General features: G+C 57.7%; 52 protein-coding genes (1 of these 52 running past the window's edge). 38 read left to right on the forward strand and 14 right to left on the reverse strand.

Annotated features, from left to right (window positions below):
- Positions 1 to 208 precede the first annotated feature (208 nt).
- The 12 genes from HY868_08665 to HY868_08720 all read left to right on the forward strand — a co-directional run bounded on the left by HY868_08665 (position 209) and on the right by HY868_08720 (position 12,787).
- On the forward strand, positions 209 to 778 hold the full coding sequence (locus tag HY868_08665) for a hypothetical protein (GenBank protein MBI5302195.1): 570 nt from the start codon (positions 209 to 211) through the stop codon (positions 776 to 778).
- A gap of 309 nt (positions 779 to 1,087) precedes the next feature.
- Positions 1,088 to 2,059 (forward strand): hypothetical protein, encoded by a 972-nt coding sequence (locus HY868_08670; protein MBI5302196.1) that lies wholly within the window; start codon positions 1,088 to 1,090, stop codon positions 2,057 to 2,059.
- 103 nt (positions 2,060 to 2,162) lie between these two features.
- Complete coding sequence (locus tag HY868_08675) at positions 2,163 to 3,476, forward strand: hypothetical protein (GenBank protein MBI5302197.1); 1,314 nt, start codon at positions 2,163 to 2,165, stop codon at positions 3,474 to 3,476.
- A gap of 490 nt (positions 3,477 to 3,966) precedes the next feature.
- Positions 3,967 to 4,530, forward strand: a complete 564-nt coding sequence (locus HY868_08680; protein MBI5302198.1) for a hypothetical protein — start codon at positions 3,967 to 3,969, stop codon at positions 4,528 to 4,530.
- 70 nt (positions 4,531 to 4,600) lie between these two features.
- The gene (locus HY868_08685; GenBank protein ID MBI5302199.1) at positions 4,601 to 5,527 is read left to right on the forward strand and encodes a M20/M25/M40 family metallo-hydrolase; all 927 of its coding nucleotides are present in this window, start codon (positions 4,601 to 4,603) and stop codon (positions 5,525 to 5,527) included.
- Positions 5,528 to 5,989: 462 nt separating this feature from the next.
- Complete coding sequence (locus HY868_08690; protein MBI5302200.1) at positions 5,990 to 7,099, forward strand: PD40 domain-containing protein; 1,110 nt, start codon at positions 5,990 to 5,992, stop codon at positions 7,097 to 7,099.
- A gap of 43 nt (positions 7,100 to 7,142) precedes the next feature.
- Positions 7,143 to 8,279, forward strand: a complete 1,137-nt coding sequence (locus HY868_08695; GenBank protein ID MBI5302201.1) for a PD40 domain-containing protein — start codon at positions 7,143 to 7,145, stop codon at positions 8,277 to 8,279.
- A 141-nt stretch (positions 8,280 to 8,420) separates the two neighbouring features.
- Entirely contained in the window at positions 8,421 to 9,245 is an 825-nt protein-coding gene (locus HY868_08700) for a type III pantothenate kinase (protein MBI5302202.1), read from the forward strand.
- 48 nt (positions 9,246 to 9,293) lie between these two features.
- Positions 9,294 to 10,517, forward strand: a complete 1,224-nt coding sequence (coaBC, locus tag HY868_08705) for a bifunctional phosphopantothenoylcysteine decarboxylase/phosphopantothenate--cysteine ligase CoaBC (protein MBI5302203.1) — start codon at positions 9,294 to 9,296, stop codon at positions 10,515 to 10,517.
- Entirely contained in the window at positions 10,514 to 11,884 is a 1,371-nt protein-coding gene (locus HY868_08710; GenBank protein ID MBI5302204.1) for a dipeptidase, read from the forward strand. Before coaBC ends, HY868_08710 begins: the two co-directional genes overlap by 4 nt.
- 400 nt (positions 11,885 to 12,284) lie before the next feature.
- On the forward strand, positions 12,285 to 12,563 hold the full coding sequence (locus HY868_08715; protein ID MBI5302205.1) for a hypothetical protein: 279 nt from the start codon (positions 12,285 to 12,287) through the stop codon (positions 12,561 to 12,563).
- On the forward strand, positions 12,560 to 12,787 hold the full coding sequence (locus HY868_08720; GenBank protein MBI5302206.1) for a DUF2283 domain-containing protein: 228 nt from the start codon (positions 12,560 to 12,562) through the stop codon (positions 12,785 to 12,787). Before HY868_08715 ends, HY868_08720 begins: the two co-directional genes overlap by 4 nt.
- A 17-nt stretch (positions 12,788 to 12,804) precedes the next feature.
- Here the strand turns inward: HY868_08720 and HY868_08725 are convergent, their stop codons facing one another.
- From HY868_08725 to HY868_08750, 6 genes are all read right to left on the reverse strand, one after another.
- A complete protein-coding gene (locus tag HY868_08725) occupies positions 12,805 to 13,671 on the reverse strand; it encodes a VOC family protein (protein MBI5302207.1) in 867 nt (288 codons plus the stop codon).
- A 6-nt stretch (positions 13,672 to 13,677) separates the two neighbouring features.
- Positions 13,678 to 14,883 carry an LCP family protein gene (locus HY868_08730; protein MBI5302208.1) on the reverse strand — a complete coding sequence of 402 codons (1,206 nt, stop codon included), beginning with the start codon at positions 14,881 to 14,883 and terminating at the stop codon, positions 13,678 to 13,680.
- 65 nt (positions 14,884 to 14,948) lie between these two features.
- Complete coding sequence (locus HY868_08735; GenBank protein ID MBI5302209.1) at positions 14,949 to 15,977, reverse strand: VWA domain-containing protein; 1,029 nt, start codon at positions 15,975 to 15,977, stop codon at positions 14,949 to 14,951.
- Positions 15,978 to 16,038: 61 nt separating this feature from the next.
- Positions 16,039 to 16,950, reverse strand: coding sequence for a DUF58 domain-containing protein (locus tag HY868_08740; protein ID MBI5302210.1), 912 nt, complete (start codon positions 16,948 to 16,950; stop codon positions 16,039 to 16,041).
- Between the two features lie 68 nt (positions 16,951 to 17,018).
- Positions 17,019 to 18,044, reverse strand: coding sequence for an AAA family ATPase (locus HY868_08745; GenBank protein ID MBI5302211.1), 1,026 nt, complete (start codon positions 18,042 to 18,044; stop codon positions 17,019 to 17,021).
- A 169-nt stretch (positions 18,045 to 18,213) separates the two neighbouring features.
- Positions 18,214 to 19,134 carry a trypsin-like peptidase domain-containing protein gene (locus HY868_08750; protein ID MBI5302212.1) on the reverse strand — a complete coding sequence of 307 codons (921 nt, stop codon included), beginning with the start codon at positions 19,132 to 19,134 and terminating at the stop codon, positions 18,214 to 18,216.
- Positions 19,135 to 19,427: 293 nt separating this feature from the next.
- Here HY868_08750 and HY868_08755 point away from each other — a divergent pair, with 293 nt between their 5' ends.
- The 6 genes from HY868_08755 to HY868_08780 all read left to right on the forward strand — a co-directional run bounded on the left by HY868_08755 (position 19,428) and on the right by HY868_08780 (position 27,144).
- The gene (locus HY868_08755; GenBank protein MBI5302213.1) at positions 19,428 to 19,631 is read left to right on the forward strand and encodes a twin-arginine translocase TatA/TatE family subunit; all 204 of its coding nucleotides are present in this window, start codon (positions 19,428 to 19,430) and stop codon (positions 19,629 to 19,631) included.
- Positions 19,632 to 19,864: 233 nt separating this feature from the next.
- Positions 19,865 to 21,982 (forward strand): GAF domain-containing sensor histidine kinase, encoded by a 2,118-nt coding sequence (locus HY868_08760; GenBank protein ID MBI5302214.1) that lies wholly within the window; start codon positions 19,865 to 19,867, stop codon positions 21,980 to 21,982.
- Positions 21,983 to 21,992: 10 nt separating this feature from the next.
- Positions 21,993 to 22,634, forward strand: coding sequence for a response regulator transcription factor (locus HY868_08765; GenBank protein ID MBI5302215.1), 642 nt, complete (start codon positions 21,993 to 21,995; stop codon positions 22,632 to 22,634).
- A 264-nt stretch (positions 22,635 to 22,898) separates the two neighbouring features.
- The gene (locus HY868_08770; GenBank protein ID MBI5302216.1) at positions 22,899 to 23,630 is read left to right on the forward strand and encodes a (2Fe-2S)-binding protein; all 732 of its coding nucleotides are present in this window, start codon (positions 22,899 to 22,901) and stop codon (positions 23,628 to 23,630) included.
- Positions 23,631 to 23,645: 15 nt separating this feature from the next.
- Positions 23,646 to 26,135 (forward strand): xanthine dehydrogenase family protein molybdopterin-binding subunit, encoded by a 2,490-nt coding sequence (locus HY868_08775; GenBank protein MBI5302217.1) that lies wholly within the window; start codon positions 23,646 to 23,648, stop codon positions 26,133 to 26,135.
- Between the two features lie 13 nt (positions 26,136 to 26,148).
- A complete protein-coding gene (locus HY868_08780) occupies positions 26,149 to 27,144 on the forward strand; it encodes an FAD binding domain-containing protein (protein ID MBI5302218.1) in 996 nt (331 codons plus the stop codon).
- Positions 27,145 to 27,197: 53 nt separating this feature from the next.
- Here the strand turns inward: HY868_08780 and HY868_08785 are convergent, their stop codons facing one another.
- Complete coding sequence (locus tag HY868_08785; protein ID MBI5302219.1) at positions 27,198 to 28,004, reverse strand: inositol monophosphatase; 807 nt, start codon at positions 28,002 to 28,004, stop codon at positions 27,198 to 27,200.
- 132 nt (positions 28,005 to 28,136) lie between these two features.
- On the opposite strand from HY868_08785, the gene HY868_08790 reads away from it, so the two are divergent.
- The 8 genes from HY868_08790 to HY868_08825 all read left to right on the forward strand — a co-directional run bounded on the left by HY868_08790 (position 28,137) and on the right by HY868_08825 (position 34,364).
- Positions 28,137 to 28,742 (forward strand): hypothetical protein, encoded by a 606-nt coding sequence (locus HY868_08790; protein ID MBI5302220.1) that lies wholly within the window; start codon positions 28,137 to 28,139, stop codon positions 28,740 to 28,742.
- Between the two features lie 23 nt (positions 28,743 to 28,765).
- A complete protein-coding gene (locus HY868_08795; protein ID MBI5302221.1) occupies positions 28,766 to 29,167 on the forward strand; it encodes a hypothetical protein in 402 nt (133 codons plus the stop codon).
- A gap of 25 nt (positions 29,168 to 29,192) precedes the next feature.
- Positions 29,193 to 29,438, forward strand: coding sequence for a hypothetical protein (locus tag HY868_08800; GenBank protein MBI5302222.1), 246 nt, complete (start codon positions 29,193 to 29,195; stop codon positions 29,436 to 29,438).
- A 75-nt stretch (positions 29,439 to 29,513) separates the two neighbouring features.
- Positions 29,514 to 30,560 (forward strand): PD40 domain-containing protein, encoded by a 1,047-nt coding sequence (locus tag HY868_08805; protein MBI5302223.1) that lies wholly within the window; start codon positions 29,514 to 29,516, stop codon positions 30,558 to 30,560.
- A gap of 17 nt (positions 30,561 to 30,577) precedes the next feature.
- Positions 30,578 to 31,336 (forward strand): 4Fe-4S dicluster domain-containing protein, encoded by a 759-nt coding sequence (locus HY868_08810; GenBank protein MBI5302224.1) that lies wholly within the window; start codon positions 30,578 to 30,580, stop codon positions 31,334 to 31,336.
- A 73-nt stretch (positions 31,337 to 31,409) separates the two neighbouring features.
- A complete protein-coding gene (locus HY868_08815; GenBank protein ID MBI5302225.1) occupies positions 31,410 to 32,417 on the forward strand; it encodes a cytochrome b/b6 domain-containing protein in 1,008 nt (335 codons plus the stop codon).
- A gap of 121 nt (positions 32,418 to 32,538) precedes the next feature.
- Positions 32,539 to 33,726, forward strand: a complete 1,188-nt coding sequence (locus tag HY868_08820; GenBank protein MBI5302226.1) for an XdhC family protein — start codon at positions 32,539 to 32,541, stop codon at positions 33,724 to 33,726.
- Complete coding sequence (locus HY868_08825; GenBank protein MBI5302227.1) at positions 33,723 to 34,364, forward strand: nucleotidyltransferase family protein; 642 nt, start codon at positions 33,723 to 33,725, stop codon at positions 34,362 to 34,364. Before HY868_08820 ends, HY868_08825 begins: the two co-directional genes overlap by 4 nt.
- Positions 34,365 to 34,498: 134 nt before the next feature.
- Here the strand turns inward: HY868_08825 and HY868_08830 are convergent, their stop codons facing one another.
- Both HY868_08830 and HY868_08835 read right to left on the reverse strand, forming a co-directional pair.
- The gene (locus HY868_08830) at positions 34,499 to 35,266 is read right to left on the reverse strand and encodes a DUF4013 domain-containing protein (protein MBI5302228.1); all 768 of its coding nucleotides are present in this window, start codon (positions 35,264 to 35,266) and stop codon (positions 34,499 to 34,501) included.
- Between the two features lie 20 nt (positions 35,267 to 35,286).
- Entirely contained in the window at positions 35,287 to 36,141 is an 855-nt protein-coding gene (locus tag HY868_08835) for an NAD(+)/NADH kinase (GenBank protein MBI5302229.1), read from the reverse strand.
- 86 nt (positions 36,142 to 36,227) lie between these two features.
- On the opposite strand from HY868_08835, the gene HY868_08840 reads away from it, so the two are divergent.
- The 6 genes from HY868_08840 (at position 36,228) to HY868_08865 (ending at position 46,963) form a co-directional block, all read left to right on the forward strand.
- Complete coding sequence (locus HY868_08840; GenBank protein MBI5302230.1) at positions 36,228 to 37,514, forward strand: carboxypeptidase regulatory-like domain-containing protein; 1,287 nt, start codon at positions 36,228 to 36,230, stop codon at positions 37,512 to 37,514.
- Positions 37,496 to 39,484 (forward strand): glycosyltransferase family 39 protein, encoded by a 1,989-nt coding sequence (locus tag HY868_08845; GenBank protein ID MBI5302231.1) that lies wholly within the window; start codon positions 37,496 to 37,498, stop codon positions 39,482 to 39,484. The genes HY868_08840 and HY868_08845 overlap by 19 nt, the downstream gene beginning before the upstream one ends.
- 13 nt (positions 39,485 to 39,497) lie before the next feature.
- Positions 39,498 to 41,663 (forward strand): glycosyltransferase family 39 protein, encoded by a 2,166-nt coding sequence (locus tag HY868_08850; GenBank protein ID MBI5302232.1) that lies wholly within the window; start codon positions 39,498 to 39,500, stop codon positions 41,661 to 41,663.
- A gap of 194 nt (positions 41,664 to 41,857) precedes the next feature.
- Entirely contained in the window at positions 41,858 to 43,876 is a 2,019-nt protein-coding gene (locus tag HY868_08855) for a glycosyltransferase family 39 protein (GenBank protein MBI5302233.1), read from the forward strand.
- Positions 43,845 to 44,525: a DUF4352 domain-containing protein gene (locus tag HY868_08860; GenBank protein ID MBI5302234.1), complete on the forward strand. Its 681-nt coding sequence runs from the start codon at positions 43,845 to 43,847 to the stop codon at positions 44,523 to 44,525. The genes HY868_08855 and HY868_08860 overlap by 32 nt, the downstream gene beginning before the upstream one ends.
- Complete coding sequence (locus HY868_08865; GenBank protein MBI5302235.1) at positions 44,522 to 46,963, forward strand: YfhO family protein; 2,442 nt, start codon at positions 44,522 to 44,524, stop codon at positions 46,961 to 46,963. Before HY868_08860 ends, HY868_08865 begins: the two co-directional genes overlap by 4 nt.
- Positions 46,964 to 47,013: 50 nt before the next feature.
- Here the strand turns inward: HY868_08865 and HY868_08870 are convergent, their stop codons facing one another.
- The 4 genes from HY868_08870 to HY868_08885 all read right to left on the reverse strand — a co-directional run bounded on the left by HY868_08870 (position 47,014) and on the right by HY868_08885 (position 50,766).
- A complete protein-coding gene (locus tag HY868_08870; GenBank protein MBI5302236.1) occupies positions 47,014 to 47,550 on the reverse strand; it encodes a TlpA family protein disulfide reductase in 537 nt (178 codons plus the stop codon).
- A gap of 2 nt (positions 47,551 to 47,552) precedes the next feature.
- Positions 47,553 to 48,077 (reverse strand): cytochrome c-type biogenesis protein CcmH, encoded by a 525-nt coding sequence (locus tag HY868_08875; GenBank protein ID MBI5302237.1) that lies wholly within the window; start codon positions 48,075 to 48,077, stop codon positions 47,553 to 47,555.
- 73 nt (positions 48,078 to 48,150) lie between these two features.
- Positions 48,151 to 49,416, reverse strand: coding sequence for a glycosyltransferase (locus HY868_08880; protein ID MBI5302238.1), 1,266 nt, complete (start codon positions 49,414 to 49,416; stop codon positions 48,151 to 48,153).
- A 21-nt stretch (positions 49,417 to 49,437) separates the two neighbouring features.
- Complete coding sequence (locus tag HY868_08885) at positions 49,438 to 50,766, reverse strand: extracellular solute-binding protein (GenBank protein MBI5302239.1); 1,329 nt, start codon at positions 50,764 to 50,766, stop codon at positions 49,438 to 49,440.
- Between the two features lie 131 nt (positions 50,767 to 50,897).
- Between HY868_08885 and HY868_08890 the strand changes: the two genes are divergently transcribed.
- The 6 genes from HY868_08890 (at position 50,898) to HY868_08915 (ending at position 56,447) form a co-directional block, all read left to right on the forward strand.
- Positions 50,898 to 51,419, forward strand: a complete 522-nt coding sequence (locus HY868_08890) for an adenine phosphoribosyltransferase (GenBank protein ID MBI5302240.1) — start codon at positions 50,898 to 50,900, stop codon at positions 51,417 to 51,419.
- An 89-nt stretch (positions 51,420 to 51,508) separates the two neighbouring features.
- The gene (locus tag HY868_08895) at positions 51,509 to 52,063 is read left to right on the forward strand and encodes an RNA polymerase sigma factor (protein ID MBI5302241.1); all 555 of its coding nucleotides are present in this window, start codon (positions 51,509 to 51,511) and stop codon (positions 52,061 to 52,063) included.
- Positions 52,047 to 53,234: a hypothetical protein gene (locus HY868_08900; protein ID MBI5302242.1), complete on the forward strand. Its 1,188-nt coding sequence runs from the start codon at positions 52,047 to 52,049 to the stop codon at positions 53,232 to 53,234. The genes HY868_08895 and HY868_08900 overlap by 17 nt, the downstream gene beginning before the upstream one ends.
- Before the next feature lie 119 nt (positions 53,235 to 53,353).
- Positions 53,354 to 54,892 carry an amidohydrolase gene (locus tag HY868_08905; GenBank protein MBI5302243.1) on the forward strand — a complete coding sequence of 513 codons (1,539 nt, stop codon included), beginning with the start codon at positions 53,354 to 53,356 and terminating at the stop codon, positions 54,890 to 54,892.
- 180 nt (positions 54,893 to 55,072) lie between these two features.
- On the forward strand, positions 55,073 to 55,483 hold the full coding sequence (locus tag HY868_08910; protein MBI5302244.1) for a M67 family metallopeptidase: 411 nt from the start codon (positions 55,073 to 55,075) through the stop codon (positions 55,481 to 55,483).
- Positions 55,470 to 56,447: a uroporphyrinogen decarboxylase gene (locus HY868_08915; GenBank protein ID MBI5302245.1), complete on the forward strand. Its 978-nt coding sequence runs from the start codon at positions 55,470 to 55,472 to the stop codon at positions 56,445 to 56,447. Before HY868_08910 ends, HY868_08915 begins: the two co-directional genes overlap by 14 nt.
- Positions 56,448 to 56,480: 33 nt before the next feature.
- Here the strand turns inward: HY868_08915 and HY868_08920 are convergent, their stop codons facing one another.
- Positions 56,481 to 57,671, reverse strand: partial view of a GAF domain-containing protein gene (locus tag HY868_08920; GenBank protein MBI5302246.1) — the 3' portion only. Its footprint extends 1,140 nt past the window's final position; 1,191 of the gene's 2,331 nt are visible here — the last part of the coding sequence; its start codon lies off the right edge, out of view; its stop codon occupies positions 56,481 to 56,483.

Here is a 57,671-nt window from a genome sequence, read left to right on the forward strand (position 1 = left end):
CCTGGGATGGCAAAGGTGGGTATTCATATAGCCGATAGAGTGGACGCCCATCGCGAAACATACGCCGCCCAACAGCGCGCGCGGGAGGGCGCGTGACACCAGGACATCGAAGCGCGCGCGCCGTCGTGCGGCTCTAACGTTACACGACATTTCGTTACAAAACTATCGTCGCTTTCCATCGCGGAGTGCAGAAGGACAAAATCCAAATATGAATCTCAAAGCCATAGTACGCGTTTACACAGACCGAATTAGACCTCGTGCAAACGAAGAACTCGATTGGTTCAGTCAACAATCGTCTTTGCAATCAGCAATCGAGTACGCCGCTCTAGCCATCAACAGGAATGGAAAAAGGTATCATCATCAACGAAGACTCCAAAAGACGACTCTTGAACAGTCAAAACAAAAACTGCTGACTAACGCAAGAGCGATTGAGCAATCAAAAGATTTCGATGACCTCTTTACTTTGATTGACAAAATACTTGAACCTGTTTGGGGCATTGGAGAACTCTACGTGTATGATACCGCTCTTCGCATCGGCGCGAAGTTGAACTTGTTGCCAAAGGCGGTATATCTCCACGCGGGAACACGTCAGGGAGCAAAAGCACTTGGCTTTGATGGTAAGGCAACAACACTCAACGTATCTGATTTACCAGCAGACCTTCAGCCGCTTGAACCTCACGAGATAGAAGATGTGTTTTGTATCTTCAAGGACGATTTGAAGAAACTGAATGCCAGGGCTGGTGAAGACGCGATGACAAAGCGGAGTTGGTGCGCCTAGAAAAACGTCGTGTAACACACGCACACCGACAACGGCGGGGCGGCGCGCGATTGGAAGGTACTTTCAAGTCGTCCGCCGTTGTCGGTGTGCTATAGCGATAGCCGATAGAGTGGACGCCCATCGCGAAACATACGCCGCCCAACAGCGCGCGCGGGAGGGCGCGTGACACCAGGACATCGAAGCGCGCGCGCCGTCGTGCGGCTCTAACGTTCTGCGTCATGCCGTTGCAATCGGGAGTTGCACTCAGCCCAACGGAATGACGCAACTACAAAAAAATCGCATTCAGGATTCACAATAGGAGGGACAACCATGAGACACAATGCGATGTTCAATGGTGTTATTACACTTGTGCTTGCTAGTGTAATGTTGGTCTCCGCGTGCGTACCTTCTCTGCCTTTCTTGCCAAGTGGTCCAGAGGCGGCGGCGCGAAAGGGCTATGAACAGTGGATAAAGAACACCGCTACTACAGAGCGGAGTGCCACTTTTGAAGTTCTCTCCACTACCGAAAGGTCTGCCACCGTCAAGATTACAGCCGAATTTCAAAATACTCTTGACGCATCTTGGCAGGAAAATCAAGCGACAGTCCAAGTCCTGAAGCAGGGCAATGATTGGCAACCGCCAACTTCTTTTGCCTTCTTCCCATCACCCCGCGCGGTCAAGACGCAAGAGGCAATTCGCAATGTTACCGCGACTGTTGAGACTGCCAGACGGCAGGCGACCTTCAGCGTGCAAGCAACAGCACAAAGCGCGACAGCAGAGGCGAGAGCGACTACCATTGTGGTCGAGACACAACAGGCAAGGAACACGCAGGCAACTCGCGCGGCGGAAGCGACCCAACAAGCCTTTGCCCGCCAAACTACCGTTGCCCAACGCACCACGCCTATTAACAAGCCGATGTCTATACAATCAGTTGAAAGGGACTCATCGGCATTTCGGGACTACTACAGGAATGTTGAATTTGTCGTTGTCGGCATAGAGCGGGGCGACGGCAACTCCGTTCTCTGGCATTTCTCGCTCTGGAATCACAATACCCAAGACACCTTTCGCCTCTCTTCCTATCGGGAAACGTATACTGTGTCATCTGAAGGAAAGAAGTACGACGCCTTGCGCTGGGAAGAGATGCGCGCAGTTGCGGGAGAAAAAAAGGAATGGGCGATTGCCTTCAATGCTCCAGCAACCACAGGCACGACGTATAGACTGTTCATGTCCACGTACATACAAACCGACAAAGGAATTTACGCTCAAATCACTTGGCAACCGTTCGAGGTTACACTCCGTTAGGATATACACAATACGCACGAACGCAGAAAGGGCGTTAGCGGCCATGCCATGCAATTTAAGCGTCGCGGGCTAACCGCAAATTGGACCGTTTAGGAGGCGAGAAATGAAAAACAGACTCCTCATTTTTGTCTTGTCTACGCTTCTCATCCTTGGTGGAGGCATTCCAACTTCATCAGCCCTTGCTGATACATCCCACTGCGGCACTATTAGCACAAATGAAACATGGTCGAGCGCTGGCAATGTGCATAGGGTGACTTGTGATGTTACCGTGACTTTTGGTACCACCCTGACCATTTCACAAGGTGCAATTGTCAAGTTCGAGATCGGCATAACGTTGTACGCTGATGGAAAACTGCTCGTCCAGGGCACCACACCCGCTCCTGTCTACTTCACTTCCATCCGCGACGATTCCATCGGTGGGGACACGAATGGAGATGGCGGAGCGACCATCCCTGGCTGGGGTGACTGGCGGGGCATTGAGTTCCGCGACAACAGTGACGACACTTCACTGATTGATCACGCCATCATCCGCTATGCTGGCTGGGGCAATCGCGGTCCCGTTAGCCTCTGCATGACTTCACCCACCACCTGCAGTGTCTCGCCCACGATTAGTAACTCAACGCTCTCGCTCAGTTATTTTGCCATCCGGTCGAACCCGCGTTCCTTTCCAACCTTGACCAACAATACCTACAGCGGCAATTTCTATAATGCGTTTAGCGTGGATGGAGGCACCATTGACCTTAACGCAACCTGGGCAATCACGGATACGAGCTATTTCATTCTGAATGACATTTTCGTTGGGGTCGGCAAAACACTAACCGTTCAGCCCGGAGTGATTGTCAAGGTCCAGATCGGCACAACGCTGTACGTTGATGGAAAACTGCTCGTCCAGGGCACCACACCCGCTCCTGTCTACTTCACTTCCATCCGCGACGATTCCATCGGTGGGGACACCAATCCAGGTGACGGAGCGATCACCCCTGGCTGGGGTGACTGGCGGGGCATTGAGTTCCGCGACAACAGTGACGACACTTCACTGATTGATCACGCCATCATCCGCTATGCTGGCTGGGGCAATCGGGGCGGTATCAATCTGGTGAATGCCTCACCCACTGTTCAAAAGTCCACCATAACGAATGGCTACATTGGTATACGCACACAAACATCAGCTCCTATTCTGAGCTGTAACAATATCTACGACAATCAAGGTTATGGGCTTTACAACGCAACTCCGGGCACAGTTGTCAATGCTCAAAATCAATGGTGGGGTAGTATCACTGGACCTTATCATCCAACTACTAACCCTGCCGGCACTGGAAACGCAGTGACGGACGGCGTCAATTACAGCCCGTGGCTCCAAGCACCTTGTGGAGCAACCACTCTGTACAGATTTTTCTTGCCATTAATTAGGCGGTAGAAAATAAGCAATTGGGACACAGCAAAAAGATGACCTAACGCGTGGTTGGGACGACAGCAGTGCCGAAACCGATAACGCACGAGCCGCTAACACATTCACAACGACAACGGCGGTTTGAATTCATGCCCACCTCGTCTTGATTTCGCACGCCACTTTTCGGTGAAGTCGCTTTCCCTTCATCTGCCGTTGCGTGGTGCTATGGCGTTCGCATATATATCCGCCTGTCAAAAGGACTTTATGTCCCTACTCTCAATTCAACTCGGCTTTGGGTCTTCGCTCTTGGCAGCAATCACGTTTCTCGTGTTCACCATTGGCTTTGTCGCCATCGCCAGCGTCAACCCAGGTTTCCGGTGGACCAATCTCGCGGATTATATCGCGTACTCGCAGCAGTCCAATCAAACCTTCAAGTACGTCGCGCAAACCGCTATGCTGTTTTTCGCGCCGCTGTATATGTTGAGTTGCTCTGCTTTTATTTCCGGAGAACGACGCGATGAGTCCAGACAGTCCCCTCTTCCTCGTCTTTTTCTTCAGCATCTTTCACGCACTCGGCGGCGCGGCAGTCGGACGCGCAATACGCACGTTGCAAAGCGAACCGCAAAACAGTTTGACGCTGTTCATCTGGGGCGGCATCATGGGCTTGGGTCCACTCGTCTTCGATTGGTTCTTTCTAATCCGGGAAGGTGAACTCGGTTACGGAATGATTGGACCGGCGGTGTTCGTCGTCGTCGCACTCGTCGGCGGGTTTTTGTGGCGCGGCGCGCTCGAAAAAATTGATGGCGGCGCGATTGCCTCTGCGGCGGTCGGCGGCGCGGCGTGCTTGATCGGCATCATGCTCGCGCCGTACCTCATCGGTATCGCGCGCACGCGCCAACTCGAAATTGCCGATTGGTGTTTTGGTACGCTGCTGGTTCTCTTGTTCGTCGGCGTCGGCGCGAGTTTCGCGTGGACAGGCGCGCTCGCCATCTTTCACGGTCACACCTTCGACGAAGAAATCAAACTGCGCCAGAAAGCGATTGATGCGCGCAGTTCCAAATCGAAACAAGGCAAGCAGTAATTGGTAAACAAGTAGACAGGTAGTCAAGTTCGCATCGTTCCCTCATTTCCCTTATTTCCATTTCTGAAACATGTCCACCCGCACAAAGATTCTCCTCGCCTTCATCCTCCTGCTTCTCGCCGCGATCATCGCGCCGAACACACGCGCGCTGTACGAAGGCATCGCGTTCTACATTCGTCCCGCGATATTCCCGGACGCGATCAAACCGATCAATCGCGTCGGACGCTACGCGTCGCTGTACGATCTCGTTCAACTCCGTAACGCCGACCGATTGCGTTATCTGCGTCGTCAACTTGAATCGCTCAACGTCTTGGTCGAAGAAATCCCAATCCCAAATTCCCAGCTTCCCAGTTTGTTTGTGCGATTCAATCGCGGCGCAGTGGAGACGATTTTCTCCGCGCACTATGACAAACTGTACGACGATCCCACGTATCAAGGCGCGTCCGACAACACCGCCGCGGTGAGCGCGATGCTCGCGGCAGTCGCCGAACTCGCGCAGCGCGGCGACGGCGGTACCCGCGCGTTCCTCTTCACCGGCGAAGAAGAGACCGGCTTGCGCGGCGCGTCCGCGTTCGTTGCGTATGCGCGCGCGAACGGCATCGCGCCGCGCGCTATCGTGAATTTCGACAACCTGGGTCGCGGCAAGTTGACGATTCGACCTTCCACCGATGTGCCGGGCATCGTGTTCACGCTTCCATTTTACGGCGACCTGGGATTTGATGGGCGCGAATTTCGCGCGAGTCCGCCGTATCCGCGCGCGCACGCGGCGTTGACGCAAGCATTGTTACGCGTGCAACCGGACATGGTCGTCCTCGAACGCTTTACCGCGATCAGCGACTCGAACGTGTTCCAAGCGCACGGTATCCCCACCGTCGCGATCAGCGGCGACGATATGCGCCACCTCGACCTGACCTGGCACACGTACACCGACCGCGTTGAACTGCTCGACGAAAATAATCTCGACCGCGCGTTTGATTTAATGACCCGTTTCCCCTAACTCGGACAAGCCGAAACCAGACGAGATAATTTGGGACGCGGACAAACGCGGATGGACGCGGATTTTTTATCTGCGTTTATCTGCGTTCGTCCGCGTCCAATTTCTTTGCTTTTTGTGCAATGCTTTCATTGGTGAGTTGCTAGAACAAATTCCTAACGCGTTTAAGGCAGACCTGTCAGGTTTTCGCGAAGCGAACCTGACAGGTCTTAAATCGAATCGGAATTCGCTCTAGCAGTCTGTCGGAGAGGATTGCATCTTGTGGTCTCAGTCGCGAAAACGAACTCCGAACCACAAGATGTGGGCATTGAGAATGTTTCTCCGACAAACTGCTAGTACCGCATTCCTACTCAACAGTCTATCCCCGCGCCACGTTCTGTGCTATAATTTTGTCGCACGTATGACGGCGTCTCGCTTCCCCCGCGCGTCATCTCCACGACCCGTCCAATTCCTCAAGGAGTCGAAATGTCTCAACCCAGTTCGAATCGTACGACCTGGCTTCTCGCCGGCGTGGTTGGTTGTATCGTGTTTTGTGTCGCGGTTGCGCTCTTGGGCGGCGCGGGCTTTTTCTTTTTCGGACGATCCACACTCATGCCCGACCCGATCATGACTCCACCCGAAACGCGCTTGGCGACCGCGCTCACGCCCACCGTCATTGCAACCGCGACGCTGTTGCCAACTGTCGCGCCGGTCGCATCGCCTACGCTAATCGTGCTCACACCAACTCTACCCGCGACGATACCAACGGTTGCCGTCGCGTTGCCAACGCGCACAACCGCTCCCACGCGTCCAACCGGCAAACTCGCGTTCAGCGTCAATCGCGGTGACCCGCCGCCCGATAAACACGTCTATATTATGAACGCGGATGGCACGGGTGCAAAACAAATTCTCGACCGCGCGTCGTCGCCGGTCTTGTCGCCGGACGGAACGAAAATTTTTTACTATCACTGGGAAGACGGGATTTTTATCGCGAACGCGGACGGCTCCGAGCCGCACAAAATCGTCGGCGAGTCGAACGCCAAGTTCTTGGCAATGTCGCATGATGGTCGCTGGCTCGCGTGGACGGTGCAACCAAGTCAGTCCAGTCCGAAAAGCATTGATGCCGTGTTGCCGGATGGAACCGGGCGTCGTCCCATCGTCAACGGCGGCGCGTATCCCGCGTGGTCGCCCGACGACACGCAAATCGTTTATCACAGTTGCCGCGAAACGATGTGCGGTCTATTCAAAGCCAAATCCGCCGGCGGCGACGGGGTGATGTTCACGAGCGATGTTGGCTCGTCGCCGGCGTGGTCGCCGAACGGGCAACGCATCGTGTACACGATTGAAGTAAACGGCGTCAAACAAATTTTTATCATCAACGCGGACGGCGCCGGCAAACGTCAACTCACGACAACCCCCGCGCATCACGTCGGCGCGAATTGGTCGCTCGATGGCAATTTCATTTTCTATCGTTCGCCCGAAGGCGGCGCGTGGGCAATCTGGCGCATGAACAGCGACGGCACGAATCCGATCAAACTCATTGACAACGTTCCACCGACCGACGAGGCGTTCGAAAAGATTTCTGTGTCGAAATAGTTTTGGTAGAACAAGTTTCCAACTTGTTCCAGAGAGGGACACTATGAATCTCAAATCAATCGTGTTGCTTGTGATCTTGTTGCTCGTCGTCGTGGGCTGTGGCACCGCCTCGCCGACACCCGCGACAACGCCGACGGTATCATCTGCGTCGAGCCAACCTTCGCCGATTGGCGCGGCGTCGCCGCCGTCCGCCGCTCCGCCGCTGGTGACGGCAACCGCGCCCGCCGTCTCTACGACCGGCGAGCCATCGCCGACCGCGCCCGTCGCGCTTGCGACGACGCGCCAACCTGGGTCGCCTCCTGCCCCAGCCGCCGCGACCTCGCCCACGAGCGCGCCGCCCGCGCCGCGCCTGCCCACCGGTAAATTGTTGTACACCGTCGTGCGCGGCGAAGAATCCAAGTTCCATTTCGTTTTTGTCGCGAACGCGGACGGTTCGAACGCGCGACAAATTCTCACGCACGCGTACTGGCCCTCCTACTCGTTCGATGGCACGCGACTCGCGTACTATGGCAGACCCGACGGCGGATCGGAGGGAATGTACGTCGCGAACGCGGATGGCACGGGCGCGCTACTCGTGGTGAATGACGCGACGGTCTGTTGCTTCAACTGGTCGCGCGATGGTCAGTGGATCGTCTACACCGATTCGAACATCAAGACCCGACCAGGTGGTCCGCTCAAGATGCTCAAGATGGATGGTTTCTACAAAACGACCGTCGAACTCAAAGTAGATGGCAACGCACCGTCGTTCTCGCCCGATGGAAAACAAATCGTGTACACTGGGAACGAAGCCGGCACTGGCGTCAACGGTCTGCACGTCTCGCCGACCGACGGCACCGGCGCGATTCGCATTCTCACGCGCGATAACGGCGGCGCGCCACAATGGTCGCCCGATGGACGCCGCATCGTTTATCACGCGCCGATTGATGACCAACATCGCCAAGTCTTTATCATCAACGCGGACGGTACCGGCAAACGCCAACTCACGACCGGCAAGGGCAACGACATTCAACCGGTCTGGTCGCGCGATGGCAACACGATTTTTTATCGCAGCGATCAAAACAGTACCGCGTGGGCGATCTATGCGATGAACGCGGACGGCACGAATCATCGCCGCGTCATCGCCGACGCGCCGCCCGATCAAAATCTGTGGGGCTGGGAATCGTTGGATGTTGCGCCCTAGCGCGGACAAGCCAAAAGAAAACCAGGAAATATCGGACGCGGATGAACGCAGATAAACACGGTTAAAAAATTATCCGCGTCCATCCGCGTTCATCCGCGTCCCATAAATCTTTGCTTCTGGCGCGGTGATTTCACTGGATAGATGTTACAAGTTGGATTCTTGCTAGATTGCGGTTATAATGCCGGCGTGAATCAACCCTTGCTCGCGATCAAGATCGGCAACTCGAATATCACGCTCGGCGTTTTTGAAAACGGCACGCTCCTCGCGCGTTGGCGTGTACGTACTGAAGTAATCAAGACCGCCGACGAGTACGCGATTTTGTTCGACGATTTTTTTGCGAATGTCGGGACCGGTCTTGTGCCTGCCCGCGCTGCCATCGTCTCCGTCGTGCCGCCGCTCACCTCCACGTTCGTCGAGCTGTGCCGCGCCCATTGGCGCGTCGAACCACTCGTCATCACTGCGAGCACGAACACCGGGATGCCGATTCTGTACGATGCGCCGCACGCGCTCGGCACGGATCGCATCGTCGCCGCCGTCGCGGCAAAAACGAAATTCGGCGCGCCGGTTATCGTGATTGATTTCGGCACGGCGACGACGTTCAACGCGGTAACGCGCGCGGGGCAATTCGCCGGCGGCGCGATTACGCCCGGTCTGCATCTCGCCGCCGATGCGCTGTATCGCGCGACCGCGCAACTGCCGCGCGTAGACCTCGCGCTGCCCCCGCGCGCAATTGCGACGAACACCACGCACGGCATCCAGTCCGGCATCCTCATCGGCTATCTCGGCATGATCGAAGGCATGGTCGCGCGAATGCGCGCCGAACTCGATGCGCTCGCTGCGCGCGTCGTCGCGACCGGCGGATATGCGCGTTTGCTCGCGCCGCATTCGCGCGTGATTGACGCGGTCGAACCGGATTTGATTCTCGAAGGACTGCAAATCATCTACGCGATGAATCAACGGGAGTAATTGGTAAGCGGTAATTACCCTTTGCCAATTACCAACCACGGAGCAACCATGTCACGCGTTCTCCAAAACAAAACCATCCTCCTCGGCGTCACCGGCAGTATCGCCGCGTACAAAGCCGCGATGATCGCCAGTCAATTGACGCAAGCCGGCGCGCGCGTGGATGTCGTGATGACGCGCGAGGCGACCCAGTTTGTCGGAGCGATGACGTTCGAGGCGTTGACGCATCGTCACGTCGTCACGGATGTGATGGCGATGATGCCCGACTCGACCATCGGTCACGTCGCGATGGCGAAACGCGCGGACGCGTTCGTCATCGCGCCGGTCACCGCGCACACAATTGCGAAACTCGCGCTCGGTCTCGCCGATGACGCGGTGAGCGCAACCGCGCTCGACACGCGCGCGCCGCTCATCCTCGCACCCGCGATGGAAAGCGGCATGTGGGAACATCCCGCGACGCAAGCGAATGTCGCCACGCTCGTCGCGCGCGGCGCGATTCTCGTCGAGCCGGGCACCGGGCATCTTGCGTCGGGTTTGAGCGGCAAGGGACGGATGGCGGACGTGGACGACATCCTCGACATCGTGCGCGCGACGCTCGGACGCACCGGCGATCTCGCCGGGCGTCACATCGTCGTCACCGCCGGCGGCACGCAAGAAGCGATTGACCCGGTGCGCGTGATCGCGAATCATTCGTCCGGCAAAATGGGCTTTGCGCTCGCGCACGCCGCGCGTGATCGCGGCGCGCGCGTGACACTCATCGCGGGTGTAACATCGTTGCGCGTCCCACGCGGCATCACGCACGTTTCGGCGACGAGTGCGCGCGACATGCGCGATGAGGTGATGCGCGCAATCGCGGATGCGGACGCGCTCGTGATGGCAGCCGCCGTCGCCGATTTCCGTCCCGCGCAATCCGCTGAACAGAAAATCAAAAAAGGCGCTACCGAAACCCTCACGCTCGAATTGATAAAAAATCCGGACATTCTAAATGAAGTTTCCAATCGCAATTCGCAATCCGCAATTCGCAATTTGGTTGTAGTCGGCTTTGCCGCCGAGACCCAGGATTTGATCGCGAACGCGCGCGCGAAACTCGAAGCCAAAAATCTCGATTTGATCGTCGCGAATCCAGTGCCCGCGAGTTTTGGCGGCGACCTGGATCAAGCGACATTCATCGAACGCGGCGGCGCAATCAACGCGTTGCCGCCGATGAGCAAGGATGACCTCGCGGAAAAAATTCTAGATGTTGTCGCATCTCATTTGCAGAAGGAGTCACCATGACCGAATCTACTCACGCTCTCGCGTTCGCGCGCAACAACCGCGAACGATTCTTGTCCGAACTCAAAGAGTTTCTCGCGATTCCCAGCGTCTCGACGCTCTCCGCGCACAAACCCGACATGCTCCGCGCGGCAGACTGGGTCGCGCATCAGTTGAACGCCATCCATTTTCAGAATGTCGCGGTGCTGCCGACCGACGGTCACCCGGTCGTCTACGGCGAGTGGCTCAACGCGCCCGGCAAACCGACGATCCTCGTTTACGGGCATTACGATGTGCAACCGGTGGACCCGCTCAACGAATGGATCACACCGCCGTTCGAGCCAACCGTGCGCGGCGACAATCTGTACGCGCGTGGCGCATCGGATATGAAGAGCCAGGTGCAAGGATTTCTCAAGGCGCTCGAAGCGTTGATGCAGAACGAAGGACTGCGGGTGAATGTCAAAGTGCTCGTCGAAGGCGAAGAAGAGATCGGCTCGCCGAGTCTCGTCAAGTTCATCGCGCAGAATAAGCAAAAACTCGCGTGCGATTTTTCGCTCAACGCCGATTCCGGCATCGCGCGACCCGACTTGCCGAGTTTGATGTACGGCTTGCGCGGTCTCGCGTACTTTGAAGTCTGGGTCTATGGTTCGAAACAGGATTTGCACTCGGGCGTGTTCGGCGGGTCGGTGCACAATCCCGCGCAAGTGTTGTGCGATTTGATCGCGGGAATGCACGACGCGAACGGACACATCACGCTCCCAGGATTCTACGACAAAGTGCGCGTGCTATCGAACGAGGAACGCGCGGAACTCGCGCGCTTGCCGGTGACGGACGACGAGTGGCGCAAGACCGCCGGCGTTTCCGCGTTGTGGGGCGAACAAGGATTCACGACGCTCGAACGACTCGGCGCGCGACCGACGCTCGAAGTGAACGGCATCGTTTCCGGATTTACCGACGAGGGCGCGAAGACGGTACTGCCCGCGAAGGCAATGGCGAAAATTTCGATGCGGCTCGTACCAGATCAAGATGATAACGCGGTCGAAGAACAATTGAAGGAATACCTGCGTCGCCACGCGCCGCCGACGATTCGCTGGGACGTGAAGAAATTTGTGAGTGGTCCCGCGGTGTTGGTCAATCGAAATTCGCCGGGAATGCGCGCGGCGATTCGCGCGCTAAAAGCGACGTTCGGCGTCGAGCCGGTGTTTCAACTGCAAGGCGGCAGTGTACCGGTCGTGAGCATGATGACGATGCAGCTCGGCGTAGATTCGATCTTGATGGGCTTTGGTTTGCCCGACGACAACTTTCACTCGCCGAACGAAAAGCAGCACCTGCCGAATTTCTATCGCGGCATCGAAGCGTTCATCCGGTTTTTCGACAACGTGGCAGAGTAGAAGGATGAGCGCAGAATTTTTGTCTTCCTCGCTCGCTCCATTTCAGTTTGCGTTTGACGGGCATTTGGCTTTACGCTAGAATATCTCTGGATAAGGAGATGGGCGTGACCTATCGCATTGAATACTCGCCCGACGCGGAAGAACATCTGCACGGACTATCTGCGCGTCAACAATCCACAATTTTAGACGCGGTAGACGCACAACTCGCTCATCAGCCAACGGTCGAAACTAAGAATCGCAAACCGATGCGACCAAATCCATTGGCACCCTGGGAACTCAGGATTGGAAATTTGCGCGTGTATTACGACGTTGAAGATTCTCCTGAACCACTTGTTTATATACGCGCGGTGGGAATCAAGGAGCGGAATCGGGTTCGGATCGGAAATGAGGTGATTGAATTATGAAAACACTGGAAATGAGCAAGGCAACAGCATCGCTTGCCGAATACGCGCGCACGGTAAAAAATGACCCGGTGATTTTGACCATAGACGGCAAACCGGTCGCCGGGTTGTTTGCAATTGAAAATGCTGATGCAGAAACCATCGCGCTCAGTACCAATCATCAATTCGTCGCGCTTATCGAGCATTCTCGCGCACGTCAACGCACGGAAGGTGGCATCTCTAGCACGGAGATGCGTCAGCGACTAGGGTTGAAGAAAACGCCGCGCGCCAAACAATGACCTTGCAAGCAATTTCTGTACCTGTTAAGCACGTTCCCGGGTTCGCCCGATTACCTCTGCAGCGACCTTGGCTTGACTATGACGGGGAAGCCGACGTGCTGTATGTCAGTCTTGAACGACCACAAAAAGCAACCACGAGCAAAATGCGCGACGATGGTGTACTATTGCGTAATCGCGGCAAAAAGCTAGTCGGCATCACCGTGTTTGAACCATCGAAAAGATAAAACAGTTGGGGCAGGAATCACTCTCCTGCCCCAACTACTTTTCCAACAATCCGTATCCGCGCGCCGCACGCTTCCTCTGGCGCGATGAAGAATCCGTTTTCCTCGTTCTCAAACTGAATGTCGCGATTGCGAAGCTGTTGCCGTTCCCAGCCCCAACTATCCACTTGCAACGCGAGCGCGAACAAACCTTCGCCGCGCCTGTCCAACTGCTCCGTCATCGTGTTGCCGCCGCGCGTCGGACGCGCGACGACAATGCTTCCCCAATCGAGCGCAAAGCGATAACCTTCAACATCCGTCTGCTTGTTGTGAACACGTTTCGGCTCGACGCCGAGCAGCGCGCTATAGTGATCGCGTTCTGCCGCAAGATTTTTGACGACGACGACGACTTCTTTCGCACGCGCGCGACTGCCCAATCCGTCACTGGGCGGCTCGATGCGTAGCGCACGCGGCGTATCATCCTGAATCAGAAACGGCAACGCGCCGGTCGGCAAGCCGCCGAACATCGCGGTGTGCCACTCGACGCGCTGACCGTCGAGGCGCACGCGCGCACCGGCTTGCGGCGCATCGTACTTTAATCCGCACGCCGCGAGTTGCGCGACATCGTTCGCCAGGTCGTTCGCGCCGAGCACGAATCCACCGAATCCTTCGCCCGCGCGCACGCGGCGCACGCCATCGCGCCAAAATGATTTTTCCGCGAGCGCGGGATTTTTGAACGCGACAAGTTCGAGGTATGTGCCATCCGCGAGCGCGACGAGCGCATTGTGACTCCCGAACGTGGGATGCTCGCCGCCGGCGCGCGCATCGAAACCGAGCCGGCGAAAAGATTCCATCGCCGCGTTCAGGTCGTTCACGAGCACGATGAAATGATCGAAACCAGTCAGCATCGTTATTTACTCCGGCGCGGGGTCTTGGAGCGGCTCGCCATTGAGTGTCCGGCGCACCATTTCGCGCACCGATCCCCAATACTCGCGCGCGAGATTACCGTACGGATTCGCGTCAATCGGCACTTCGTAATCGAGATTTGGATAAACGCGCGTGTCAATATCTTGACGCGTAATCGGATTCGCGTCCTGATTCGCATTCACCCACTGCACGCCGCCGTCGCCGTTCGCCGAGTCCACGATGTACGTCGCGCGATGAATCGCCGGCATTGACATCGCGCTCGAACGCTGCGCGATCAACTTGTCCAGGTTGGTCAACAGCCGACCCAGGTTGTCCACGACGAGCGGCGTCGGATCGAAATCCATCGTGACACTCCCCGCCGCCAATTCGTGCTGCACGAACGCGAACAAGCGCAACCAAAAATCGCGGTCGCCGCTCTGCCGATTCAACGCGTCGAGCAACGCCTGCAACACCAAATGTTTACGCACGTTGTGTTCGAGCGAAGGATCGTACTCGCCTTCGGCGACTGGCACGGTCTTGATAAACTGGATCACCTGGCGACCGTTCAACGTTTGGTTGCCTTGCTGAAAAAATCCGACCGGATATTTTTCGCCGTCGAGATAAAACGGCTGCACCGAAAATGCCATCGGCACATCTACTTGAATGCCGCCAAAGACCTGATCCACAAGACGTTGGATCAGCCCGTCTTTGAAAACGATTTGATAATCCACCGCAAGCCCTGTCCCATTCTCGATCATTTCGCGCATCAGTGGAAATCCGCCGACATCGTACGCGCGATCCATCTTGAGCGCGTGCGTCCCCTGCCCGCGTTGCGCGAGCGCGCGTTCGACTTCGGGCGCGCGAATGTCGTGCGTCATCGAAATCAAATCCACTTGACCGGTGCGGACATCGTACGAAATCAGCGTGAACGAACCGATGATCGCGCGTTCGGTCATCGGCGGCTCATGCGTCTCGCCATATCCGAACAACAAGACGTTGATGCGATTGGCATTGAGCGCCGCGTCCACGCGTTGGAAAAATTGTGGATCGGTTTGGCTACGCGCCTCACGGCGACGTTCGGCGTTGGTCGCAAAGGGTTTGGCGAGCGATTTGAAAAGCGGGTCGCTGTCTTTCGGCGCGAGCAACGCAACGGACAGCAAAGCCAGGACGCTGATAATCACGAGCAAGAGGAAACGAAGATACTTGACGCGCATGACGACTCCAAAAATAAAAAATCCGTACCGCTGAAAAACGGTACGGATTATAACACACAACGCGATTAGGGCAACCGGTTGAACCACACGAGCGAGAGGAAACCGGCGAGGAGCGAGAACGCGGCGGCGATGGCGGTGAGCACGGCGGTGATTTCCGTTTTCTCCGCGCGAAACACCATGCGCGTGGTCAACTTGTCGTACACCGCTTGCAACTCTTTTTCGTCCGCGGCGGCAAAGTACTCGGCATCCGTTTGGTCCGCGATGTACTTGAGCACGGCTTCGTCCAAGCTGACGCGCACCTGGCGTCCTTGCACGTGGAGAATCGTGCCTTGCGATTTGCCCAACCCAATCGTATAGACGCGCACGCCGCGATCCGCCGCGACCGGCGCGACATCGCGCGGATTCGGTCCAACGTTGCTTTCACCATCGCTCAACAACACGACAATCGCGGTCACGTACTGTCCCTTGGGTAACGGCGTCGGTGTGGGGGTTGGCGTCATGATCGGGCTGAACCCGCGATTGGTTGGTCGCGTGAAATCCGGTTCGTCCGGTTCAAGCGATTCGGCAATCGCGTCGAGCGAGGCAAGGATGCCGCGACCGATCGCGGTGCCGCGTTGAGGTTGCAAACGACTGATCGCCGCGATCACCGCGTCCTTGTCGGTCGTCGGCGCTTGCACGACGAACGCGTTATCGCTAAACGAGACGATCCCGACCTTGACCGACACAGGTTGTTTTTCGACGAACGTGCGCGCCGCGGCTTTGGCGGCTTCCATCCGATTCGGTTTCGCGTCATCCGCCGCCATACTGCCGGACACGTCCACCGTCAGAATGACCGTGCCTTCCTGGGTCGGCAAGGTCACGACCGAAATCGGACGCGCGAGCGCGAGAATCATCACCGTGATCGCGGTCAAAAACAAAATCGGCGGGATGTGCCGGCGAAAACCCGGACCGCGTCCCAGCGCTTCCTTGACGAGCGAAAGACTCGCATAACGCAACGCGTATTTTGCGCGCCGGCGTTGAGCAATCATGTACAACAGGATCAACACGGGCACCAAAAGCAAGAGCCACAGGGCTTGTTGCCACTGAAATATCATCGAACCACCTCGGAATCAATGAGCCAAATTGGAAATTGGTCATTGGTAATTGGCAATTGGCTCATCGGACTGCTTGCACACCAGCGATTTGCTTGCGTTGCTTTCGCAACATCGCAAAGCGCACGATCTCGCGCACGATGTCATCTTCGGTCGAGACCTGGAGCGAATCCACACCCGCGCGGCGAAAATGCACGTTCATTTCGTACTCGCGTTTTTGCGCGGCTTGACGAAACCGTTCGCGAAATTTCTTGTCGCTCGTATTGATGTAGAGTTGCTCGCTGGTTTCCGAATCTTCCATCACGACCATGCCAATGTCCGGCAAATCAATCTCGCGCGGATCGAACAGGCGAACCGCCAACGTCTCGTGTTGTTGCACGAGCAAGTTGAGCGGCGTTTCCCAGCCCGGCGTCGAAATGAAATCGGACACGATGAAGACGAGCGAGCGACGGCGAATCGTGCGCGCGGCTTTTTCGAGCATCGCCGCGAGATTGGTCATCGGCGTGTGAGTCAATTTAGGTTGCGCGAGCAAATCGTTGATCAAGCGCAACACGTGCTCGCGACCACCGTGCGCCGGGATCACGTGTTGATCTTTGCCATTGTAAAAAATCGCGCCGACGCGATTGCCTTGCCGCGTGAGCAGGCGCGCGAGAATCGTCACGAAATCAATCAGCAGACTGCGCTTGAGCGCGTTGACCGTACCGAAATCAATCGAAGGACTGAGATCGAGCAGGAACCACGCGGTAATTTCGCGATCTTCCATGTACTGCCGCACGTACGGCTCGTTCATGCGCGCGGTGACATTCCAATCAATGTACCGCACATCATCCGACCACTGATACTCGCGCAAATCCGCAAAGTCCAGTCCGTAGCCGATGAACAGACTGCGATAGTTGCCCTGCAAAATCCCATCGAGCCGGCGAATCACTTGCCAATCGAGACGTTGCAGAATATGTTCGGGAGTTGAAGAAGCCATAGGTGTTTTGTAGGGGCGACGCTTGTGGTCGCCTTGATAGGGCAACCACGCGGGTTGCCCCAACGACATCATCCCACCGGTTGCGCGACTTTGAACGGAATCGCCTCACGCAGCGGCACGACCGGGACAGGGATGCGCTCGATCGCGCGCTTGAGAATCGCGTCGCTCGTCACCCCATCGGACATCGCTTCGTACGATAGCACGAGACGATGCCGCATCACGTCGAGCGCCATGTCGAGCACATCTTGCGGCAGCACGTACGACCGCCCACGCACATACGCGAGTGCGCGCGCGGTGAGGATAAGGTTGATCGAAGCGCGCGGCGAAGTCCCGTACATGATGTAGCGTTTGATTTCCGGCAAACTAAATTTTTCAGGTTCGCGCGTCGCGGTTGCGAGTTTCACCGCATACTCCGTCAGCGCGGGGTCCACGTACACTTTGGCGGTTTCACCCTGCATCTCGATCAACTGTTTCGTCGTGATAACCGGATTCGCCGACGCCAAACCCGCCGCCATCCGCTCGACAATCACGAATTCATCGCGCTCGTTGGGATACGTGATGATGACTTTCATCATAAAACGATCCACTTGCGCTTCGGGCAACGGGTACGTGCCTTCCGTCTCGATCGGGTTCTGGGTCGCCATGACCAGGAACGGCGCGGGCACTTTGTGGGTCTCACCCGCAATCGTCACCTGGCGTTCCTGCATCACTTCGAGGAGCGCGCTTTGCACCTTGGCGGGCGCGCGGTTGATCTCATCCGCGAGCAACAGGTTCGTGAACACGGGACCGAGCGAGGTCGAGAATTCGCCGGTCTTTTGATTATACATGCGCGTGCCGACCAAATCGGCCGGTACGAGATCAGGCGTAAATTGAATTCGCTTGAACGTGCCGCGCATCGCGTCCGCGAGCGTCTTGATCGCGAGCGTCTTTGCCAACCCCGGTACGCCTTCGACCAGTAAGTGTCCCTGCGCGAGCAACGCGACCAACAAACGTTCGAGCAAGTGATCCTGCCCCACGATGACTTTTTTGACTTCGTACAGAACCGTTTCCATCAAGGTTGGTACTTGGTCTGTCGTCAATTCACTCGTCGCCATTTTACCTCCAAGGGAATTTTTGATTTTCGATTTGAATTTATGGAATTTGCAAGCGCGTCCAGGTTTTTGCCCGTATCAAGCAAACGCCGGACGAACGCATCACACGCAGCATCGAACGGATTGCAATTCGCGTGCGCGGCTTTCACAAAACAATACGCGATCTGCCGCATCACCAGGGCGGCGAACCCATTGCGCCGCCTGCCGCGTCAATCGGCACTGCGAACGCGATACCGACAAACACTTCTTGATCGGTTGGATTATAGAGCGCGGTCACAATGCCGACGACTTCGCCATAGCTATTCATCAACGGACCGCCGGAATTCCCAGGGTTTGCCGCCGCGTCGAATTGAATCAGGTTGCTCAACGTCGCGCCGGTTTTGGGGGATTTGAAATTGCGGTTCAAGCCGGAAATCACACCCGCCGACATCGAGTTGCGAATGCCGAACGGATTGCCGACGACGAATGCCTCATCGCCCACGCGCAATGAGCCGGGATTGCCCAGCACTGCCGGGATGAGAAAAGCGGGCGGCGTGCGCGCGCGCAGCACTACCGTGTCTTGCTCCTCGACCTTGGCAATCACCGTGGCGTCGGAGCGCGTACCATCGTAAAACACGACTTCGATTTTGATCGCGCCTTTGACGATGTGATAGCTCGACAGAATCGCGCCGCCTTCATCCACGACGACGCCGGTACCAAAGGCGCGTTTATCATCGCCGGCGGTCAACTGCGCCTCGATACGCACAAGCGAGGGCGCGATCTGTTCGTAGGCGAGCGAACCGCGCGACGGCGGCGGCGTCGCGGACGCCATTGCGCTTGCGACCAGTTCGCCTATTTTTTGTTCGGTCAGGCGCGGCGTGGCGGGACGCGCAAAATCGTACGCGAACATCGCGCCAAAGGCGATGAACATTCCAAGCAGAAGGGGAAGAAAACTACGCGCACGCGCACGCATTTGTTTCGCGCGTTCGCGCAATCGGGTGATGCGAGAGGGACCTGGCGGTTTACTGCCGGGCATTGATCGCAGCAAGGGTTCGGGGACGCCGGGCTTGGATACAAGTTTTTTCTCGAATGGATCAAACGAATTTGGAGGCATGCACATTTCTCCCTTTTGAATGGGATACGCAATGTGAGGGAATAAAGTTTTGTGCGAACACACGCGGCGGACAATTTTCATTGTCGCTATTTCTTCACGCGTTGTCAATAGCCCTTGATTAAAATTTCGCAAGAGCGCGCGCGTGCGATTGTGCATCAATCTACAATGCGTTGCGCTTGATCAACCATTTTCTTGTTCTCTGATTGCATAACCCCTTGACGACGAGAGCGAAACGGCGTACACTCACGGCGCTCGTTTCGAATCAACCGAGTGTTTGTTTCAGGAGTTCCAAAATGTTTGGCTTACAACCCGCGCATATTGTCATCATCGTTTTTGTCGCGATCCTTCTGTTCGTGCCCTCCCGTTTACCGATGCTGGGACGCGGGATGAGAAAAATGGTTTCCGAATTTCGCCGGGAAATCAGCGCCAAACCGAATGAGCACGCGACCAAGCCATCGCATTCCCAGGATGTCGGACCGGCAAACAAAAAGGAATAAACTGCGAATCGTCTAATCCACGATCCTGTGATGCGTGCGGGAGGACAAGCGATGTCGCTTCGAATTAGATTTTCACTCGCGTATTTAACCGCGTTCGCGTGCCGACGCGGCGCGATGCACGAAGTATTGACTCGTACGAAAATGGATTTCTCGGCGCGACGCGTCGCGCCTGGCACAAGGCAGATGGATTAGTCTGCCTTGTTTTGTTTTCTCGTTTTACGCGAGGGTGGTGGATGATGCAGAATGTAGAGCCAGTCCGTTCGACTCAATCCATAGCGCCTCTACGCAAACTACTTCGCCGCGCGCAGCACGCGACATTCTGGGAACGCAAACCGCTGGTTGGTCTCGTCTCCTATTTGCGCTGGGCAATTCCGATTGCCGTCTCTTTCGTCGGCATTGGATACGTACTGCTCGAAACGGTCGTGTTTCAAGGTCGCCAACTCGCGGAACCCTCGGTTCTTCGCACGGTGATCGTCATCGGGCTTGCCGGTCCCGTGTTGGTGTGGATCAGTTTGACCTGGGCGGCGAAAGCGGCGATGGCGGAAGCCCAGGCGCAAAAAGAACTTGCCTTGCGCAACCAAGAGACGCACCGCCGCGTCGCGCGTTTGCAGATTGCCAGCCAAATCGGACAACGGATGTCCGCCTTATTGGACTTGGACACACTGCTCGCCGAAGTGGTGCGCTTGCTCCGCGCGCGCTTCGGCTACTATCAAGTCCACATCCTCCTGACCAACGAAGCGCATAAGGAACTCGTCTTGCGCGAAGCCAGTGGACCGTACGCCGATCAAGTCAAAGCCCGCCACATGCGAACGCCGATTGATCAGACCAGCGTCGTTGGCTGGGTCGCGCAGACCGGCAAACCTCTGCTTTCTAATGATGTCCACCAAGAGCCGCGCAATCCTTCGGCGGAATTGCTCGCGAATACACTCGCGCAATTAGCCGTCCCGTTACGCGTCGGCAAACACATCATCGGCGTTTTGGACGCGCAAAGTGATCGGCTCAACGCATTTAGCAAAGAAGACGTCATCGTCCTGGAAATCCTGGGCAATCAACTAGGCATCGCCATCGAAAACGCGCGCCTGTTCCAGGAAACTAAGCGACGCTATGAAGCGATGATCGCGCTGCACGAGACTTCGCTCGACATGATCACCCAGTTGAATCGCGAAGAATTATTGCAAGCCCTGTTGCGCCGCGGGGTCCAACTCTTGAGCGCCGAGGCAAGTTCCTTGTTTCTCTACAACCCAGACGAGCAACTGATTTACAACGTCGCGAACTACAACACCACGCGCGATTGGACCGGGATTACCGTACGACCGGGCGAAGGAGCCATTGGACGAATCATCGAAACCGGTCAGCCGATTATCGTGGACAACTACGAAACCTGGGAGGGACGCTCGGAAATTTTTACCGGCGACAGCCAAAGTCGTTTGGTCGGCGTGCCATTGCGCTGGCGCGGACAAGTGATCGGCGGCATCCACGTCCTGAATTCGATGCCCGCGCGTCCCTTCGACCCAGACGACCTCTGGCTGCTCAGTTTGTTTGCCGATTTGGCGACGATTGCCGTCAAGAATGCCGACTTGCATACCCAGGTCAAAAATTTTAGCCAGGAATTAGAGCAAAAGGTCGCCGCACGCACGCGCGAATTATCGCAAGCCCAAGAAGAAATTCAGGCAAAGGCAGAACAATTGCGCTCGTTGCTCGCCAAAACGATTGATCTGCAGGAACACGAACGCGCGCGGATCGCGCGTGATATGCACGACGGCGTGGTACAACTTATCACTGCCGCGCGCCTGGAATTGCAAGCGGTCAAAGTCGTAAGCGGCTTGAATTTATCGCGGGCGGCGGAGGGTAAACTCAACGCCGCGCGACAGGTACTCGAAGAAGCCGAACTCGAAATCCGGCGCGCGATCTACGATTTGCACTCGCCCATCTTGGACGCGATGGGGCTAGTCCCCGCGCTCGAAAGACACATCAGTCGTTTCCACGAACTGACTGGCATTGCGTGTACGATTATCGTCAACGGCACACCACATCGCCTGCCAATGCACTCCGAGGTTGCCGTGTTCCGCCTGGTCGAAGAAGCGTTGAACAACGTCGCGGCACATTCCGGCGGCACACTTGCGACAATCACGATTGACTATGAACTCGCGTCCGTTTCGGTCGCCGTGCGCGACAACGGACGCGGTTTCGACTACCGCGAATGGTTCGTGAATCCCCACCACCATCACCTAGGACTATTCAGCATGCAAGAACGGGTCAACAACCTGGGGGGCGAAGTCGAACTATGGTCAGAACCGGAACAAGGCACGCGCGTACTGTTTCGTTTACCGATCCAACCGGTGGACGCGTGATGAGGCGGCGATGGATACCATTCGAATTTTGATCGTAGACGATCACCCGATGGTTCGGCGGGGCTTGAAAAGTTTGCTCTCATCGTACCCGGACCTTCAAATCGTCGGCGAAGCCGAGGATAGTACGACCGCATTACGCGCCGCCGTGGAACTTGAACCGGAAATTATTCTACTCGACATTCAACTACCTGGGTTAGATGGCGTCGAGGTTGCCAAGCAATTGCGTCACGCCGTTCCCGACTCTAAAATCATCGCGCTGACGGCGTACGACAATGAAGAGTACGTGCTCAATGCGTTGCGCGCCGGCGCGTACGCGTACTTGCTCAAACACACCTCGGACGAAACGGTCGTCGAAGCGGTGCGCTCGGTCCATCAAGGTAAGCGCTTGTTATCGCCCGCGTTAATGGATCAAGTGCTGCGTCAGTTCCAGACGCTCGCGCAATTGCAAGTTCAGCACGAAGCCGGATTATCCGCGCAAGAAATCAATGTGCTGTCGCTGGTCGCGCAAGGGGCGACGAATGAAGAAATCGCCGCCGAGACACATTGGAGCGAGCGAACGGTCAAACGCGAGATCGAAGAAATCATGTCCAAGTTGGGCGCACGCAATCGCGCGCAAGCGGTCGCCGAAGGGATTCGCCGCGGTTTGATTTAGGGGCGCATTTTTATTTAAAGTTTTTTTTAATAAATTATCGCGCCGGCAATTGTGCCGGCGTTTTTGTTTGTCCCTTTCGGGCGGAATTTTGTCCCTCTTGCCCCTACTGGGCGCGCGCGGTTCGCCGTATACTTGGCTTTAATCGGGCGACATTTTATTATTCAGATTGAGTATGAAAGGAGGCGACGACGCATCCTTCATCCTTGAGCCAGCGAAACCAGATTGGCTATTGAGTGGCATAACAAATCATGAGAAGGAGTTGCTATGGCTGACGAAGCTACTCCGGGAATGGAACCGGAAGAACAGGAAGAACAAACCACCGGCGGCGGGCAGATTACGCGTCGGCAATTTCTAGTGGGTGCCGGTGTGGGCGCCGTCGTCGGTGTGGCTGGCACTGCCGGCTTGCTTTCGTTTGCGCGCCCGACGACGGAAGCCAAGCCCGCCCCGGCGCAACCTGGGTCTGCGCCAGCGCCGCAGGTTGCCCAAGCGGTCTCCGATTTGCCGGCGACCATGCGCCGGGTCACGCTGGATATTGACAACAAAAAATACGATGTCACCACGGACGTCCGGATGAGTTTGTGGGAAGTGATGGTGTACCAACTTGGCTTGGCGTCCATCAACCTGGGTTGTGATCGCGCCCAATGCGGCGCATGCACTGTCGCGATTGATGGACGCGCCGTCAATGGCTGCACCGTCCTCGCGGCGCGTTTGGGACGCGGGCAAAAGATTTTGACCGTGGACGGTTTGAGCAAGGGCGCACAGCTCGATCAATTGCATCCCATCGCCAGAGCGTACCATCAAGAAGGCGGCTATCAGTGCGGTATTTGCACGCGCGGTTTCATCATGTCCACCTACACCTTGCTAACCAAAAATCCCAACCCCACCGAGGACGAAGTGCGCGAAGCCCTAGCGGGCAACATCTGCCGTTGCTCGGAATACCCCAAGATCTATACGTCCGTCTTTCGCGCCGCCGAAGAAATGCGGAAGAAGGCATAGAGGGAGGATAGGACAATGGCAAAACAAGTTGATGTTATTCGCGCCATTCAGGACGCCAAGTACGCGGACACGTTGACTTTAACAGAATGGCGTGAACTCACGGCAAGCCCTGAATGGGATCTGTTGTTGGGTGAAATGCGCGACGTGGTCGAACCCTTCATCCAAAAATACGCAGACAAACTCTCCGGTATGAACGGAAACGGGAGCGCGAACGCGACGCTCGCCGCCGGGGACCTGACTGTTCTTGGGAAACGCATTCCGCGCGTGCAAGGTCTGGGGATCATCACCGGCGTTGGACGTTACACGCAACACTACGCGCCCAAGAATGTGTTATTTATGAAGACACTCCGCAGTCCACATCCCCACGCCAAAGTGATGAAGGTGGACACGAGCAAGGCGGAGAAATTGCCCGGCGTCGTCACGATCTTGCATCGCGGCAACCTTCCCAAGGAATATCAGGACACGCGGTTGGGCGGTGGTCCGCCGAATCGTTTCTTATTCAACGAAGAAGTGTACGAGGTCGGCGCGCCGATCGCCTGTGTGGCGGCGGAATCCGATCACATCGCCGACGAAGCGATGCGGATGATCGAAGTGCAATACCAGGTATTGCCCGCCTCGTTGAACATGTTGGAAGCGATGAAAGCCAGCACGCCCAAGCAGTGGGATAACAAGTTCGACGGTACGATCATTGACATTCCCGCGGCTTTCAAACGCGGCGACCCAGCCAAGGGCATGAACGAAGCCGAAGTGGTCGTCGAGAATACGTCGTACCGCTCGGTTGAACAACACATGCCGTTGGAAATGACGACGTCGGTCGGCTGGTGGAACGACGGCAAGTACACGATGATCTACACCTGCCAGCACGCCCACGGCTCGCGCGACGGGTTGGCGCAGGCGCTCAAGCTGCCGCAGAACAAGGTGCGTGTGATCCAGCCCGGTTATGTCGGGTCTGGGTATGGTTATCGTTCCGGCATTGACCTGGCAGAAGTCCATGTCGCGATCCTGGCAAAGATTACCGGGCGCCCGGTGCGCGGGATGTACACGCGGTCGGAAGATTTCGTCACGCGGACGCATCGCCCGGAGAACTTGAACGAAATGAAACTGGGCGTCAAGCGCGATGGCACGATTGTCGCCGGACAATTCAAGGTCATTGCGAATGTAGGACCGCAACGCGCGAGCGCGGCGAGCGGCTCGTGGTACAACATGCAGCTGTTGTATAACATTCCGAATCTCCAAGCCGAGGGCGTGGACGTTTTCACGAACAAGTTCAAATCCGGTCCCTACCGTTGTGTGGGACATCCGAACGGCACGCTCGCGTTGGAAACGATCATGGATGTCGCCGCCTACAAAATCGGAATGGACCCCGTCCAATTCCGTTTGAAGAATCTGAACCTCAAGGGCAATCCGGAAAATCGGCGACCGTACAGCAATCCTGGGATTGCCACGTGCATTACCGAAGCGGCAAAGACGATTGGCTGGACGCAAAAATTCCACGCGCCCAAGGCAAAGCAGGTCCGTCCCGGCGTTTTTCACGGCATCGGGATGGCGGCAATGAACTGCAATCACGGCGCGGGCACGGCGAGCGCGAGCGGCATGTGCATCGTCACGAGCGACGGCTCGCTCCAAGCCATCTCTGCCAGCAACGATATCGGTCCGGGTCAGCGCACGCTCCAGGCGATGATCGCGGCAGAGACGGTCGGCATTCCGTTTGAACGAACGTCCATCTCTTTCGAAGTGGATACCGATTTCAGCTCCGATTGCGGCGGCACGAACGGCAGTCGCCAAACCAACACGGCGGGCTGGGGCATGTACGAAGCCGCGATGGATGCCAAGCGCCAGTTGATGGACTGGGGCGCGAAAAAATTCATTGACGACGCGAAAAAACTCACCCCACCCCAAACGCTCAATGTGAAACCGGAAGACCTGGATGTCCGCAACGGTGAGGTCATCTTCAAGAATGACCCGAGCAAAAAACTCCCGGTGCGCGATGTCGTGGCGTTCAGTACGGGTCCCGTCATCGGTCGCGGCGTGCATCTGCAAGACCCGACCTGGGAACGCGCAGCGTTCGCCGCGCACGCGGCGGAAGTCGAAGTGGACACGATGACCGGAACGATTCACGTCATCAAGTACGTCGCGGCGCATGACGTGGGCAAGGCGCTCAACCCGTTCGCGTTAGAGCAACAAATCGAAGGCGGCGTCATCATGGGACTGGGCGCGGCGCTTCAAGAGGAATTGCTGGTTGATGCGGCAACCGGTTTGCCGTTGAACGATAACATTCTCGACTACAAGGCGCTCTCGATCAAAGATGTTCCGCGCACGATTGACGTCGTGCTCGTCGAGACGATGAAAGAGTACGGCGTGTACGGCGCGCATGGTATTGGCGAGCCACCGATCAATCCGCCTTGCGCGGTCATCGCCAACGCGGTGTACAACGCGATTGGTGTTCGGGTGGATCGAATGCCCATCACGCGCGAAAAGATTCTAGCGGCGCTCAAGGCTGCCTAGGGGGAGAGGTAATATGAAATCCTTCGAGCTCCATGACGCAGCCACCGTGCAAGAGGCGGTCGCGTTGCTCAACAAGTTCGGACCGACCGCCAAGATCGTGGCAGGCGGGAGTGATTTGGTAACAGGCGTCATGAAAGACTGGGTTCACGGCAAAGGGATGCCCTATCCAGAAAAGTTGATTGATGTAACGACCATTCCGGAAATGGTCGGGATCAATATCGCTTCGACCGGAAATGCGACGATTGGCGCGGCGACGACACTCACCTCCATCGCAGAATCCAAAGAACTGGATCAGCGCTATCCCGTGTTCACGCAAGCAGTATCGAGTGTTGCCTCGCCATTGATTCGCAACTTTGGCACGCTGGGTGGCAACATCAACCAGCGACCGCGTTGCTGGTTTTTCCGCGGCGAGAATTTCGCCTGCTACAAAAAAGGCGGCGACTTTTGCTTCGCGGTGACGGGGGACAACCGGTATCACGCGATCATCGGCGGCGAGTTGTGCTACATCGTTCACCCATCCGATTCGGCAAGCGCCTTGCTGGCGCTCAATGCTTCAGCAACGATCGCCGGTCCCAGTGGGACGCGAACCGTCCAGTTCGATAACTACTTTACTGGACCGCGCGAAGACGTGTTGCGCGAAAACGTTCTCAAGCCGGATGAGTTGATGGTCAACGTCAGCATCCCACAACTAGCGCCCAACACCAAGACCGCGTGGTTCAAGTTGAAAGACCGCCAGGTGTACGACTTTGCGCTAGTCAGTGTGGCGGCAGTTATCACTCAGGAAAATGGCGTGTGGAAAGATGGTCGCATCGTCCTGGGTGGGGTTGCCCCGGTGCCTTATCGCGCCAAGGTCGTCGAGGAGGCGCTCGCCGGCAAGAACATCAAGGAGAACATCAAAGCCGCGGCGGCGGCGATCAAGACTGTCGCGCGACCGATGAGTTTGAATGCGTACAAAGTAGATATCACGATGGGCTTGATCGAGCAAGTTGTGCTGGGCGCGCTCGCGTAAGAGTTGGGGTAGTCCAGGCAAAACCTTGCGAAGGTTGTAAACCTTCGCAAGGTTTACATGCCGGGTTCCAAAACGGCTTTGGTCGCGCGCACGACCCAGCCATGAACGACGCCATTCGTCGCGATGTAACCACCCGTCGAGTGGAGCCAGGAGCCGCCTAGAATATCCGTGAGGACGCCGCCGCTTTCGCCGAGCACAACCGATGCTGCAGCGACATCCCATAGTTTCAGAGTCGTGTGATAATACGCGTGATAACGTCCGGCGGCGACGTAACACAGACCCAATGCCGGCGAACCCATCGCGTTCAAAGCAATCGCTTGCGTCGCGAGCAAGGTCGCAATATTCAAACTCTGTTGACGTTCTTGCATGTCACCGGGCAAATCGGTGCCGACAATCGCTTGATCGTACGCGCTCTCGCCTTCAGCGACGAGTTGAACCGTGATCGGCTTGTCATTCAACCGAGCGTACTTGCCTTGAATCGCGTGGAACATTTCGTCGGTGCAGGGATCGTAAACCACGCCGACGCGATAAACTCTTTCGTCGCGCAAGGCAATCGAAATTGCAAAATGGGGTACGCCCTGCGAAAAGTTCAGACTACCATCAATTGGGTCTACGATCCACAACGGATCGGCATCGGGCGGAACCGGCTCTTCACTCTCTTCAGCCAGGATGGCTTGGTCGGGAAAATCGGTCTGGAGGATGTCAACGATGCGTTGTTGAATGGGCAGGGCGCTCTCGACCAACAGATCGCGCGGTCCTTTCCACTGTTGCGAACCTGGGTTGCCCAGCGACGCGATGGCGAGTTGTCCGGCTTGACGCGCGGCGCGCATCGCGGTATCGAGCGCTCGAGAATAATCCATTGATCCTCCTATTCCGGAATCGAAGACCTTCCAGGTCTTCGAGACCTGGAAGATCTTGACTGTTACTCGAAGAATAATCTTTTTAGGATGGCTCGTCAAGTCGGTCAATCCTTTTCACATTTGGAGTCCACCATGTTCCGAATCACCCTCTTCTTACTACTGCTGGTGCTCGTGACGGCGTGTGCTAGCCCAGCGCCATTAGCGCCATCAGCCACAACTGCTCCCGCGGCAGTCACGTCTGCGCCCAGCGCGCCAGTTAAAAGTGCGTCCACTCCGCTCCCGCTCCCATCGCAACCGACGACACAACCACTCGCGGCACGCACTCCAATACCATTTGTTGCGCCCACCTTCGCACCGATCGTGTCTGCCCCGGTGAGCACCACTGCACCGACATCCGCTCCAACTGCCGCCGCAACGCGGGCGGCGACTACTGTGGCGACGGCAACCGCAACGCGGGCGGCAACCTCCGCGCCGACGACCGCGGCGCAACCGCCGGCGGGTCCAACCGCGCCGGGTGTAGCCACCGGCGTGCGTTCGGAAACCAAAATCGAGTTTGTCAACGCACTGACGACGGCAGAAGAAGTGGACGATTTGCGCTTGACGCTTTTACGGATTGCCGGCATTCTCGATGTTTCCGGCAACGAGAATGCGATCACCATTGTCTACGATGCTGGGTTGATTTTGCCAAACCAGATCAAAGCCCGACTCGCGAGCATGGGGCATCCTGCCAAGCCATAGAATTCCGAGAGTCCGGATTCAAGATGGTAGAAAAACAGATCGTCCCGCGCACTCTGCTCCGCGTTGTGTTTGGATATGCCGTTGAGTGTTTCCCCGGCGCGTTGATCCTGGGTTACCATCAACTCAAGCGGATGTTTGTGCGCGCAGGGTTCGTGGTCAAGGTGAGCATGTCGCCCTTGAGCGATCTGCCGCCCGATACGAATCTTCTGCTCGTTCCAACAGCACTCGCCGAAGAGGCGCGGCGCGGCGCGTTCGATTGTCAAATCGAGGTGCTTGAGGATTTTTTAAACGCACCTATCTACAGCACATTGATCCACCAACTTACCGAAAGCATCGAGTGGACTGCGCCCAAGATCGTCGGGCAAACAACGCCGAATGACGACGGCGAGATCGTCAATTATCGCGGTTACGAACGGGTTGAATAGACCGTTCGTCACATAAGGAGTTACTGTGCCTGCAGAGATTCAAGACTTGGCGCGCCGGCTGGAACAACAACTGACGGCGTACGAACACTTACACACGGACGAACTGAAAAGACTCCAAGACCAGATAGCGGCTTTTCAGCATTTACAGAACGACGAATTCCAGATGCTGCGGAACGAGTTATCGCAGTTGAAGCAAGCCCTCGGTGCAATCGAGGAGAGTGGGAAGCGGCTCTGGCTTGAACGAGAAGACACGCAAGTGATAAGCGGATAATCCTTCATGATCCTACGCCGTCTTTGCGCTTTCATTTTCTTGAGCTGTCTCGCCCTGTCGTTTTGGTACCTGCCCGTGGCTTTCGCGAGCGGTCCTGCGATTCTACAACTGACCGACGATCACGCCGCGGATGTCCGACCGGCGTGGAGTCCCGATAACAAGACGATCGCGTACCAATCGAACCGCGAGGGCGCGTACCACATTTACCTGGTCAACGCCGATGGCAGTAATCCGCGTGCGTTGACCAAAGGTTCTTCCGACGACCGCCATCCCATCTGGATGCCCGACGGCAAAGCCATTCTCTTCGATTCATTCGATGGATCGCGACGCGAAATTTGGATGGTCAATGTACTTGACGGCAACCTCAAGCAATTGACGAATTTTGGCGCGCTCGCCAGTTTTCCCGCGCCCAGTCCCGATGGGCAATGGATTTCTTTTTACGTTTTCAAGGATGAATCACTCGATTTGTGGATCGCGCGGAGGGATGGACGCGATGCCAAGCCGCTCACGCGCGAGCTGGCGAGTGCGCGCAACAATCAATGCACATTCGCGTGTCATTACGCCGCGTGGAATGCGGACAATCGTACCATCGCCTATTCCGCCGGCGAACTCGATACGATCTGGACGGTTGATCGCGAAGCCGGGTCGCCCAAGCGCGTCGTCGCGGACGGCGCGGACAATCACTTTCCCTGGTTTTTGCCGGATGGTCGGTTGGGATACGTTACCGAACACATCGAACCCGCCGCCGCGTGGACCGATGCCTGGGCGCTTGACTTGAAAACCGGTCAACGCACGCTATTGCAAAGTCGCATGTCCATGCAGGGACCGGTAGAATGGAACAACGACAACACCAAAGTGTTATTCCACTCGCCGCGTGGGGGAAACTTTGATATCTATTTGATTGATCTCGGCGTTTCGAACGGCGTCGAAGCGCTGCAGGGCAAACCAATTCCAAGTGATCGCATCCAAAAAGCGGCAACCCCGGCGAGTCCGGTTGCCACGTCGCCAGCGCCCACGCAACAAACCGACCTGGGGTTGTTGACCTGGGTATTCCTGGGAACGATCGGGGTGTTCACTGCGGGTTTGGTCTGGCGGATTCTTCGTCGCCAGTCACGGCGATAAATCGGACAGAGGCAATGATGCAGAAAACCAATCCGAATACGGAAGGCAATCCAAAGAAAGATTATTCGCGTCGCGAATTTATCGCGACGGCGGCAAGTGGCTTTGTCGCGATCAGTATGATCGGGATCAGCGGCGTCAATTTTTTCAAATCGGCAGTGACGCCAATTGAGCGCGAATCATCGGGAGTGATTTTTCCGGATCCCACCTTGTGCATCGGTTGTCTCACATGCGAAGTCGCGTGTAGTGACGCGCATCGCCAGGTTGGAATGTCAACCGTATCGCGCATTCGCATTTTCAACGAACCGAATGTCAAGCTAGACCCTGAGATTACCAAGAACTACCCAGGACGCGGCTCGTTCATTCAACAACCGTGTCTGCAATGCCCGGACTCGCCGTGCTTGCCGGTGTGCCCGGTCAACGCGTTACTGGTCGAGCCGAAAACCGGCGCGCGCGTCATTAACGAAAAAACGTGCATCGCTTGCGGGCGCTGCGCGGAAGCATGTCCCTTTCCAGTCCGCGCCGAAACCATCGCGACGAACGAACTGACGGTCGGGCAAAAGACGCGCATCACCTACGACCCCCAAAAGAACGTGTTCACCAAATGCGACCTGTGCTATTTCCGCGAGGAAGGACCGGCGTGCGTGCAAAAATGCCCGATCAACGTTCGCATCAAGCAAGGCATCGTCAAAAGCGATCATCTCTGCCTGAATCTGCCCAAGTCGGACAAGGCGCAGTTTTCCAAAATGAAAGAGCAGCAAACGGTAAACAAATCGTAGGGCAATTTTCCAAATTGCCAAATCGTATCCGCACTTGGCGAAGATATTGGAACCAGAGTGAGGAGAAATTGTCGTGAAACGGATTTTATCGGTGGGGGTTGCCGTAACGTTTGGCATTTTCGCGATGACATATGGAACTAGCTTCGCGCAGGGGAACGCGTCGAACGGTTTCCCGCCACAAACCGATTTGTACAACGATGCGGTATTACTCGCGCGGGTCTTGCCACTCATCGCCGCGTTAGGAATCGGGTTTGGCATTTGGCAAGCCAAAGCCAGTCTGCGCGAACCCAAATCCACACCGGGTTCTGCGACCGTGATTCGTCACGATCTCGGCGCGGTGATCGCGCATTGGACGAACGGAGTCGGTTTTATCATCGGCATGATTACCGGCTTGATCGTCTTGCGGTGGTTACCGCGCCCTGACGAAATGCGAATCATCTTTGCGATTCATTACATCGGGTCAGGTTTAGCCCTGTTTGGCGTCGCCGGTCACCTGACCCAAAATGCGATCACCGGCGGGATGGGCTTGTTGCCGCGTTCGTTCAAAGATTTTACTGACGGCATTACTGATTTGATGGAACAAGCCGGCATCTTTGGACCGAGCGGTGCGGTGTTCAGAATCAACCTGCCGCGTGTCATTCGCGATACGCTCAAGGAAACGGTGAATTCGTTTGGTTTCAAACAATCCAAACGCTTGGGCAAATATCTTCCCGCCGAAAAAGTTTTCTCGTACACGCCCTGGGCGATTATCATCGTCGCGATTGTCGTGACCGGCATCATCAAGTCGTTTCGCTACCTCTACCCGATTCCACCGGATTTTATCGCGCAGGTATCCGTCGTTCACGATTTCTTCGCCTACTGCGCGGTAGGAATGCTGGGCATTCACTTGATCGCCGTCCTACTCGTACCACATCACTGGCGCCTGCTCCTTTCGATGTTCACCACGCGCATCAGTCGCAAGTACGTGCAACAATTTCTTCCCTTGTGGGAAAAAGAATTGATCGCGCGCGAGCAAGCCAGTGCGACGACGACGCCAGAAACAAAGCATGTCGCCGAGCAACAACCGCAAAGCGCGGAGTGAGACAAGCAATCCGCCCCCGCCCTAACCCTCCCCTGTTCGGCGCAGTTTGCCGAACGGGGAGGGTCAGCGCGGGGGTTGCATCGCCGTTGACACGAATTCCATTTTGGTTTAAGGTACGCGCATGAACAACGTCTGGGATGCAGTGATTCACGCATTGGAGCGCGGCGAACGCGTCGCGCTGATTACCGCCGTGCGCTCCGTCGGCTCGACGCCGCGACACAGCGCCGCGCGGCTTGCCGTGTTCGCCGAACGCGAACCCGTCGGCTCGATTGGCGGCGGGACGATGGAACTGCAAGCGATTGCAGATTCTCACGACGCGCTTGTCGAACGCCGACCGCGTTTGGCGGAGTACAGCTTGACCGGGCGCGGCGAGGGCAACCTGGGAATGTGCGGCGGCACTCAAGAAATTTTCATTGATATTTTGGAACCCTCGCGCGAAACACTTGCTCAATTTCGCGCGACGCAATCCGCGTTGGAACACGGCGAACCCATCGTCTGCGCCACGCTGATCCGCGCTGAAAATGCAAACCTGGGATTAGGCACGCGCCAAGTTGTGCACGCGTCAGGTGAATCGGTTGGCTCGCTCGGCGACCCGCAACTCGATCAAGCCATCGCGCGCGAAGCAACGCGCGTGATCGCAGAACACTATCCCCAGCGACTCGGTTTCGACCCAGCGACCGGGACGGTCGCACGGTTAATGTCCACGCGCCGCGCGGCAATCGAAGTGTTTTTGGATTTGTTCGAGCCAGAAGCGCGTCTCGTCATCATTGGTGCGGGGCACATCGGGCAGGCGCTCGCCCAGGTTGGTAAATTCCTGCGTTGGCGCGTCGAGGTCGTGGACGACCGCGCCGATTTTCTCGCGCCCGAGCGTTTGCCCGGCGTGGATGCGACACACCTGGTCGCGTATGATCCTGCCACCGAAAACCTAGCGCCATTGAATTTGGAAATCACGCCGAACACCGCGGTCGTCGTCGCGACCTGGGGCTGGGACGAACCAGCGTTACGCCGGTTGGCGCATACGCCGATGCTGTACATCGGACTCGTCGCGAGTTTGCGTAAGGCGGCAATCATTTTCGAGGCATTGCGAAACGAGGGGATTGATTCCGCTTGGTTGAACACCGTGCGCGTGCCGGTCGGATTAGACCTGGGTGCGGAAAGCCCGGAAGAAATCGCACTCGCGATCATGGCAGAGATTCTCGCCGCCGCGCGCGGCAAAAGCGGACGACCACTGCGCGATGTTCAGCAAGAGCGGCTCGCGCTCTTGAGCGCACACCGACCAACGCGCGTGCCGGCAGAACTTGCGCGATGAAAAAACAATCGCGCGTCGCGGCAATCGTGCTCGCGGCGGGACTGGGCACACGCATGGGCGGACAGCCCAAACCCTTGTTGCCGTTTGGCGACCGCACGATCATCGAACACATCTTGAGCATTCTCGACGATTGCGACTTGGCGGAAAGCGTGATCGTAACCGGACATTATCACCAAGCCATCGAAGAATGTTTGTCTGGGATGCCGATCACGCTCGCGTTCAATCCTGATTATGCCAATGGCGAAATGCTCAACTCGTTGCAAGTTGGATTGCAAGCCGTGTCCGAGATGCCGGACGCCGCGCTGATTCTGCTCGGCGATCAACCCGCCCTCGAACCGGCGGTCGTACAAGCGGTCGTCGCCGCGTACGAGGATGGACTGGGAAGCATCGTGATGCCCAGTTTCCAAATGCGGCGCGGTCATCCCTTGCTGATCGAGCGAAAACACTGGGATGCCATCCTGGGATTGCGCGCGGGGCAAACGCTGCGCGATTTCATGCGCGCGGTGAATGCGGAGATTTACCACGTCGAGGTGAATACATCGTCCATCCTGCGCGATATGGATACGCCGGACGAGTATCAACGCGAATTAGCGGAGTACATCAACCGAATTAAAACGGGTCACGCGATAATCGCGTGACCCGTTCGTTTTACGCAGGATAATTGTTCACATGTCATTGCAAGCCCCGAAGGGGCGAAGCAATCTCCGGTTCGCGTGTTGGGGATTGCTTCGTCGCTGCGCTCCTCGCAATGACAGACAGAACCGAACAGTTTCTACCCAGGATTCGCAAGCAAGCCCGCTTTGAGCGCGCCCTCGCGATACGCCATCCCAAATAGATACGACCACATCAGCGTCATGTAAAAACTAATCGGCGCGGATACGAATGGGATGAGGCAACACAGGATGATCGTAAAGTAAAGAATCTGAAGCACCATCCCCAATCCAACCGCGATGGCAAGACCGATGAAAAACGCGATGATAAATCCACCCAGGTTCGCGCGCAGGATTTTCCAAACTTCACTGATCCGATAACCTGCACCAATCTCGCCTGTTCGCGCGTATTGTCCAACCGCAATGACCATCGGAAACATCAACAACAACATCAGCACCATCGCGATAGCAAAGAAGCCGAAAAACCCAGCATAGCCGGCCAAAATTCCCCACGGAAATCTCTGTGCCGCGTCGCGAGTCGCCGAAACGCGCGTGACAGCATCAGCAAAAATCATCACGAACATCGAGGAGTACGCACAGATCATCGCCAACATGCCGGGTAGCCAGTACCCAATCGCCGCGAGACCCGACTTGAATCCATCCACGAACAAGTCGCCGAAATTTTCCCACTTGGGCAACATTGGCGCTGCGCCACGCAACACCGCGCGCAGCATAATCAAACAGTAACCGTAAATCGCGAAATAAGCCAAGATACCAACCAGCGGCACAAACCTCGCCGCCAACGCGATCGCACTACCGATCAAGAACTTGGATTTCCAATCCGGATCTTTGAACGCCCATACTAGAGTTTCTTGCGTAATCGGCGGCACCGTGTCCTCCCCGTTTAGATTTATTTATGGTTGTTCTCTTTTTGCGATTCCAATCCGCGTTCGCGCAAACGTTCGACGAGCGTCCGATAAAAATAGGTGCGCGGTTGAAAACGCGCGAACCGGGCGACGTTCGCGCTTGCCTGCACGCGCACCTCATCTGCATCTAGCAACTCGACATCGGTTTGTCCATCCACTGTCAGAATCGCGTGATGATCGGTTTGCAAACGAAACACGACGTGCGACCCGACCGGCAATACGAGCGAACGCACCTGGCTCAGGTACGGCGCAATCGGGACGAGCACGAGCGTTTTAACTTCGGGCGCGAGAATGGGACCGCCTGCCGCGAACACGTACGCAGTCGAGCCGGTCGCAGTCGCGACAATCGCGCCGTCGGCGACAAAGGTCGTCAGGTAATCCCCGTCAATGAACGTCGCGAGCCGCACCACGCGCGCGAGGTTGCCGCGTCCGACGACGACATCGTTCAGCGCCTCGAACGCGCCGAGCGATTTCTCGCCGCGCCGCAATTCGGCGTGTAGCATCATGCGTTCTTCGATCCAGTATGCGCCACCCACGACCGCGCGCGCGTCGAACTCGGCTGGCATCCACTCGGAGAGAAAACCGACGCGCCCCATGTTGATTCCCAGGATCGGCACGCGCACCGGCGCGCACATGCGCGCGGCGCGCAAGATCGTGCCATCGCCGCCCAGCGTAATCGTGAGATCGCACGCTCCAACCTGTTGTCGGACCGCCGCTTCGTCCCATGCTGACACCAGGGTTGTGTGCGCGCCGAGTTGGTCGAGTGCCGTTGCCCAGTCCTGGGCGAGAATCAACGAACGGGGAATTTTAGGATGATGGAGGAGGAGAATTCGATTCATCGGCTTGGATTATACCACAAAACGATTTTTCGCTGCATTCCAATTTGTGTTATAATCGCGTCAACGGATTCACACGAGGAGGCGCAATGCAATACCAATTGACTGCACCACCGACGACCGAAGTTCACAGCGAGAACATTATTTATTTGTTCGTGCGCGACGCGAACGGCGCGGGTGTGTCAGGCGCGCGCATCAAGGTGTGGGGCGGACCGCCGCCGAACGGACAGCCGCCGTATTTTATGGACGATGTGCCCTTCCGCGCCACGTCCGCGTCCGGCAGACTGGAGTACGCGACGTTCAACGGCGCGATGCCGGACTCGCGCGATTACTGGATGCAAGTGATTGACGCGAGCGGCGCGCCGCTGAGCGACCCCGTGCAATTTCATTTTTTCAAAGGGGGCGCGATTTGGATCACCGCCGTGTTGCAATCCACCACGGGCGGTGGATCGTCAGGGGGAAACATGCCACCAATCAATTTGGAATGGGATCCGCGTCTCGGCAAATTGAATATCACATTCCAGGAAGCCACTGTTGCGGACGGACAGCCGTACTGGAAATTAATTCGCGCGTGGTATTTGCCGGAAGGCAACGGACCGGGCGAAGCCCAGGGTCGCGTGAACATGTACTACACCGTGCTCAACGAGACCGGTCAGCCGGTCGTCGGACAACGCGTGTGGCAAGAGTGGCCCGGCGATCACGCGGTGAAACTCACCGGCGACGGCGGCATCACCGATTTCAATATGAGCGGCGATTCGAGTTTTGCGCCGGATCGCGGCGAGCATGGACCGTACACCGGCTTGGTGGACGGCTTGCCAAGTGATCGCGTGAACGGGATGGGCTTGCCGTTGCGACGGCATGTGTGCTTTGAGCTGACGTGGCGCAAAGCGATCAAGGGCAACAATCCGGCGGCGAACAGTTCGATCACCGGCAAAATCACGAACGCGCCGGCAAGTACGCAGATCACCTTGAGTTCGAGCACGCTGACCAAAACAGTTTTGCCCGACCACACCGGGGCGTACGGATTCACGCAGTTGCCGGCGGGAACGTACAGCATCGCGCTCACCGGCGCGGGCGTCATCAAATCCGATATTGCACTCGACGGCACGAACAGCGCACAGGTGGATTACGCATTCCCAGTTCAAACACTCGACAAGGCGATCATCGCGCGCGCGCAACAATTCACTTGGATGCCGATCAACGATCAAGCCGCGCTCTACAAATTTGCGCAAGACAACAAACTCGGCTATCCGCAGACCGATGAATTCGATCTCACGTTCAACGGCGAAGCGTACATCATCCAGGTGTACAATCTTGGGATCGTCTATGTGAAAAAAGGGGACTGGGGCAACCTCAAGTGGCTCAAAAAACCGTAGAGCAAATTTCTAAATTTGCTCTACTCGCGTTGATTCTTATCGCGACCACGTTGCGATTCTACCGCCTCGCCGCTCTAGATATTTGGGGCGACGAGGCGTTTAGTATTTTTCTCAGCCAACAGCCATTGCCCTTCGTCGTTGCCGGGGGCGCGGACACGCATCCACCGCTGTATCCATTATTGTTGTGGACCTGGCTTCCACTTGTTGGCTCGCACGCGTTTGCAACGCGCGCGCTCGCCGCGCTCGTCGGCATACTCGCGGTGCCGCTGATCTTTGTGCTCGGCAAACGCGTTGCCGATACGCGCGTCGCCTTCATCGCCGCGATCCTCACGACTGCCTCACCCTTGCTGATCTATTACAGCCAAGAGACGCGAATGTACGAACAGGTCGCGGTGCTCTCGCTCGCGTCCGCGTATTTCTGCCTCACCCTTTTTAGCCACGCCCTTAAGGGCGTGGCTAAAAAGGGTGAGGCGGGCTTCCTCCTCTCCACCCTCCTCGCCATGTACACGCACTATTCCGCGTTCTTCGTCTGGGTCGCGGAAAATATTTTTGTCGCCTTGCTCGCGTTCCGCCAGTGGTTGTCATTTCGAGCGAACGCGAGAAATCTCGACGTGGGCAAACCAGATTTCTCGTCGCGTAAAACGCTCCTCGAAATGACCGGACTGAAACGTTGGGCAATTCTCCAACTTGTCCTCATCGTCGCGTACATTCCCTGGGTCTTGGTGCAGACTTCGTTTCTGCGCGGTAAAGCGAGCGCGCGCTTTGACGAATGGTCGTGGCGCGGCATCGAAATGATTTTCGGCAAAACGTTTCTCGCGTTCAGCGCGAGCGTGACACTCGATTTTCCTCTGCCGCAAATGATCGCGGTGTTGTTTCTGCTCTTCGCGATAGTTGGCGCGGTGATCGCCGCGCGTCAACGCGATTCGTCACAGTGGTTCGCGCCCCTGTACTGGATCGTCCCGGTCGTCATCGCGTTCGTCGTCAATCCAATCATGCCGTTCTTTTTCGAGCGATACGTGCTCGTCGCGCTGCCGGGTTTTTATCTCACGGTCGCGCTAGGCATCGCGTTTGTTGCGCGCCGCGTGCCGATCACGGCTGTCGTCATCGTCGGCGTGATGACGTTCGCGAGCGGATTCGCGTTGTGGAATTTTTATTTCAACGACGCGTACGCCAAAGGGATGTACGGTCGAATGATGACGTACGTATCGCAACACGCGCAGCCGGGCGACGCGTTGATTCTAAACAACCCGCTCCAAAAACCGCTCTACGATTATTACGCGCCGCGCGAGGTGCCCGCGTTCTATTTGCCGGACGGCGCGCCGCTCGAAGACCCTGCCACACGCGCGCAACTCGCGACGATTGCGCGCGATCACGCGCGCGTGTGGCTCGTGATGTTCGGCAATCCCGCCGAGTACGATCCGACCGGCTATCTCGAACGCTGGCTCGGCGCGAACGCGTTTCGCAGTTATTCGCGCGGATTTGTGGACGCGAGTTTGTCGCTGTACGAAATGCCGCGCGCGGCGACGGCGATTCAACGCGCGACGCGCGCGAGACTGGGCGACCACATCGAGCTGGTCGGCTATGCGCTGAATCGCGAATCATTCGCGCCGGGCGAAACGGTGTTGCTGACGTTACGCTGGCAAACGACCGCGCCGATTTCGCAACGTTACAAAGTGTTTACGCATTTGCTCGGCGCGCTGAACCCGGCGACGCAATCGCCGGTGTGGGCGCAGATGGATAGCGAGCCAGTCGGCGGCTCGCGCGCGACAACCGCGTGGCAAACCGGCGAGACGATTGAAGATCGGTACGGCTTGGCGATTCCTGCCGATGCTCCACCCGGCGAGTACGGAATCGAAATTGGAATGTACGATCCGGCAACACTCGCGCGTGTGCCTGTGTTCGATGCCCAAGGCGCACGCGTCGCAGACGACCACATTCTTCTTAGCACCGTGCGCGTGAGCGCGCGGTAGAAAAGAGTGCCCCGTGCGTTCTCACCTTCTGCCCATCCTAACCTGGCTCTTGGTTGGCGCGGCGCTCGGCGCGCTCCTGAGCCAACGCGATGACAACGCGGTCTCGCCGGTCCAGCTCGCGCTCGTTGCCGGCATCGTCGTTTTCTTTGTGGTGGTCACGCCTGGAAATTCCTCCGCGCGCGAGAATGCGCCGGACGCGAACGCGACTCGCTGGGATTCACTAATGCTCCTGGGCGCGTCGCTCGCGCTCGCCGGGTACGCGCAATATCTCTCCGCGAATCGTCCACAACTCTGGTACATCGCCTTATTGATTGACGGCGCGGCGATGCTCCTGTTTGTGCAGGTCATCCAGAAACGCGTAACCGACGACCCACAACCCGCGCGCGCGTCCTGGGTAGATTGGACATGGCGCTGGTTGAGCGCGCACCCACTTCGCAATGGTTTGCTTGGCGCGGCGGTCGTGTCCGGTATGCTGGAGGTTTCCCTCGCGGCGCAGACCGCGCCCGGCGAATCATTCACCGTGCCGGTCGCGTTGTGGCTTGCAAGCATGTTCTTGTTTGTCGGCGCGTTTATCCCCTGGGAAACCGCGCGCACTTGGCGCGTGCCTGGTCTCCGCGCGATAGACGCGGCGCTCAAACCTCATCTCGCGGAAATTTTGCTCGTCATCGCGTTGGTCGCGTTCGCATTTCTACTGCGCGGGTTCGATCTCGAAAACATCCCGATCAACCTGGGCGGCGATGAATCCGAGATGGGTCTGGAGGCGCGGCGCGTGCTCGCCGGCAAATTGACAAATCCATTCGCGACCGGGTGGTACTCGCACCCAACCCTGTTTTTCTTTTTGCAAAGTTGGATGATGCGCTGGTTTGGCGAAACGGTGGTGGGTCTGCGAATGCTGTCCGCGCTCCTCGGCACATTGACCGTCCTCGCCGCGTACTTGCTCGCGCGCCAATTGCACGGGCAAAGTTTCGCACTCGCCGTCGCGTTTCTGCTAAGTGTGTATCCGTACCACATTCAATTCTCGCGCATCGGCTTGAACAATATCGCCGATGCGTTCTGGACGACAACCGTTTTCTTCTTGACGATCCGCGCGATGATGACGCGGCGCATCGCCTATTTCGTCGCCGGCGGACTCGCGCTCGGCGTGAGTCAGTACTTTTATCACGGCGTGCGCCTCATTCCGGTGATGCTCGTGTTGTTCCTGGGTTACTGGTTGATCACCGAACGAAAAACCGCGCGACCGTACATCGCGCCGCTCGCGATTTTTTCTTTCGCCGCGTTGATCGCCGCGCTCCCGCTCATCGGGTACTATTTTCAGTTTCCCGCTGTGTTCACGGAACGTTATCAACAGATGGGAATCTTCCCTTCGGGCTGGTTGGAAAAATACGCGGCGGAAACCGGCTTCAGCCCACTCGTCGTGCTCGCGCAACGCACGGTCGAACGCTTTTCGCTTTTCAACTTTATCCCAGATTTGTCCGGATTTTACGCGCCCGGCACACCGCTTCTCGAAACGTTCAGCGCGATTCTATTTGTGTTCGGCTTGACCTACTCGCTCTATCACTGGAAAGAGCGCGCCCATTTGCTTTTTGTCTTGTGGTTTGTCTGCGGTGTCATCTTTGGCTCGGTGCTAATCGTGGACGAAGCTGGCAGCGCGCGCACGTTGACCTTGACCGTACCGATCATGTTCTTTTTAACTTGCGGGATATTCAAGTTAGCCGAAGCAATCACAACGCTTGCCGCACGACCGCGCTGGAGCAAGCCGCTCGCCGCGATCGCCATCGTTCTGCTCGCGTGTATCAATGTAAAATTTTATTATATTGATTACGTGCCCAAACGCACGTACGCCGGCTACATTGGTTGGACAAACACCGAGATGGCAAAATATCTTTTGCGGCAACCTGGCGAATTCAGGGCGTACTTTTTCGGTCCGCCGTACGATTATCTCAGTCATGCCACGATTGCGTACCTCGCGCCGAATTTGAACGGGCTGGATATTCTCGAACCGCTCGAGGACGAACCGGCTTTTGTTGACCATACGTACTCTGCCATCTTCCTGTTTCTGCCATTACGCGCCGAGGAATTCACGTGGGTGCAACAAGCATACCCGGACGGTGAGCGCACTGACTTTACGCAGCCGGACGGCACGCAACTTTTCTTTGCGTACTACGTGTCGTCGCCGTAACTCGAATAGGATAATTTGGGACGCGGATGAGCAAGGATGAACACGGATAATTATTTTCATCTGCGTTTATCCACGCGCACAGCGATCCGCGTCCTAATATCTCTCTTTTTTTGGACAAGAATTTCACTCGATAGATTCCGATCGTCCCAACACGCATTTTGAATTTTTGCGTCGCTTGGGTTATACTCTGCCCCGTGCCTTCACCCACTTTATCTTTTCGCCTGCCCTGGCGCGACCTCGCTATTTGCGGCGCAATCGTTTTGCTCGCCGCGTGTTTGCGTTTGTACGCGCTCGACGCGCTGCCGCCCGGGTTGCACTACGACGAAGCATTCAACGCGACGATGGCGCGCAACGTTCAACTCGGTATCGAGCGTCCGATCTTTTTCCGCGAAGACCTAACCGAAGAGCCGATGGCGATTTACCTCACCGCGCTCTCGTTCGCGATTTTCGGACCCAGCCCGTGGGCATTGCGATTGGTCTCGGCGCTTGCCGGGATCGCCGGCGTTGCCGCGCTCTATTTTCTCGCGCGCGCGTTCTTTGCTTCGCGTTGGTTCGCCGCGCTCGCGACGTTGATTCTCGCGATTCTGTACTGGCACATCAACTTTAGTCGGCTCGGCATGGAGCCGATTTTTACGCCGTTGATGGCGACGCTCGCGTTCGGATTTTTGTGGCGTGGGATTTACCCCCACCCCAACCCTCTCCCGTCGGCAAAAATCGCCGACAGGAAAGAGAGCAAATTCCCTCCCTTGCAAAGCGGCGCGCAAGCGGGGCTAGGGTGGGGGCTCGCCGGAATATTTCTCGCCGCGACACTGTACACGTACAAAGCCGGACTGTTCGTGCCGATTCTCGCCGCCGCGTTCCTTGTATCGCAAATCAGTTACGCTAGCGATTTTTTGGAGCGCCACTGGCGCGGCATTCTCATTTTCGGCGTCGTTGCGATTTTGGTGTACGCGCCGCTTGGGTTATACTTTGTCGCGCACCCGGACGAATTCTGGCAACGACCGCAATCCGTCGCCGCGACGGCGAGCATCTACGAGAACGCGGTCAAGGTCGCGGGGATGTTTTTCATCGCGGGCGACGACAACCCGCGCAGTAATTTGCCCGGTCGTCCCGCGCTCGATCCGTTTCTCGCGCTCGGATTCATCGTCGGGGTCATCGTCGCGCTTGCGCGATTTCGCCGCGAGCCGCACGCGCGCTTGCTCGTGCTGTGGCTTATCGTAATGAGTTTGCCGAGCGTGCTTACCGATTTCGCGCCGCACTTTGGACGCGATCTCGCGGTCACGCCGGCGATTGCGCTGACAACCGCGTACGGATTTGCATGGCTGTTCGACCGGAGCAAACGCATCCATTTACCAATTACCATTTACGCTTTACTGCTTACCCTGGGTCTCGCGTTCAGCACATTCAACACCGCGCGCGATTATTTTATCGTGTGGGGTTCGCGCACCGGGCATTATGATTCGTTCGACGTAGGACTGTACACACTCGCACAAAAACTCCGCGAGCAACCGCGCGACACGCGCGTCTATCTCACGCCGACCGAAGCCGAGCATTACACCGCGCGCTTTGCGCTTGACGGACGCGACGCGGAATTATTCGATGGACGCCGCGTGTTGGTTCTGCCGCCTGCCGGCACGCCTGTCGCGTATGGCATCATCACACGCCAGGACACGCGCACACGCGCGCGATTGAACGCGCTACTCGCAAATACACGCGTCGTCGAAACGATTTACGATTACACCGCGCAACCGTACGCGATCATTCTGCGCGGCGACAGCCCATCGTCCATCGCGCCGCAAAAAAAAGTGAACGCGCGCTTGGGCGACGCGGTCGAATTGATCGGATACGATCTCGCGCGTAACGGCGATCAACTCGCGTTGACGCTGTACTGGCGCAGTCGCGTCGAGACGCGCACCGATTGGACGGTGTTCGTTCAACTCATCGGGCAAATCAATCCGGGTGCAGGCTCGCCGGTGTGGGCGCAAGACGATAGCCAACCCGGGCGCGATACGTTTCCCACCTCGCGTTGGCGCACGGGCGAAATCATTATTGACGAGTACCGATTGACGCTCGCCGCGTTGCCGCGCGGAGACTATTACATCGAGATTGGAATGTACGATCTAAATACTGGCGCGCGTTTGCCCGTGCTAGATGCGAACGGCGCGCGAATGGAGAGTGAGAGTGTACAACTCGAACGACTATCGTTACCGTAACCTGACGACGCCGGCTAATTTCGCGCGGCGACGCTCACCGCCGCCGGCGTTTGTTATCCTGGCAGTGGCGGTGCTACTGGTTTGCTGTTTGTGTTCGGGGTTGGTGATCGGTTGGCAAATCAAAGACAGTGCCGTTAACCCGCTAGCCAAGCCCCAATCGGTTGGCACCGAAACCGCGCCGGCAAATCCGTTTCAAGGATTCTCTGGTTTGTTTGGAGGCGCACGCCCCACCCCCACTCTCGATAAAAACGCGCCCGTGCCTTTGCGCGCCGCCGGCGCAGGCGAAAATGGACTCGAACTTGCCGTGCTTGGCATGCAACGTCCACTCAAGACGGACGTGCCGGTAAAATTGCCGCCGAACGAACAGTTTGTTTTGGTAAGCGTGCAAATTACGAACACGCGGCGAACGGGACAACCCGTCACGGTGAACGGAACCGATTTCAAAATCAAAGGATTCGGCGGCGTCACGTATGATGCCAATCCCAAGACCGTGACGATTCCGCAAATTCTGAACAAACTCGATTTGCCAGCCGGCAGATCGTTGAGCGGCGAATTGATTTTCCAAATCGCGACGGACGACGGCGATTTGCGTTTGTATTGGACCTCCGGCAAGACAACGCGCGAGTTTTTGCTCGAGAAGCCGAAATGATTTTGCTCGTCGCCACGAGTGTGTGGTTGATCGCGTTGCTGATGACCTGGGCGCGCCGCGCGCGTAACGACGCGTGGCGCGATACGCTCGCCATCGGTGCGATCGGCGCGGCGACGGCTGGCTTTTTTTGGCGCGTACTGTTCGGCGACGCGTGGATGCCGGCGGGCGGCGGCGACCTCGCGCAATTTCTGTACCCCACGTACGCGTTTGCCGCCGAATGGTGGCGACACGGCGTGATTCCGTTGTGGAATCCTTACCTCTTCGGCGGAATGCCGTTCGTCGGCGACATCCAGTCCGGCGTTTTCTATCCGCTCAATCTCCTCACGTTTTTTCTGACGAATCCACTCACTTTTCGCGATATGGAATTTCTCTCGATTCTCCATTTCGCTATCGCGGGCGCGGGGATGTATGCGTTGTTGCGGTTTGGAAATTGTAAGTTGGAAATTGTAAGTTGGAAATTGGAGACTGCTTCTAACATCCAACTTCCAACATCTAATTTCCAACTCTCCCGCCTTGCCGCGCTCGCCGGCGCAATCGCGTTTGAGTTCAGCGATTTGTTCATCACGCATTTTGGAAATCTGAATTTGATCGCGGTCGTCGCGTGGATGCCGCTCGTGTTGTTGTTCTATCAGCGCGCGATCACCGACCGGCGTGCGTCGTTCGCCGCGATTGCCGGCATCATTCTCGCGATTGCCTTTTACGCGGGACACATCCAATCGTTCCTCACGATTCTCATCGCGCTCGCGGCGTTCGCGGTCTACTATACATTCTTTGACCGCCGACCGCAGATGGCAGACGGCGGTCGGTGGTCGGCGGTCGGTGGTCTCATCATCGTGGGACTCGTATCGTTCGGATTATCCGCGCCTGTTCTGTTTCCGGCGCTCGAAATGACGCAACACACGCTGCGCGCCGAATTTCCGTACGAACAAGCCGCACGATTTTCGCTGCCACCCGCGCAGTTGATCGGCTTGTTCGTCCCCGGTTTTTTCGGACGCGGACCACAAAACGCCTGGGGACCCTGGGATCGTGTCGAGGTTGGGTACATCGGTGTGCTGCCGATTGTGCTGGCGCTGCTCGCGCTGATTCTGCGCCGCGATGCGCCCACGCGATTTTTCGGCGCGCTCGCGTTGCTGGGGCTCGCGCTCGCACTCGGCGGCTACGCGATTCTGCACGGCTGGCTCTACCAGTTCGCCCCAGGTTTTGGGCAGTTGCGCGCGCCGGCGCGATTCATCGTCCTGTTCGATTTCGCGATTGCCACGCTCTGCGCGTTTGGTTTCGACGCGCTGTTGCGCGCGTTGCCGCGCGCGAGTGAACTCGCGTTCAAGCGCATCGTGCGCGCCGCGCCGTGGGCGTTTCTGCTCATCGCGTTGGCAACCGGCGCGAGCGCGTACACGATTCTGATCCTGGGTCAGGGACAGGACGCGGCGTTGTTCGCGCGGATGGCAAACGCGGTTAACGCGCTTGCATTCTTTTTGGTTTTGCTCGCGCTCGCGCTCGGACTCGTCCTCGCGCGCGCGACGCGATTCTTTCATCGCGTCGCGTGGGCGGCGCTCGCACTCGCGCTCATCTTTTTCGATTTGCTCTCGCTCGGCGCATACACCGACATCACGACCGACAATCCTGCGCGCGTGTACGAGCATCCCGATGCCGTCGCGTTTCTCAAGAGTGCGGGGCTGTATCGCATTGACCCGCGCGGCACCGGCGTGGATTCGCTCTGGACTGCCGACACGGCTTTGTTGTACAACCTGTTCGATGTCGGCGGCGACAATCCGCTCGTGCTCGCCGATTTTGACCGCTACTGGGAATCGCTCGGCAGTCGTTCGACGCGGCTGTACGATTTGCTCAACGTCAGGTACGTGATCGGGCGCAAGAACATTGCGCTCGACCGCGAAAAATTCCGGGTTGCATTCGACGGTGATCCTGCTGTGAATATCTACGAGAACACGCGCGTTCTCCCGCGTGCCTTTGTCGTCTTTGACGCACGCGTCGTGCCGGACAAGTCTGCGGCACTTGCCGCGATTCACGCGGAGGATTTCGAGCCGGCGCGAATGGTCGTGCTGGAGAAAGCAATGAACAGTGAACAGTCAACAGTGAACAGTCAACAGTCAACAGTGAACAGTGAACAGTCAGCGGTCAAAATAGTTGGTTACGGACCGAATGACATTGTGATGGAGATGAATACATCGAGCGCGGGCGTGCTCGTGTTGAGCGAGGTGTACTACCCAGGATGGCAAGCGTGGGTGGACGATCAGGCAACGCCGGTGTTGCGTGCGAATTACTTGTTTCGCGCGGTAGAATTGCCGGCAGGTGCACATCGCGTTCGGTTCAAGTACGCGCCGATGACGATCAATATCGGCGCGGGACTCGCGATGCTGACGGTTGGGTTGTTGATTGGCGCGGGGGTGTGGAGGAAATTACAACGGACAACTGCGGATTAAACGGATAAGAGTAATACAAGTCCCATCCGCTTGTCCGTTGTTGTCCGTTGTTATTTTTGTGCGAGCAACTCTTCCAACTTGGCGATGAACTCGCGCTCGGTCATGTACGAGCTATCGCGCGTGATCGGACCGAGTGCGTTGCCGCTCAAGGTGCCATCCTTGGCAACAAAGAATGTTTCGGGCACGCCTTTGATGCGATACAACGGATTAATCACGCCGCCCAGATCGGGTCCGTTGAGATAGGTGATGTCGAATTCTTTGAGATACGCGCGCGCGTTCGGCTCGACATCGTTGTAATCAATTCCGATGAACACGACGCCGCGATCTTTGTACTGCCGCCACGTCTTTTCGAGAAACGCCGCTTCGTCGCGGCACGGACCGCACCACGATGCCCAGAAATTGATGACGACAACCTTGCCGCGAAAATCGGACAATTTGACCGTTTTATCGTCGAACGTTTTGAGCGTGAAATCGGGGGCGGGTCCCGTGCCGGGTTGAACCGCGGAACGCTGGCGCAAACCGAATGCGAAAAAACCAATGACGCCGATCACAGTGGCAAACACGATATATTGACCCCAACGTGGCACGGTTAATACTCCTTCAATTCTTTTTCGATCCGGTCGGCGTATTCCTTGGGAATCACCGGCGCTTCGGGCGCAGCCGTCGCATCTTGACGACGCACGAGCCACTGGCGCACCGTGAACCACGCGACCGTCGCGCCCAGCACGATGCCGAGCGCCGGCAAGATGTACGCGATCCAGTTGAAACCTTCCGCCGGCGGCGCGCCTAGCACGCGCTCGCCGAACTGCGCGACAAAATAATCGCGAATATCTTTTTCGGACTTGCCCTTTTGCAGCATATCTTTGATCTGCGCGCGCCAGTCCGCACACGCTTGCGTGTTGCACACATCCAGCGGCGTGTTCGGACACACCGGGCAGTACAGCGTCTTGGCGATGCGATTCACCTCGTCGTCAATGCTCGGCGACTGCGCGCCCACCGATGCCACGCTCAGCCACGCGAACGCGACGAACAACACTGCCACCATCGCGAGATATATTTTCGATTTTGGATCCTTCGCTACGCTCAGGACCATGTCTCTGATTTTCGATCTCATCCACTCACCTCATCACTTGTTGCCACTCTGCAACTATCGCACTAACGCACTATCGCACTAACGCACTATCGCACTAACGAACCCCATCATACGCCCAGGGCACGTACGTTTGCCACCGCTGCACCAGATAGGGCTTTTGCTCGGCGAACGCTTGCGCCTGGGCTTGAATCGCTTGCTCCACCGCGTCGAGCTTGCCGCCGGTATCCCGCAAGATCGCCGCCGTGCGCGCATAGTACAGCGGCAATAACGCGGCGACCACTTTATCCGGATCGCTCTCGCCTTTGTTGTACACGACCGCGAAATCAAAGACGACGCGCGACCAGAGTTCGGCGGAGAAATTCATCGCGCCGCGGGGCTTGTTCGCGAGTTCGTTCACCTCGGTGAAATTGCTCGGCGACATGATGCTCCGCCACAAACGTCGAAAGCGCCGCGCGCCGGAACTGAACGCGTCGGAAAGCATGTTCAGCGTGATCGCGGCGGTGAGGCGCGGTTGGTCCGCGGCGATGCCGTTGCCGTGAAACGGCGCAAGGCGTTGCGGACGCGTGCCCTCTGCCCAACGTCGCCGATAAATATCCATCATTCGAAACAGCGTGCCCACCGATTGCACGAAACCTGGGTCGAACGACGTGGCGGCTTCGCGATTGTCTTCGATCTTGGTGCCGAGCCGCACCTGGCACATCTTGATATTTTCATTGATCGCGATCGTCGTGAGCCAGATGTCAATGCCATGCCGCGCCACGTCGGTTTCCCACACGTCGCGATCAAAGATGCGCCCCGCTAGTTCGCCCGAGACGGCGAAATCGCCGCCCATCGGTTGGCGCACGTCCACGCCGTACAGCATCCGCGTCAACGGATACGCGAGAATGTCGGTGACCGCGCCTTCGACGAGCGGACGTGCGTACGTCGGCACGACGTACGCGTAATCGCCCTTCAGAATCGGCTCGCACAGTTTGGGAATCCATTCGCGCGTGATCGTCACCAAATCGGCTTCGAGTACAATGCACACCTGGGCTTTGAGCGCGCGCGTCATTTCGAAAATCGCGCGTACGGCGCTCCCTTTGCCCTGGATGCCTTGATACGTCGTGACGATGCGCCGAACAGCGACCGGCAAAACCTGGGCAGCGGCGATGTGCGGCGTCTCATCCGACGAACCGCCGTCCACCACCCCGATGACCGGGCGCAAGGTGGGATAAAAAGTCACCAACCCTTCCGCCGCGCGCTCCATCACCAAGCCAATCGTGTTCGCGTTCTTGTAACTAGGAATCCCTACGACGATATCTGCGCTACCAATTTCCGCCAGACGTCTCTGTCCATCTGTCCGCAGTGAAGTCTCATACATCGTTATGCTCTCTCCGCCACATCACTTGCCCGCCGTGGCGATATTCCGCGCGGCTTCTTCCGCTGTGATTTGTCCTTTCCACACAGCCGGGATCACCGCGCGCCACACCTCCGCGGACTTGGCATACGCCGACGCGGTCGGCATGAATGCGGCGCGCTCCAATTGCTCGCGTAAGAACGCGGCATAGTCCGGCGGCTCGACGGCTAACGCCAACGTACCACGATGCGCCGGCAAACGTCGCGCCGCGCGCAGCCAAGTCGCCAACCGGTCGCTTTGAATGAGCCAACGAATAAAGCGCGTGGCGATCGCTTGGCGCGCCGGTTCACGCGCCGTAATCCCCAGACCCCAGCCCACCACCAGCGCCGCGCCGCGTCCATCGCGCGTGGGCAAGGGCGCGAACGTCGCGTTCGGTACCTGCGCCCGCTCCGTCATGTAACGCGACGCGGACACGTGCGCCATCGCGACCTGACCTTGGGCAAACGGCAACCAGGTTTCTTCCACGCTCTTCAAACCGAGCGCCGTGTCGGGAATCGCTCCCACATCATGTCCGCGTTTGAAAAAATCGAGCACCAGCGCGGTTGCCGCCGGATCGAACGCGACCGGACTTGCCTTCGTGTCCATTGTCGTGAGCGCGCTGTATTGCAACAGAAACGCGTCATCACTCGCGATCGGCATCAACCACGTTTGCTTTTGCCTCAATACATCATCCCAGGTTCGCGGCGGCTTGGGCACGAGCGTCTTGTCGTAGACGAGGTGCTGCACATCCACCGCCAACGGCGCCAGCATCCAGCGTCCATTCAACTGCGCGGCTTGCTTGGCAAAGGGAAACAATCCATCGCGCCAATCCGCCGGCATCCACTCGTCGAACGCTTGCAACACATCTACCGCTTGGGACGCTTCCGCCAAATCCAGCGCGACCACATCGGGCATCCGCGCCGGAATCACCGCGTTCGTCGTCAGCAAAAAATCAAGGATGCCGCCTTTGCCGTATGGCTTTTTGAAAACGATGTCAATTTGAACGTTCGGATTTGCCGCGAGGAACGCATCCACTTGCTCTTTGAACACGCGTCCCGCCGGCGACGCGCCCGGCGCTAGGTCTTCGGTCGTCCAGAAGACCAGCACCACGCCATCGCCCGTCGGCGTCGGCGTGCGTGCGAGAGGTACTGTGGGCGCAACCGTCGCGGTTCGCGTTGGCGCGGGCGTGACGCTAAACGTCGGCGCGGCGGTGTTCGTCGCGCGCGCGGGCGTCAGCACACGCGCGTCAGGTGTTAAACTCGCGCACGCGGTTGCGAGCATCAACGCGAGCAAACAAATAATTCCACGCGCCGCGAGTTGTCCTCTCAGATTCATTCCGTGATTGACTCTCTTGCGCTTATTATAGCACAAGCCGTTTGGATTTGCATTTTTTTACCTTTTCGACTAGAATCCGCCGGGAGTGGTGAGCAAGCCCCTCCGAAATTATTTCGCTCAGGAGATTCCTAATGGAACTCGCTCAACTCATCCGCAGTATTCCCGATTTTCCCATCCCCGGCATCCTCTTCCGCGACATTACCACCCTCATTCGCGACGGCGAGGCGCTGCAAGAAACGATTGACACGATGGTCGAGCATTATCGCGATACCGACCTCGACGCGATTGCCGCCATCGAAGCGCGCGGGTGGATCTTTGGTTCGCCGCTCGCGTACGAATTAGGCGCGGGTTTCGTGCCGATTCGCAAGCCGAGCAAACTGCCCGCCGAAAAAATCGCGATCACCTACTCGCTCGAGTACGGCACCAACACACTCGAAATGCACAAGGACGCAATCGAACCTGGCACACGCGTGTTGATCGTGGACGATTTGCTCGCGACCGGTGGCTCGGCGAAGGCGGCGATTCAACTCGTCGAAAAACTCGGCGGCAAAGTCGTCGGACTCGCGTTCCTCATCGAACTCGTTGACCTGAAAGGACGCGATAAACTCAAAGGGTACGATGTGTACTCGATGATTCAGTACGAAGGCGCATAAAAAAAACAGACCCTTTGGAGAAAATCCAAAGGGTTTCCTGTTTTACCCGTATCCACTTTCCCATTCGCACGTCACACTCTTTAGGCAAGATGGCGACCTCCGAACGCGACCTGTTGCAACGCGCGCGCACGTTTGATCCGCAAGCGTTGGGCGAGATCTATGATCGCTACAGCCCGGCGTTATTTCGTTATGCCGTCCGCTTGCTCGGCAACGCCGATGCCGCCGAAGAATGCGTCGCCGAATCGTTCAGCCGATTTTTGGTCGCGTTGCGCGGCGGCGGCGGTCCGCGCGAGTACATGCAGGCGTACTTGTATCGCGTCGCGCATAACTGGATCACCGACCGCTGGCGACGCGCCCCGCCGCCCGCGCTTCCACTCGACCAGGTCACGTTGGACGACGCCACCGATTTCACATCCGCCGTCGCCGACCGCGTGGCACAAGCCCAGGTGCGCGCCGCGTTACAGTGCTTGACGGAAGAGCAACGCCAGGTTGTCGTGCTGAAATTTATCGAAGGACTAGAGAACGACGAAATTGCCGCGTCGTTGAACAAACCGATCGGCGCGGTCAAGTCACTGCAACATCGCGCGCTGGCGGCGCTGCGCCGCATCCTGCTTCACGAACAAGACGATGAACAACCCTGCTGATCCACGCGATTCGCGCCTGCTTGCGCGGCTCGCCGCACTCAAGGACACGCCGGCGCGCGATCCGAACGCCGCCACGCACGGGCGCGAACAATTCCTCGCGCAAGCGCGCGCGCTCCAGCCGACCGTGCCACGCGCGCGGCTTGGTCTCTTGCCGCGCCTGGCATTCGCGTTCAGCATCGTCCTCGTCTTGCTCATCATTACGACCGGCGCGACGGTCTACGCCGCGCAAGACGCCTTGCCGAACGACGCGCTCTATCCAGTGAAATTGTGGAGCGAAGACGCGCGGCTCGCGTGGACGAACGAGCCGGACGCGCGCGCGACTATTTTGCTCAACTTTGCCGACCGACGCGCCGCCGAAATTTCGGCGATCAGCGCGAGCGGCGGTGCGGTCTCCGATCAAACGCTTGCGCGCATGCAAACCCAGATCGAGGATGCGTTGAACGCGTCGGCAAACCTGGACAACGCGCAACTCGCGCGTCAACTCGAACTGCAACAACAACGCGTCCAGGCATGGACGCGCACGCTCGAACAAGCCGAAACGAACGCGCCCGCGTCCACCGCGCCGATCTTGCAGCGCACGCGCGGCATGTTGGAGGAACGCCGCGCGTTGATCGAAACCGGTTTGCAGAATCCCGCCGCGTTTCGCACGCGCGTCATCGAACGCGCGCAAACACCGCTCCCGCCGCCGACCGCGTGGCACGCGCCAATCCCCTCCGCGACCTTCACACGATTGCCGCGTCCAACGGACATTCCACACACCGCGTCGCCGCGCCCCATCGAACCGCCACCGACATTTGCGCCGACGCCACAACCGATGCCGACGGCACCAAGCATCATCATCGCAACGCCGCCGATTTTGCAAACTCGGTTGGCAACTCCACCGCGTCTCGGCACACCCGGCGCGGTGATGACCGAGTTCGCGACTCGCTTCGCTACGCCCGGCGCGATGATGACCGAATTCGCGACTCGCTTCGCTACGCCGATAAATATCCCGCCGGGATTTACACCGCCGCCAGGGTTCACACCACCTGCGCCGCCGGGTTTCACACCCCCCGCGCCGAACCCGGGCAGTCCACCCCCCAAACCGCCGCCGGGTTTCACACCCCCCGCGCCACCGCCGCCGCCACCCGCGACGAAACCGCCATCGAATTTCGCGACGCCGCGGAGATAGAAACGACCACTGACAACCGACCGCCGACCGCCGATGGATTGAACGACGGTCGGCGGTCTGCCGTCTGCAGTCATACGTCACCCTCTTGCAATCCGCATTCGCGCGGGTATAATCGTGCCATGACAAACTTACTCCTAACCAACGGTACGATTTACACGCTCGATCCCACCCACCCCCGCGCGAACGCGATCGCGTTCGATGCCGGTCGCGTCGTCGCGTTCGACGACGATGCGATGGCAACACGCACCGCGCGAACCCAGGTCATTGACCTGCGCGGACGCGCGGTCATTCCTGGGTTGGTTGACCACCACATTCATTTCACCGCGTACGCCACGAGTCTCGCGCGCGTGCAACTGGACGGCGCGCGTTCGCTCGGCGAAGCGGTTGCGCGGGTCGCCGCGCGCGTTGCAACGACAAAACCGGGCGAATGGATCATCGGGCTGGGGTGGAATCACCTGGATTGGCGCGACCCAGTTTTTCCATCGAAAACGCCGCTCGACGCGATTGCGCCGAACAATCCGGTCGCGCTCGACCGCAAGGATGGACACTCGGCGTGGGTCAACTCGGTCGCGCTGCGAATCGCGCGCATCACGCGCGATTCGCCCGACCCGGCGGGCGGTGTGATTGATCGCGACGCCTCCGGCGAACCGACCGGTGTTCTGCGCGAAAACGCCATCGAGTTGCTCGGCGGCAACATTGGATTTGACGCGGGCGAAATCTCAGAAGAGGTTTTGCTTAACGCGATTCATCGCGCGCATCAGCTCGGCATCGTCGGCATTCACAACGTCGAAGGCGCGGACGCGTTGCGCGCGTTTCAAAAACTGCGCGCTCAGGACAAATTGAATTTGCATGTGACGCACATGATTCCGGCGGACAATTTGCAACACGCGCGCGCGCTCGGTTTGCGCGGCGGACTGGGTGACGTGTGGTTGAAAATCGGCGGCATCAAAATGTTCGCCGATGGTTCGCTCGGTTCGCTGACCGCGTGGATGCTCGAACCATTCGAACAGCAACCCAACAATCGCGGCGTATCCACGCGACCGACGAATGAAATTGAAGCGCTTGCGCGCGAGGCAGCACAAGCCGAGATGATGGTTTGCACGCACGCGATTGGCGACCGCGCGAATCGCGAGGTGTTGAACGTGTACGAAAAACTCCGCCGCGAAGGACTGGGCGCGCCGCTGCGCATCGAGCACGCGCAACATTTGGATGCCGCCGATATTCCGCGCTTTGGTGCGCTGAACGTGATCGCTTCGATGCAACCGATTCACGCGACGAGCGATTACAAAATGGTTGACGATTCTCTCGGCGCGCGCGGGCGTCATTCGTATGCGTTCAAAAGTCTGCTGAACGCGGGCGCGCGTTTGCAATTCGGGAGCGATTGTCCGGTCGAAACGCTCGATCCCTGGGTCGGCATTCACGCGGCGGTCACGCGCGAACGCGCGAACGGCGAACCGCGCGGTGGATGGTATCCCGCAGAAAAACTTTCGCTCGAAGAAACTCTGCGCGCGTACGCGAGTGGAATTCTAGCGGTTGCAGGTCGCGGCGTGACGAGCGACGCGCTCGTCTTGTCGCACGATATTTTCGCCGTGCCGCCGCGTGAGATTCTCGACACGCGCGTAGAGTGCGCGGTGGTCGGTGGGCGCGTGGTCATCTGATTTTCGATTTGCGATTTGCGAATTTCGATTGGAAAACCAAACCGTCCCATCAAGTATCTGCAACCGAAATCATTTGGACGCGGATTCACGCGAATTTTCGCGCATAAGAAAATATCTCCGCGCGCGAAGCGATCTGCGTTCATCCGCGTCCAATGATCTTCTCAAGAATCGGAAATTGAAATGCTTGTGACTCAAATGCAACTCGCCCAACTCATCGCGCAAGCGCAACGCGACGCGCCCAACGAAACGTGCGGCATCATCGGCGGCACGGAGGGACGCGCGCTCGGTATCTTTCCACTGACGAACACGGATCCGACGCCGCGCGTGCGCTACAATGCCGACCCGCACGAATTGCTTGCCGCGTTCCGCGCGATGGACGACCAGGGCTGGGAGCATCTCGCGATTTATCACTCGCACCCGGCAAGCGAGGCGTATCCGTCCGGCGTGGATGTCGCGCGCGCGTTCTATCCGGACGTTGTGTACATTCTCATCACGCTGATGAACCCCGAGCAACCGCACGTGCGCGCGTTTCGCATCGTCGCGGGAGCCATCAGCGAAATCACTTTGGAGGTGAAAGATGAATCATCGTGAACGCATGAACGCCGTGTTACGCGGCGCGCCGACGGATCGCGTGCCCGTCGCGCTGTGGCGACATTTTCCCGGCGCTGACCTAAAATCGGAAACGCTCGCCGCAAGTGTCGTCGCGTTCCAAAAGAAATTCGAATTCGATTTCGTCAAGGTCACGCCCGCCGGCGGGTATCCCGCTGAAATGTACGGCTCGCAACTCGAAGGCAAGGGCAATCGCGAAGGCACGCGCGCTCACATCGTCCATGCCGTCAACACGCTATCCGATTGGGACAAGCTCGCGCCGCTCGACGAAACGAATTTTGTGTTTCAGCGCGAGAGCGCCGCGCTCAAACTGATTCGGCAACAACTCGGCGGCGACGTGCACATCTTGCAAACGATTTTTTCGCCGCTCTACTCGGCGGGCAACATCGCCGGCGACCGAATGCTTTCCGATCTGCGCGCGCGACCAGACGTATTGCATCGCGCGCTCAAAGCGATCACGGAAACGACGATTCGATTTGCAGTGGCGAGTTTGCGCGCGGGCGCGGACGCGATTTTCTTTGCGACGCAAATGGCGACGCGCAGTGTGGTGAACGAGAGCGCGTTTGCGGAATTCGGCGAGCGGTACGATCTGCAAGTGCTCGAGGGACTTCGCGCGGCGAAACCGGATTTCATCCTCTTGCACATTCACGGTTTGGATATTTACTTTGACCGGCTCGCCCAGTGGAACGTGGATGTGATCAACTGGCACGACCGCCGCACCGCCCCGTCGCTGAAGAACGCGCGCACTCAAAGCAACAAGGTCCTGCTCGGCGGCGTCAGCGAATGGGAGACGCTGACACAAGGGACGCCCGACGCGATTCGCGCCGAGGCGCGCGATGCGATCGCGCAAACCGGCGGACGCGGCTTCATCCTCGGCGCGGGATGCGTGATTCCGATTGACACGCCGGATGAAAACGTGCGCGTGGTGAGAGAGGTGGTATCTTAGGGAACGCTCGCCAAAGTATTCCCGGTTTGCCGCTCATTCTTCGATTCCAAACTCGCGCTCCATCAACCGTAGGAAAATTTCAACGACGCGCGGATCGAATTGGGTCCCGGCGCAACGGTGCAATTCTGCCACCGCGTCTTGATGCGAACGCGCGGCTTTGTAAACCCGTTCATCGAGAATCGCACTGTACGAGTCCACGACCGTGAGAATGCGCGCCCCCAAGGGAATGGCATCACCCGCCAAGCCATCAGGGTATCCTTTACCATCGTAGCGTTCGTGGTGGTGACGCACGAGGCGCGCCGCGCCCGCCAGACGCGGCACGGGTTCCAAAATCCGCGCGCCAATGGCAGGATGCTGGCGCATGAGCTTCCATTCTTCCGCGTCTAGTTTCGATGACTTGCCCAGGACGTCATCGGGGACGCCGATTTTTCCAATATCGTGCAGAATCGCGCCATAGTGCAAATCCTCCAACTCGCGCGCGGTCATTCCCAGTTCACGCCCCACGGCTAATCCCATTTGCGCGAGCCGCTGTGCGTGATCCGCCGTGTACGTATCTTTGGCTTCGACTGCATTGGCGAGCGCGAGGACGGTTTGCAGATAACTCCGCTCGAGTTCGGCAAAGAGTTGCGCGCGGCGCACGGCGTTGGCGGCTTGATCGGCGATGCTATGCGCCAGGCGCCGCTTGTCAGCCGTGAACGGTTCGCGCTCCGCGCGGCGCATTTCACCGAGCATCAAAACCCCGAGCGCGTGCCCTTCACAATTTGGGTGGTCGTTACAGGACAAAGAACCGCCCACCCGCAGCGGTACGAGGCAGATGGTTTCCGCCAAATCCAATAATAGGACCTCCCGTTCCAGGTCGGTGAGAGCGGGATCGTTACGGCAAAGGACTTGCGGCTCATTCTGTTCCAGCGCGCGATGACAGATGGGTAGAGTCTTTACTCCAAAACGCTGACCGAGTTTCAAATCGCGCTGGAGGACGCGAACAGGATGGGCAGCCCGCACGACATATTCTTCGTCCTCCAAAAGCGCGACCCGGGCAAAGGTGACATGCGTGATCTCCGCCGCATGGTGGACAACCAAGGTGAGGATGAGGTCGAGGTCGTGAGCCGCGTCCGCCAACGCGCGCGAGAGATCGTACATCACACCGAGTTCGCGGCGGCGTGTTTGTTCTTCGCAAAATAACCGCGCGTTTTCAATCGCGATGGCGGCTTGTCCAGCCAGCAT

This window comes from Chloroflexota bacterium, from assembly GCA_016219275.1.
In the GTDB taxonomy this organism is placed as follows: domain Bacteria; phylum Chloroflexota; class Anaerolineae; order UBA4142; family UBA4142; genus JACRBM01.

Coding starts and splice junctions, on each gene's coding strand:
- HY868_08820 (MBI5302226.1), top strand. CDS start 32,539: ATGAACAACGTCTGGGATGCAGTGATTCACGCATTGGAGCGCGGCGAA.
- HY868_08810 (MBI5302224.1), top strand. CDS start 30,578: ATGCAGAAAACCAATCCGAATACGGAAGGCAATCCAAAGAAAGATTAT.
- HY868_08730 (MBI5302208.1), bottom strand. CDS start 14,883: ATGCGCGTCAAGTATCTTCGTTTCCTCTTGCTCGTGATTATCAGCGTC.
- HY868_08825 (MBI5302227.1), top strand. CDS start 33,723: ATGAAAAAACAATCGCGCGTCGCGGCAATCGTGCTCGCGGCGGGACTG.
- HY868_08740 (MBI5302210.1), bottom strand. CDS start 16,950: ATGGCTTCTTCAACTCCCGAACATATTCTGCAACGTCTCGATTGGCAA.
- HY868_08880 (MBI5302238.1), bottom strand. CDS start 49,416: ATGTATGAGACTTCACTGCGGACAGATGGACAGAGACGTCTGGCGGAA.
- HY868_08715 (MBI5302205.1), top strand. CDS start 12,285: ATGAAAACACTGGAAATGAGCAAGGCAACAGCATCGCTTGCCGAATAC.
- HY868_08720 (MBI5302206.1), top strand. CDS start 12,560: ATGACCTTGCAAGCAATTTCTGTACCTGTTAAGCACGTTCCCGGGTTC.
- HY868_08875 (MBI5302237.1), bottom strand. CDS start 48,077: ATGAGATCGAAAATCAGAGACATGGTCCTGAGCGTAGCGAAGGATCCA.
- HY868_08755 (MBI5302213.1), top strand. CDS start 19,428: ATGTTTGGCTTACAACCCGCGCATATTGTCATCATCGTTTTTGTCGCG.
- HY868_08760 (MBI5302214.1), top strand. CDS start 19,865: ATGATGCAGAATGTAGAGCCAGTCCGTTCGACTCAATCCATAGCGCCT.
- HY868_08665 (MBI5302195.1), top strand. CDS start 209: ATGAATCTCAAAGCCATAGTACGCGTTTACACAGACCGAATTAGACCT.
- HY868_08780 (MBI5302218.1), top strand. CDS start 26,149: ATGAAATCCTTCGAGCTCCATGACGCAGCCACCGTGCAAGAGGCGGTC.
- HY868_08750 (MBI5302212.1), bottom strand. CDS start 19,134: ATGCCTCCAAATTCGTTTGATCCATTCGAGAAAAAACTTGTATCCAAG.
- HY868_08735 (MBI5302209.1), bottom strand. CDS start 15,977: ATGATATTTCAGTGGCAACAAGCCCTGTGGCTCTTGCTTTTGGTGCCC.
- HY868_08710 (MBI5302204.1), top strand. CDS start 10,514: ATGACCGAATCTACTCACGCTCTCGCGTTCGCGCGCAACAACCGCGAA.
- HY868_08745 (MBI5302211.1), bottom strand. CDS start 18,044: ATGGCGACGAGTGAATTGACGACAGACCAAGTACCAACCTTGATGGAA.
- HY868_08770 (MBI5302216.1), top strand. CDS start 22,899: ATGGCTGACGAAGCTACTCCGGGAATGGAACCGGAAGAACAGGAAGAA.
- HY868_08910 (MBI5302244.1), top strand. CDS start 55,073: ATGCTTGTGACTCAAATGCAACTCGCCCAACTCATCGCGCAAGCGCAA.
- HY868_08785 (MBI5302219.1), bottom strand. CDS start 28,004: ATGGATTATTCTCGAGCGCTCGATACCGCGATGCGCGCCGCGCGTCAA.
- HY868_08695 (MBI5302201.1), top strand. CDS start 7,143: ATGAATCTCAAATCAATCGTGTTGCTTGTGATCTTGTTGCTCGTCGTC.
- HY868_08685 (MBI5302199.1), top strand. CDS start 4,601: ATGTCCACCCGCACAAAGATTCTCCTCGCCTTCATCCTCCTGCTTCTC.
- HY868_08900 (MBI5302242.1), top strand. CDS start 52,047: ATGAACAACCCTGCTGATCCACGCGATTCGCGCCTGCTTGCGCGGCTC.
- HY868_08725 (MBI5302207.1), bottom strand. CDS start 13,671: ATGCTGACTGGTTTCGATCATTTCATCGTGCTCGTGAACGACCTGAAC.
- HY868_08775 (MBI5302217.1), top strand. CDS start 23,646: ATGGCAAAACAAGTTGATGTTATTCGCGCCATTCAGGACGCCAAGTAC.
- HY868_08790 (MBI5302220.1), top strand. CDS start 28,137: ATGTTCCGAATCACCCTCTTCTTACTACTGCTGGTGCTCGTGACGGCG.
- HY868_08690 (MBI5302200.1), top strand. CDS start 5,990: ATGTCTCAACCCAGTTCGAATCGTACGACCTGGCTTCTCGCCGGCGTG.
- HY868_08885 (MBI5302239.1), bottom strand. CDS start 50,766: ATGAATCTGAGAGGACAACTCGCGGCGCGTGGAATTATTTGTTTGCTC.
- coaBC (MBI5302203.1), top strand. CDS start 9,294: ATGTCACGCGTTCTCCAAAACAAAACCATCCTCCTCGGCGTCACCGGC.
- HY868_08835 (MBI5302229.1), bottom strand. CDS start 36,141: ATGAATCGAATTCTCCTCCTCCATCATCCTAAAATTCCCCGTTCGTTG.
- HY868_08675 (MBI5302197.1), top strand. CDS start 2,163: ATGAAAAACAGACTCCTCATTTTTGTCTTGTCTACGCTTCTCATCCTT.
- HY868_08915 (MBI5302245.1), top strand. CDS start 55,470: ATGAATCATCGTGAACGCATGAACGCCGTGTTACGCGGCGCGCCGACG.
- HY868_08700 (MBI5302202.1), top strand. CDS start 8,421: ATGTTACAAGTTGGATTCTTGCTAGATTGCGGTTATAATGCCGGCGTG.
- HY868_08890 (MBI5302240.1), top strand. CDS start 50,898: ATGGAACTCGCTCAACTCATCCGCAGTATTCCCGATTTTCCCATCCCC.
- HY868_08795 (MBI5302221.1), top strand. CDS start 28,766: ATGGTAGAAAAACAGATCGTCCCGCGCACTCTGCTCCGCGTTGTGTTT.
- HY868_08670 (MBI5302196.1), top strand. CDS start 1,088: ATGAGACACAATGCGATGTTCAATGGTGTTATTACACTTGTGCTTGCT.
- HY868_08865 (MBI5302235.1), top strand. CDS start 44,522: ATGATTTTGCTCGTCGCCACGAGTGTGTGGTTGATCGCGTTGCTGATG.
- HY868_08840 (MBI5302230.1), top strand. CDS start 36,228: ATGCAATACCAATTGACTGCACCACCGACGACCGAAGTTCACAGCGAG.
- HY868_08905 (MBI5302243.1), top strand. CDS start 53,354: ATGACAAACTTACTCCTAACCAACGGTACGATTTACACGCTCGATCCC.
- HY868_08895 (MBI5302241.1), top strand. CDS start 51,509: ATGGCGACCTCCGAACGCGACCTGTTGCAACGCGCGCGCACGTTTGAT.
- HY868_08680 (MBI5302198.1), top strand. CDS start 3,967: ATGAGTCCAGACAGTCCCCTCTTCCTCGTCTTTTTCTTCAGCATCTTT.
- HY868_08765 (MBI5302215.1), top strand. CDS start 21,993: ATGGATACCATTCGAATTTTGATCGTAGACGATCACCCGATGGTTCGG.